Annotated in this window: 54 protein-coding genes (1 of these 54 running past the window's edge); 48 read left to right on the forward strand and 6 right to left on the reverse strand. The window is 45.9% G+C overall.

The window, feature by feature from the left end:
• The first annotated feature begins 665 nt into the window (after window positions 1-665).
• The 45 genes from F0251_RS00005 (at window position 666) to F0251_RS00225 (ending at window position 44,727) form a co-directional block, all read left to right on the forward strand.
• The gene (locus tag F0251_RS00005; protein WP_171730068.1) at window positions 666-1,796 is read left to right on the forward strand and encodes a flagellin; all 1,131 of its coding nucleotides are present in this window, start codon (window positions 666-668) and stop codon (window positions 1,794-1,796) included.
• 80 nt (window positions 1,797-1,876) lie between these two features.
• Window positions 1,877-2,302 (forward strand): flagellar protein FlaG, encoded by a 426-nt coding sequence (gene flaG / locus F0251_RS00010; protein ID WP_171730069.1) that lies wholly within the window; start codon window positions 1,877-1,879, stop codon window positions 2,300-2,302.
• 22 nt (window positions 2,303-2,324) lie between these two features.
• Window positions 2,325-4,352, forward strand: coding sequence for a flagellar filament capping protein FliD (gene fliD / locus F0251_RS00015; protein WP_061033701.1), 2,028 nt, complete (start codon window positions 2,325-2,327; stop codon window positions 4,350-4,352).
• Window positions 4,353-4,355: 3 nt separating this feature from the next.
• Complete coding sequence (locus F0251_RS00020; protein ID WP_004739828.1) at window positions 4,356-4,661, forward strand: flagellar protein FliT; 306 nt, start codon at window positions 4,356-4,358, stop codon at window positions 4,659-4,661.
• Between the two features lie 12 nt (window positions 4,662-4,673).
• Window positions 4,674-5,084 carry a flagellar export chaperone FliS gene (gene fliS, locus F0251_RS00025; RefSeq protein WP_008218262.1) on the forward strand — a complete coding sequence of 137 codons (411 nt, stop codon included), beginning with the start codon at window positions 4,674-4,676 and terminating at the stop codon, window positions 5,082-5,084.
• Between the two features lie 229 nt (window positions 5,085-5,313).
• Window positions 5,314-6,780, forward strand: coding sequence for a sigma-54 dependent transcriptional regulator (locus tag F0251_RS00030; protein WP_171730070.1), 1,467 nt, complete (start codon window positions 5,314-5,316; stop codon window positions 6,778-6,780).
• Between the two features lie 184 nt (window positions 6,781-6,964).
• A complete protein-coding gene (locus F0251_RS00035; RefSeq protein WP_004739832.1) occupies window positions 6,965-8,005 on the forward strand; it encodes a PAS domain-containing sensor histidine kinase in 1,041 nt (346 codons plus the stop codon).
• Between the two features lie 33 nt (window positions 8,006-8,038).
• Entirely contained in the window at window positions 8,039-9,448 is a 1,410-nt protein-coding gene (locus F0251_RS00040; protein WP_105059164.1) for a sigma-54 dependent transcriptional regulator, read from the forward strand.
• 133 nt (window positions 9,449-9,581) lie between these two features.
• Window positions 9,582-9,893, forward strand: a complete 312-nt coding sequence (fliE, locus tag F0251_RS00045) for a flagellar hook-basal body complex protein FliE (RefSeq protein WP_008218270.1) — start codon at window positions 9,582-9,584, stop codon at window positions 9,891-9,893.
• A gap of 16 nt (window positions 9,894-9,909) precedes the next feature.
• Window positions 9,910-11,652: a flagellar basal-body MS-ring/collar protein FliF gene (gene fliF, locus F0251_RS00050; RefSeq protein ID WP_061033697.1), complete on the forward strand. Its 1,743-nt coding sequence runs from the start codon at window positions 9,910-9,912 to the stop codon at window positions 11,650-11,652.
• Complete coding sequence (gene fliG / locus F0251_RS00055) at window positions 11,645-12,706, forward strand: flagellar motor switch protein FliG (protein WP_008218275.1); 1,062 nt, start codon at window positions 11,645-11,647, stop codon at window positions 12,704-12,706. The genes fliF and fliG overlap by 8 nt, the downstream gene beginning before the upstream one ends.
• A 124-nt stretch (window positions 12,707-12,830) precedes the next feature.
• The gene (gene fliH / locus F0251_RS00060) at window positions 12,831-13,631 is read left to right on the forward strand and encodes a flagellar assembly protein FliH (RefSeq protein WP_061033696.1); all 801 of its coding nucleotides are present in this window, start codon (window positions 12,831-12,833) and stop codon (window positions 13,629-13,631) included.
• Window positions 13,631-14,950 (forward strand): flagellar protein export ATPase FliI, encoded by a 1,320-nt coding sequence (gene fliI, locus F0251_RS00065; protein ID WP_061033695.1) that lies wholly within the window; start codon window positions 13,631-13,633, stop codon window positions 14,948-14,950. Before fliH ends, fliI begins: the two co-directional genes overlap by 1 nt.
• 19 nt (window positions 14,951-14,969) lie before the next feature.
• Window positions 14,970-15,407: a flagellar export protein FliJ gene (gene fliJ / locus F0251_RS00070; protein ID WP_008218280.1), complete on the forward strand. Its 438-nt coding sequence runs from the start codon at window positions 14,970-14,972 to the stop codon at window positions 15,405-15,407.
• 180 nt (window positions 15,408-15,587) lie between these two features.
• Window positions 15,588-17,738, forward strand: a complete 2,151-nt coding sequence (locus F0251_RS00075) for a flagellar hook-length control protein FliK (protein ID WP_171730071.1) — start codon at window positions 15,588-15,590, stop codon at window positions 17,736-17,738.
• A gap of 90 nt (window positions 17,739-17,828) precedes the next feature.
• Window positions 17,829-18,317, forward strand: coding sequence for a flagellar basal body-associated protein FliL (gene fliL / locus F0251_RS00080; protein ID WP_004739848.1), 489 nt, complete (start codon window positions 17,829-17,831; stop codon window positions 18,315-18,317).
• Window positions 18,318-18,324: 7 nt separating this feature from the next.
• Window positions 18,325-19,368, forward strand: coding sequence for a flagellar motor switch protein FliM (fliM, locus tag F0251_RS00085; RefSeq protein ID WP_004739850.1), 1,044 nt, complete (start codon window positions 18,325-18,327; stop codon window positions 19,366-19,368).
• A 29-nt stretch (window positions 19,369-19,397) separates the two neighbouring features.
• The gene (fliN, locus tag F0251_RS00090; RefSeq protein ID WP_004739851.1) at window positions 19,398-19,808 is read left to right on the forward strand and encodes a flagellar motor switch protein FliN; all 411 of its coding nucleotides are present in this window, start codon (window positions 19,398-19,400) and stop codon (window positions 19,806-19,808) included.
• The gene (fliO, locus tag F0251_RS00095) at window positions 19,808-20,248 is read left to right on the forward strand and encodes a flagellar biosynthetic protein FliO (protein WP_171730072.1); all 441 of its coding nucleotides are present in this window, start codon (window positions 19,808-19,810) and stop codon (window positions 20,246-20,248) included. Before fliN ends, fliO begins: the two co-directional genes overlap by 1 nt.
• Window positions 20,235-21,164, forward strand: a complete 930-nt coding sequence (fliP, locus tag F0251_RS00100; RefSeq protein ID WP_171730073.1) for a flagellar type III secretion system pore protein FliP — start codon at window positions 20,235-20,237, stop codon at window positions 21,162-21,164. Before fliO ends, fliP begins: the two co-directional genes overlap by 14 nt.
• A gap of 12 nt (window positions 21,165-21,176) precedes the next feature.
• Window positions 21,177-21,446, forward strand: a complete 270-nt coding sequence (gene fliQ, locus F0251_RS00105; RefSeq protein ID WP_004739854.1) for a flagellar biosynthesis protein FliQ — start codon at window positions 21,177-21,179, stop codon at window positions 21,444-21,446.
• Between the two features lie 6 nt (window positions 21,447-21,452).
• Window positions 21,453-22,235, forward strand: a complete 783-nt coding sequence (gene fliR / locus F0251_RS00110; RefSeq protein WP_004739855.1) for a flagellar biosynthetic protein FliR — start codon at window positions 21,453-21,455, stop codon at window positions 22,233-22,235.
• Window positions 22,236-22,244: 9 nt separating this feature from the next.
• Window positions 22,245-23,375 carry a flagellar biosynthesis protein FlhB gene (flhB, locus tag F0251_RS00115; RefSeq protein ID WP_061033691.1) on the forward strand — a complete coding sequence of 377 codons (1,131 nt, stop codon included), beginning with the start codon at window positions 22,245-22,247 and terminating at the stop codon, window positions 23,373-23,375.
• Between the two features lie 253 nt (window positions 23,376-23,628).
• On the forward strand, window positions 23,629-25,728 hold the full coding sequence (flhA, locus tag F0251_RS00120; protein ID WP_061033690.1) for a flagellar biosynthesis protein FlhA: 2,100 nt from the start codon (window positions 23,629-23,631) through the stop codon (window positions 25,726-25,728).
• 27 nt (window positions 25,729-25,755) lie between these two features.
• The gene (flhF, locus tag F0251_RS00125; protein WP_105059167.1) at window positions 25,756-27,267 is read left to right on the forward strand and encodes a flagellar biosynthesis protein FlhF; all 1,512 of its coding nucleotides are present in this window, start codon (window positions 25,756-25,758) and stop codon (window positions 27,265-27,267) included.
• Window positions 27,268-27,280: 13 nt separating this feature from the next.
• Entirely contained in the window at window positions 27,281-28,168 is an 888-nt protein-coding gene (locus F0251_RS00130) for a MinD/ParA family protein (RefSeq protein ID WP_008218303.1), read from the forward strand.
• Window positions 28,161-28,895: an RNA polymerase sigma factor FliA gene (locus tag F0251_RS00135; protein WP_004739861.1), complete on the forward strand. Its 735-nt coding sequence runs from the start codon at window positions 28,161-28,163 to the stop codon at window positions 28,893-28,895. The genes F0251_RS00130 and F0251_RS00135 overlap by 8 nt, the downstream gene beginning before the upstream one ends.
• A 43-nt stretch (window positions 28,896-28,938) precedes the next feature.
• Window positions 28,939-29,307 carry a chemotaxis response regulator CheY gene (gene cheY / locus F0251_RS00140; RefSeq protein WP_008218307.1) on the forward strand — a complete coding sequence of 123 codons (369 nt, stop codon included), beginning with the start codon at window positions 28,939-28,941 and terminating at the stop codon, window positions 29,305-29,307.
• A gap of 113 nt (window positions 29,308-29,420) precedes the next feature.
• The gene (locus F0251_RS00145) at window positions 29,421-30,152 is read left to right on the forward strand and encodes a protein phosphatase CheZ (RefSeq protein WP_008218308.1); all 732 of its coding nucleotides are present in this window, start codon (window positions 29,421-29,423) and stop codon (window positions 30,150-30,152) included.
• A 9-nt stretch (window positions 30,153-30,161) separates the two neighbouring features.
• Complete coding sequence (locus F0251_RS00150; protein WP_171730074.1) at window positions 30,162-32,333, forward strand: chemotaxis protein CheA; 2,172 nt, start codon at window positions 30,162-30,164, stop codon at window positions 32,331-32,333.
• A 13-nt stretch (window positions 32,334-32,346) separates the two neighbouring features.
• On the forward strand, window positions 32,347-33,465 hold the full coding sequence (locus F0251_RS00155; protein ID WP_171730075.1) for a chemotaxis response regulator protein-glutamate methylesterase: 1,119 nt from the start codon (window positions 32,347-32,349) through the stop codon (window positions 33,463-33,465).
• Between the two features lie 10 nt (window positions 33,466-33,475).
• Window positions 33,476-34,258, forward strand: a complete 783-nt coding sequence (locus F0251_RS00160) for a ParA family protein (protein WP_008218313.1) — start codon at window positions 33,476-33,478, stop codon at window positions 34,256-34,258.
• Window positions 34,245-35,366 (forward strand): chemotaxis protein CheW, encoded by a 1,122-nt coding sequence (locus tag F0251_RS00165; RefSeq protein ID WP_171730076.1) that lies wholly within the window; start codon window positions 34,245-34,247, stop codon window positions 35,364-35,366. The genes F0251_RS00160 and F0251_RS00165 overlap by 14 nt, the downstream gene beginning before the upstream one ends.
• Before the next feature lie 70 nt (window positions 35,367-35,436).
• On the forward strand, window positions 35,437-35,931 hold the full coding sequence (locus F0251_RS00170; RefSeq protein WP_004739873.1) for a chemotaxis protein CheW: 495 nt from the start codon (window positions 35,437-35,439) through the stop codon (window positions 35,929-35,931).
• Complete coding sequence (locus F0251_RS00175) at window positions 35,931-36,443, forward strand: DUF2802 domain-containing protein (protein ID WP_008218316.1); 513 nt, start codon at window positions 35,931-35,933, stop codon at window positions 36,441-36,443. The genes F0251_RS00170 and F0251_RS00175 overlap by 1 nt, the downstream gene beginning before the upstream one ends.
• A gap of 275 nt (window positions 36,444-36,718) precedes the next feature.
• A complete protein-coding gene (gene ccmA / locus F0251_RS00180) occupies window positions 36,719-37,336 on the forward strand; it encodes a cytochrome c biogenesis heme-transporting ATPase CcmA (protein ID WP_171730077.1) in 618 nt (205 codons plus the stop codon).
• A gap of 1 nt (window position 37,337) precedes the next feature.
• Window positions 37,338-38,006 (forward strand): heme exporter protein CcmB, encoded by a 669-nt coding sequence (gene ccmB, locus F0251_RS00185; RefSeq protein ID WP_004739878.1) that lies wholly within the window; start codon window positions 37,338-37,340, stop codon window positions 38,004-38,006.
• Between the two features lie 147 nt (window positions 38,007-38,153).
• Window positions 38,154-38,894 carry a heme ABC transporter permease gene (locus tag F0251_RS00190; protein ID WP_004739880.1) on the forward strand — a complete coding sequence of 247 codons (741 nt, stop codon included), beginning with the start codon at window positions 38,154-38,156 and terminating at the stop codon, window positions 38,892-38,894.
• A 14-nt stretch (window positions 38,895-38,908) separates the two neighbouring features.
• A complete protein-coding gene (gene ccmD, locus F0251_RS00195) occupies window positions 38,909-39,115 on the forward strand; it encodes a heme exporter protein CcmD (protein ID WP_008218322.1) in 207 nt (68 codons plus the stop codon).
• Window positions 39,112-39,594 (forward strand): cytochrome c maturation protein CcmE, encoded by a 483-nt coding sequence (gene ccmE, locus F0251_RS00200; RefSeq protein ID WP_008218324.1) that lies wholly within the window; start codon window positions 39,112-39,114, stop codon window positions 39,592-39,594. Before ccmD ends, ccmE begins: the two co-directional genes overlap by 4 nt.
• The gene (locus F0251_RS00205; RefSeq protein ID WP_171730078.1) at window positions 39,591-41,561 is read left to right on the forward strand and encodes a heme lyase CcmF/NrfE family subunit; all 1,971 of its coding nucleotides are present in this window, start codon (window positions 39,591-39,593) and stop codon (window positions 41,559-41,561) included. Before ccmE ends, F0251_RS00205 begins: the two co-directional genes overlap by 4 nt.
• Before the next feature lie 5 nt (window positions 41,562-41,566).
• A complete protein-coding gene (locus F0251_RS00210; RefSeq protein WP_008218327.1) occupies window positions 41,567-42,118 on the forward strand; it encodes a DsbE family thiol:disulfide interchange protein in 552 nt (183 codons plus the stop codon).
• Window positions 42,115-42,606, forward strand: coding sequence for a cytochrome c-type biogenesis protein (locus tag F0251_RS00215; protein WP_105059172.1), 492 nt, complete (start codon window positions 42,115-42,117; stop codon window positions 42,604-42,606). Before F0251_RS00210 ends, F0251_RS00215 begins: the two co-directional genes overlap by 4 nt.
• Window positions 42,606-43,826: a c-type cytochrome biogenesis protein CcmI gene (ccmI, locus tag F0251_RS00220; RefSeq protein WP_105059173.1), complete on the forward strand. Its 1,221-nt coding sequence runs from the start codon at window positions 42,606-42,608 to the stop codon at window positions 43,824-43,826. The genes F0251_RS00215 and ccmI overlap by 1 nt, the downstream gene beginning before the upstream one ends.
• Before the next feature lie 118 nt (window positions 43,827-43,944).
• Entirely contained in the window at window positions 43,945-44,727 is a 783-nt protein-coding gene (locus F0251_RS00225) for a VacJ family lipoprotein (RefSeq protein ID WP_105059174.1), read from the forward strand.
• Window positions 44,728-44,822: 95 nt separating this feature from the next.
• Here the strand turns inward: F0251_RS00225 and F0251_RS00230 are convergent, their stop codons facing one another.
• From F0251_RS00230 to F0251_RS00245, 4 genes are all read right to left on the reverse strand, one after another.
• A complete protein-coding gene (locus tag F0251_RS00230; protein WP_171730079.1) occupies window positions 44,823-46,106 on the reverse strand; it encodes an outer membrane protein transport protein in 1,284 nt (427 codons plus the stop codon).
• A gap of 296 nt (window positions 46,107-46,402) precedes the next feature.
• Window positions 46,403-47,665, reverse strand: a complete 1,263-nt coding sequence (locus F0251_RS00235; RefSeq protein WP_063523594.1) for an outer membrane protein transport protein — start codon at window positions 47,663-47,665, stop codon at window positions 46,403-46,405.
• Between the two features lie 297 nt (window positions 47,666-47,962).
• The gene (locus F0251_RS00240) at window positions 47,963-48,691 is read right to left on the reverse strand and encodes a DUF3379 domain-containing protein (protein ID WP_061033678.1); all 729 of its coding nucleotides are present in this window, start codon (window positions 48,689-48,691) and stop codon (window positions 47,963-47,965) included.
• The gene (locus F0251_RS00245; protein WP_004739895.1) at window positions 48,684-49,232 is read right to left on the reverse strand and encodes a sigma-70 family RNA polymerase sigma factor; all 549 of its coding nucleotides are present in this window, start codon (window positions 49,230-49,232) and stop codon (window positions 48,684-48,686) included. The genes F0251_RS00240 and F0251_RS00245 overlap by 8 nt, the downstream gene beginning before the upstream one ends.
• Window positions 49,233-49,793: 561 nt before the next feature.
• Between F0251_RS00245 and fadI the strand changes: the two genes are divergently transcribed.
• A complete protein-coding gene (gene fadI / locus F0251_RS00250) occupies window positions 49,794-51,101 on the forward strand; it encodes an acetyl-CoA C-acyltransferase FadI (RefSeq protein WP_019824831.1) in 1,308 nt (435 codons plus the stop codon).
• Window positions 51,101-53,317 (forward strand): fatty acid oxidation complex subunit alpha FadJ, encoded by a 2,217-nt coding sequence (fadJ, locus tag F0251_RS00255; RefSeq protein ID WP_171730080.1) that lies wholly within the window; start codon window positions 51,101-51,103, stop codon window positions 53,315-53,317. Before fadI ends, fadJ begins: the two co-directional genes overlap by 1 nt.
• 456 nt (window positions 53,318-53,773) lie before the next feature.
• Here fadJ and F0251_RS00260 read toward each other — a convergent pair whose 3' ends face one another.
• Window positions 53,774-56,551 carry an insulinase family protein gene (locus tag F0251_RS00260; protein ID WP_171730081.1) on the reverse strand — a complete coding sequence of 926 codons (2,778 nt, stop codon included), beginning with the start codon at window positions 56,549-56,551 and terminating at the stop codon, window positions 53,774-53,776.
• Window positions 56,552-56,857: 306 nt separating this feature from the next.
• Between F0251_RS00260 and sixA the strand changes: the two genes are divergently transcribed.
• Window positions 56,858-57,322: a phosphohistidine phosphatase SixA gene (gene sixA / locus F0251_RS00265; RefSeq protein ID WP_061033675.1), complete on the forward strand. Its 465-nt coding sequence runs from the start codon at window positions 56,858-56,860 to the stop codon at window positions 57,320-57,322.
• Between the two features lie 101 nt (window positions 57,323-57,423).
• Here sixA and smrB read toward each other — a convergent pair whose 3' ends face one another.
• On the reverse strand, window positions 57,424-57,671 hold the 3' end of the coding sequence (smrB, locus tag F0251_RS00270) for an endonuclease SmrB (protein ID WP_116870198.1). It continues 283 nt past the right edge of the window; the window shows 248 of its 531 coding nt (coding positions 284-531); its start codon lies off the right edge, out of view; it ends in the stop codon at window positions 57,424-57,426.

Consider the following 57,671-nt stretch of genomic DNA (forward strand, 5'->3'; position numbering starts at 1 on the left):
CCTTTCTCAAGCTTCAAGCTCGATTCTTGCTCAAGCGAAGCAAGCGCCGAACTCGGCACTTAGCCTACTAGGTTAATCGATTAAAAAGCCACGTTGACTATAAGCGTTGTTGAGACAAAACGTTAACGTAAGGCCTCCACAAATTAGCTCGTGGTGAGAGATGAGCGCTAAACAAACCCAGCTTCGGCTGGGTTTTTGCTTTTCTGAGAATGGCAAAAATGTGTAGGGGAATTGCTAAGTAGGATGTGGAATACAAGCGAGATTTCCTATCATGGTCGTCCTTCTTGTAGGGAATGACGGATTAGCCTATCAATCTTCCGACATTATTCCGTCATCCCAGAATCGAGTAGAACGAGATATCAGGGATCTGCTTTGGCTTTTTATGTGCAATTCCGTACTTATAAATGAGTGAAGACAGGAAACTTTAGCGCATATCGGTCGATTAATTGAATGGCGATCACACTTTTCTTTGTTATTGAAAATAATGCGAAAAAAAACACATTTTTTATTAAAGCTTCTAATTAAGGCGCCGTTAAAGGGATTGAGAGAAATGATATGTACCAATGTAAGGTGAGAGAGACAGTGGTGCGTAAACAAATTGATATGTATTTATGTGAGGTGAGAGTCACATGGGTACATTAAAAAATGCCTAAAGGAGATCAACTATGGCGATTAATGTAAGCACTAACGTGTCTGCAATGACGGCTCAGCGTTACCTAAATAACGCGGCTGAAGGTACTCAAAAATCAATGGAGCGTTTGTCTTCTGGCTATAAAATCAATAGCGCAAAAGATGATGCTGCAGGCTTACAAATCTCTAACCGCTTAACGTCGCAAAGCCGTGGCCTAGATATGGCTGTGAAAAACGCAAATGACGGTATCTCTATTGCACAAACAGCTGAAGGTGCGATGAATGAGTCAACCAACATTCTGCAACGTATGCGTGACCTTTCTCTTCAATCTGCAAACGGTTCAAACAGCAAGTCTGAGCGTGTTGCTATCCAAGAAGAAGTATCTGCTCTAAACACAGAACTTAACCGTATCGCTGAAACAACCTCTTTTGGTGGTAACAAGCTTCTTAACGGTACTTACGGTAGCCAATCTTTCCAAATCGGTGCTGACTCAGGTGAAGCGGTAATGCTTTCTATGAGCAACATGCGTACTGACACTCAAGACATGGGTGGTAAGAGCTACGGTGTTACTGAAGGTAAAGATGCATCTTGGCGTGTAGGTGCTGGTGCTGACCTGACTATCAAATACAACGATAAGTTCGGTGAATCTCAAGAGCTATCTATCTCTGCTAAAGAAGGCAACGATATCGAAGAGCTAGCAACTTACATCAACGGTCAAAGCCAAGACGTTAAAGCGTCTGTAGGTGAAGGCGGTAAACTACAACTTTTCGCTTCTAGCCAAAAAGTTGAAGGTGATGTTGAGTTTGGTGGCAGCCTTGCAAGTGAGCTAGGTATTGGCGCAGGCAAAGATGTAACCGTAAATGACATCGACGTAACATCAGTTGCGGGTGCAAACGAAGCGGTATCTATCATCGATGGCGCTCTAAAATCTGTAGATAGCCAACGTGCATCTCTTGGTGCTTTCCAAAACCGTTTTGACCACGCAATCAGCAACTTAGAAAACATCAACGAAAACGTTAATGCGTCTAAGAGCCGTATCAAAGATACCGATTACGCGAAAGAAACAACAGCAATGACGAAGTCTCAAATCCTACAACAGGCGAGTACTTCTATCCTAGCTCAAGCAAAACAATCACCATCAGCAGCTTTAAGCTTATTGGGCTAAACTTACCTCGGTAAGTAGCGGTAAACTCCGCTTTACGTGGAGTTTTACTGTTGGCTCATGAAGGATGGAGGGAGAGTGTTATGGAAATACCATCTAACGCATCGAACATCCAGCCTTATGGCTCACCTAATGGCATTAAAATTGCAGGCGATGAAGGTAGTAGTGCGTCGAGCATTTCACGGCTGAAAGAAGCAACCTCTTATGGCAAGGTAGAGAAATCGAAAGAAGAAGCTACCGAAGCAGCGATTCAATTAGCTCAAGAGAGAAAAGAGCTAAATGATGAAGAGCGAGTCAAGATGGTGGAGAAGGTAAACGAGTTTATCTCCTCTCTTAACAAGGGGGTTGCCTTTAAGGTCGATGAAGAATCGGGAAGGGATGTGGTGACTATTTATGAAACCACAACCGGCGATATTATTCGTCAGATACCCGATGAAGAAATGCTTGAAATTCTAAGACGCCTAGCAGCCCAAAACTCGAATAGTAGAATATTTGAGGTGAAGGTCTAAGTCGTATTATTGAGGTGGTTTAATGAGTTTTGGCCCAATGGGGATTTCGTCTGGCATGGATATCAATTCCATGGTCAGCAAAATTGTGGATTCGGAGCGTGTACCTAAACAGCAACGAATCGACAATGAAAGAGCGCGAATCGATACCAGCATTAGTGCCTATGGAAGACTCAGAGAATCTCTCGATTCGATGAAAAACCTGATGACAAACTTTCGTCAGGAAAAAGCTTTCGCTGTACGTACAGTAGAAAGTACTGATGAAGCGCTTGTTTCTGCAACCGCGACTACTGAAGCGATCGCTGGCAAATACGCCATCGATGTGTTGCAGCTTGCCCAGAGTCATAAAGTAGCGTCAGATGTTCTATCTGATGACATGAAATTTGGCCCAGGTAAGCTGCAGGTTTCGCTTGGTGATGATAGCTTTGATGTGCAAGTTGGCGATAGATCAAAGCTAATCGATGTTGTTCGCAGCATCAACGGTGCAGATAGAAACCCAGGCGTTCGCGCATCTATTATCAATGATGTCGAAGGCCCACGGCTTATTGTCGCCTCCAACCAATCTGGTGCCGATCAACAAATTAGTATCAGTGTCGACTCTGATGCGTCAAATCCTCTAAAAAAACTCGAATACAAAACCCTTGAAGAACGTGTTGAAGCGCTAGAGAAAGCTCGTATTGCCGCTCAAGACGTACTTGGTCTTACACCTGCTGGAAAAGCCGTTGATCTTATCGATGAGGCTATCTCTGACGATGTCCCGAAAGCCGATGAAGCTGTCGACGAAGACGGCAATATCATTCCAGGTTCTCAAGCGGACTCAACGTCTCCTGCAGAAGATGGCTCTCAAAGCCTTAGCTTCGGTGAACAAGCCGCTGCAGATGGCCAAGCTGCCCTAGATGCAGCTCAGGCGGCAAAATCTGTCATGCCTGAAGACAATATCCCAGGTTGGACGGAAACGGCTTCTGGCACGCTGTTAGATTCTTATTACACACCAGAACTTGAGCTTGACGAAAAAGCGATCGAGAAGGCGCCTGATGTTCCTGGTTGGTCAAACACGGCCTCAGGTACCTTGACTGATTCATATGTGACACCGAAAGAAGCCCAGCAAAAGCTAGAGGCAGAGCAAGCACGTATCGAAGAGAAGATCGCTCAAGAAAAAGCGGATCTGGCCAAGAAAGTAGAAAACGGTGAATTGACCGCAGAGCAAGCAAAAAATATCGAGCGTGCCAAATTAGAGCCTGAAGAGCGAGAGCGCTTAGAGAAAGTCGACAAGGCGCAAGCTGATTTGGCGCTTGCTCAACAATCTTTTGATAGTTACAGCGGCATGACCGAAGTCCAAGCTGGTCAAGATTCAATGGTGGTACTGGATGGTGTCGCTCAGCTCTCTAGTAATAACAATGTGATTGAAGATGCCGTTGAAGGCATTGATATTACGGTGAAAGGAAAGACGCCAAAAGACAAGCCGCCAGCAGAAATTGGAGTTGAGTACGACCGTAATAGTGTTCGTCAAGACATCGAAGCCTTTGTGAATTCTTACAACCAGTTTTACCAAGTGTCTAAAAACTTGGCGGGTGTCGATCCTGCGACTGGACAAAAAGGCCCACTTTCTGGTGACAGCACGGTCCGTAACGCAGACTCACGATTGAAAGGAGTATTCTCTTCAAGCATCGAAGGGGCGCCAGAGAACCTTAAGTCTTTAACAGAGTTTGGTATCACGACCACTAGGCAAGGCTCGTTAGAGATCAACTACGACATGCTCGACCGACAGCTAAACAATAACTTTGATAAGCTGGGCGAGTTTTTTGGCGGCAACAATGGCTTTGCTAAAAAAGTCGAAGATGCGATTCAGGGTATCACTGGTATTACTGGTTCAATTCGTACTCGAGAAAAGAGTCTGGTTGAGCAAAACTACCGCTTAGCAGACGACCAAAACGCCTTAGATCGCCGTATGGACAGTCTTGAGAGTCGTACTCACTCTAAGTTCACCGCCATGCAAGATGCAACCAGTAAGATGCAGTCTCAGCTTGGTAGCATGATGAATGCGTTGGGTTAATAGATGACCAGTCAGCTTCAAGAGCTTTGTGAACTAGATCAATTAATTATCTCTAAGCTCGAATTTAGTGAAATTAATGCTGAAGAAATAGCGACGCTTGTCGATAACAGAGAACAGTTATTGCAAAACGTGCTTCAATTCATCGATTCACACCCTGACGTTAAGCAAAGTTCGGAGTGGTTTGAAGCCATTTCGAGAACAAGAAAATTAGTCGAATTGATGCAGTCTGAAACTGGACGGGTAGGGAAAACCCTGCACAAGTACCGACATGGTGCCAAGTCAGTTCAACAATACAAAAAGTTTTTATAGAAGAGGTTTACTATGCGCGGTTCTTTACAGGCATATAAAAAGGTATCAGTGGATAGTCAGCTAACGGCTGCCTCACCGCATAAGATTGTGCAAATGCTAATGGCCGGCGCTATCGAGCGTTTAATCCAAGGTAAAGCGGCAATGCAAGCGGGCAATATCCCGGTGAAAGGTGAGCGACTTGGTAAGGCTCTAGACATCATTATTAGCCTTCGTAGCTGCCTTTCTATGGACGATGGTGGTGATATTGCGAAAAACCTAGATCAACTTTATGAGTTCATGATCACGCAAATTTCTGCGGCAAATCACAAAAATGACCCACAGCCTATTGATGATGTTATCGATATTATCCGCGAAATTAAGAGCGCTTGGGACCAAATTCCGAATGAATATCACAACTTGACGTCTGCTGAAGTCGGTATTTAAAGAAAAATTGCAGTTTTAACTAACCTTAGATCCTCTAATTGGTTGGTTGCCTTATTTTTTTAATCAAATAAAATAGAAGCCATTAGATAGCCTAATGGCTTTTTTTCGTTGCTGATTTCATAAATTTGTCCTCGTAAACCATAATCATAGATAGAATTCTTAATTTTATGGAATACGTTGCTCACCGTTTTTCCGCATCGCACCAAAATAAAGGCAATAATTCCTACTTATGCAAGGTTTGGCAAAACTGCTTGTGGTCGACGATAACGCTCAAGATCGTCACAATTTAAGCACAATATTAGAGTTTGTAGGAGAGAGCTGCGAAGTAATCAGCTCTGAACAAGCGCGCAAAGTCGACTGGTCACTACAGTGGGCTGGTTGCATTATTGGCTCAATAAAAGGTAAAGGCTTCAACGCATTACTGAATGATAAGCTTGTTCACGCGAATCACATCCCTCTACTTGTGATTGGCAAAAACAACCACCCGGTTGACGAGCTCACCAATTTTGTTGGTGAACTCGAGCTGCCTCTTAACTATCCCCAATTAAGTGATGCATTAAGACACTGTAAAGATTTCTTAGGACGCAAAGGTGTTCAGGTTGTCTCTTCAGCCCGTAAGAACACGCTGTTTCGCAGTCTGGTGGGTCAAAGTGCTGGCATTCAAGAAGTACGTCACTTGATTGAACAAGTTTCCTCTACCGAAGCCAACGTACTGATTCTCGGTGAGTCTGGTACCGGTAAAGAGGTGGTTGCTCGTAACATTCATTACCATTCAAAACGTCGCGCTGGTCCTTTTGTTCCAGTGAACTGTGGTGCAATCCCACCAGATTTGCTGGAGAGTGAACTTTTCGGTCATGAGAAGGGCGCATTCACAGGTGCAATTACGGCACGTAAAGGACGTTTTGAGCTAGCTGAAGGTGGCACACTATTTCTTGATGAAATTGGCGATATGCCAATGGCGATGCAGGTTAAGTTGCTACGCGTACTACAAGAGCGATGCTTTGAACGTGTAGGTGGCAATTGCACTATCCAGGCGAATGTTCGAGTAATTGCGGCTACACACCGTAACCTTGAAGATATGATCGACGATGATTCATTCCGTGAAGATCTTTATTACCGCTTGAATGTATTCCCGATTGAAATGCCGGCATTACAAGAGCGTAAAGAAGATATCCCTCTACTACTTCAAGAGCTTATGACGAGAATGGAAGCGGAAGGCAGTATGCCTATCTGCTTTACGCCTCGCGCGATTAACTCTTTGATGGAGCACGATTGGCCAGGTAACGTACGTGAATTGGCGAACTTAGTGGAGCGCATGGTTATTCTCTATCCGAATAGCTTAGTGGACGTAAACCATCTGCCAACTAAGTATCGGTACAGTGACATCCCTGAATTTCAACCAGAGTTTAATAGCTTTGTTTCTGAGGAAGAGCAAGAGCGTGACGCTTTAGCTGACCTGTTCTCGGAAGATTTCAGCTTCGATCAGCAAGATGATATGACTGATAATGCGAATGCACCTCAGGAATTACCACCGGAAGGTGTGAACCTGAAAGAGCTGCTCGCTGATATGGAAGTGAATATGATCAATCAAGCCTTGGAAGCTCAAGGCGGTATTGTTGCTCGAGCGGCAGACATGTTAGGCATGCGCAGAACCACTCTGGTTGAGAAAATGCGTAAATACAATCTGCAGCGTTAGTGTTCTGCTTTTCGAAAAACGGAAAAACACACACGAAATTTTTAGCTAATCGTTCATTTTAGCTAAGCGATAAGATAAACCATAGTCGAGTTGTTGCTTGCTTAACTATGTGATAAATATAGCAAATAGCCTGACTCGTTTTGTGCGTGTCAGGCTGTTTTAGTATTTGAGGCAAATTTTTGACATGCACGTATCTAACGAACCAGAAAATCAATCACACCTAGATTCTGTTGAGCAACAGGTTGAGCGCTATAAGCAAGTGCTCGATGTTATGCCTGCTGGTGTCATCTTGTTAGATACCCATGGTGAAGTAAGAGAAGCAAACCCCGAAGCGCACCGCATTCTTGGCGTCGAGTTGGTTGGAGAGAAGTGGTTTTCTGTTATCCAAAGTGCTTTTGATCCCAAAGACGATGATGGTCATGAGATCTCATTAAAGAACGGTCGAAAGGTACGTTTGGCGATTTCTGCTTCGACTACGGGTCAGCTAATTTTGATTACCGATCTGACCGAGACGCGTTTGCTGCAATCACGAGTTAGTGATCTCCAGCGTCTGTCGTCATTAGGTAGAATGGTGGCGTCACTTGCTCATCAGGTTCGTACACCGCTCTCTAGTGCAATGTTGTATGCGTCAAACCTTGCCGCACCGAATCTACCACCGGCAACGAAGACACGTTTTCAATCTAAGCTTATGGATAGACTTCATGACTTAGAGAAGCAAGTTAATGACATGCTGCTGTTTGCTAAGGGCGGCGATAATAAGGTGGTGAAGCCTTTTACTGTGGCTGAATTGATCACAGAATTTCAGCCAATGGTCGAAGCAGCGTTGAAATCGAACCAAATTGATTACTGCCAAGAAGTGGAAGGCGAACAGACTCAAATGTTCGGCAATGCCAACGCGATTGCCTCTGCTTTAAGTAATCTGGTTTTGAACGCGGTTCAAATTGCCGGCAAAGAATCACAGATAGATGTATTTTTTAGGCCGGTAAACGGCGAGCTTAAGATATCAGTACAAGACAGTGGTCCCGGCGTACCGAAAGAGCTTCAAGGTAAAATCATGGAACCATTCTTTACCACTCGCTCGCAAGGGACAGGCTTAGGCTTGGCGGTTGTACAAATGGTATGTCGAGCACATGAAGGTCGACTGGAATTGATATCAGAAGAAGGTGATGGCGCATGCTTTACCATGTGCTTGCCACTAGAAAGAAGCGCTTCTACTGAAGACTAATAAGTTTTAACTGAATTTACACTGGAGAATCCTATGGCTCAAAGCAAAGTGTTAATCGTCGAAGATGATGAAGGTCTACGCGAGGCCCTTGTCGATACACTCGCGCTTGCTGGCTATGAATGGCTAGAAGCAGATTGCGCAGAAGATGCTCTGGTCAAACTAAAATCGAACTCCGTTGATATCGTTGTCTCTGACGTTCAGATGGCAGGCATGGGCGGCTTAGCGCTGTTAAGAAACATCAAGCAGCACTGGCCAAATCTCCCTGTATTGTTGATGACAGCTTATGCCAACATCGAAGACGCCGTCGCTGCAATGAAAGAGGGCGCTATCGACTATATGGCAAAGCCATTTGCGCCAGAAGTACTGCTAAACATGGTGAGCCGTTATGCTCCCGTAAAATCGGACGACAATGGTGATGCCATCGTTGCTGATGAAAAAAGCATCAAGCTAATGATGCTGGCCGATAAAGTGGCAAAAACGGACGCCAATGTCATGGTTTTGGGCCCGAGCGGCTCTGGTAAAGAGGTGATGTCGCGTTACATCCATAACGCCTCAAACCGTAAAGATGGTCCGTTCGTCGCGATTAATTGTGCGGCAATTCCTGACAATATGTTGGAAGCGACTCTATTTGGATATGAGAAAGGTGCATTTACTGGCGCTATTCAGGCGTGTCCAGGTAAGTTTGAACAAGCTCAAGGCGGTACAATTTTACTCGATGAGATCAGTGAAATGGATCTTGGCCTGCAAGCTAAGTTGTTGCGTGTGCTGCAAGAGCGTGAAGTTGAGCGTTTAGGTAGCCGTAAGAGCATTAAACTTGATGTTCGTGTACTCGCGACCAGTAACCGAGATCTAAAACAGTATGTGTCTGAGGGTAATTTCCGTGAAGACTTGTACTACCGTTTGAATGTTTTCCCAATTTCTTGGCCTCCACTGTGTGAACGTAAAGGTGATATTGAGCCTTTGGCGAAGCACTTAGTTGAGCGCCACTGTACCAAACTGGGTATGCCAGTTCCGGTCATGTCACCTCAAGCGATCAGCAAACTCGTCAATTATCCGTGGCCGGGTAATGTACGTGAACTTGATAATGTCGTGCAGCGCGCGTTGATTCTGAGCGAAGAAGAAAAAATTTCTGGTGAGCATATCCTACTTGAAGGGGTGGATTGGCAAGACGCTAGTGGCCTACAGCAGATTGTGGAAGGTAGCGATGTGGCAACACCAGATATCAAGCCTATTGCGGAAGCAAACCCAATCAACAAAATCGCTTCAAGCAGTGAAGGACTGGGGAATGAGCTTAGAGATCAAGAGTATGCGATCATCCTTGAAACTTTGATCGCATGTAACGGCCGACGTAAAGATATGGCTGAGAAACTCGGTATTAGCCCTCGCACATTGCGCTATAAGTTAGCAAAAATGCGCGATGCTGGAATAGATATCCCAAACTAAGCACAGATTAGTAGTGTCAGCTTTCTGACTAGTGTAATACGATATCTAGTCGTTTTTAGGTATGGCACGCTAATTGCTCTGTCAATAATACAGCAAAATAGATAGTCATAAATTTGACTCCTTGAGGTAGTAAATGAGAATAGATGGTTTACAAGGCGAAATGCAGGCAATGATGGTTGAAGCTGCGAGCGCGCGTCCTGCTGCGACAGGGCAAGCGGTTGGTGCAGACTTCGGCAACATGCTGACGCAAGCCATCAACAATGTGAACTCATTGCAAAAGACCTCAGGGGATCTTCAAACTCGTTTTGATAGCGGTGACCAAAGTGTGTCGCTGTCTGATGTGATGATTGCTCGTAATAAATCTAGTGTGGCCTTTGAAGCGACAATCCAAATTAGAAATAAGTTGGTTGAGTCGTACAAAGAGCTGATGAATATGCCGGTATAAGTTGGGTAGTTAAGTAGTGGCAGATAATAGTCAAACAACAGATTTAACCGTGAGCGATGGTAACGACCACGCACTCATTGCGGGTGCTGAGCTGGACGGAGAAGGGCAAAACCCGGATCTAGGTGAACGTAGTTCATCTAAATTTGATATGGCCGTAGGTGACCTCGATTTACTTCGTCAGGTCGTCTTAGTGCTGTCTATCTCAATCTGTGTCGCGCTTATTGTGATGCTGTTTTTCTGGGTTAAAGAGCCAGAAATGCGTCCATTAGGGGCTTATGAAACCGAAGAGTTGATCCCAGTTCTGGATTACTTAGATCAGCAAAAGATCGAGTACTCGCTTGAGGGTAATACCATCTCGGTGCCAGCAAGTGAATATAACTCCCTGAAGCTTAATATGGTTCGCGCTGGTTTGAACCAAGAGCGAAACGCAGGTGATGACATCCTCATGCAAGACATGGGTTTTGGTGTATCACAACGTTTAGAGCAAGAACGCCTCAAATTAAGCCGCGAAAGACAGCTTGCGAAAGCCATTGAGCAGATGAAGCAGGTGCGTAAAGCGCAGGTTTTATTGGCGCTGCCGAAGCAAAGTGTTTTTGTTCGTCATAATCAAGAAGCCTCTGCCTCTGTATTCCTAACCCTCAAAACGGGTACTAACCTTAAGCAGCAAGAGGTTGACTCTGTTGTCGATATGGTGGCGAGTGCCGTTCCGGGAATGAAAACGTCGCGTATTACCGTGACTGATCAACATGGCCGACTGCTGAGCTCCGGCTCTCAAGACCCTATGTCAGCGGCGCGCCGCAAAGAGCACGAGCTAGAGCGTAATCAAGAGCAAGCACTGCGTGAGAAAATTGACTCTATCCTTATTCCTATTCTTGGATTTGGAAACTACACGGCTCAGGTTGATATTCAGCTCGACTTCAGCGCAGTAGAACAAACCAGAAAACGTTTTGATCCGAACACTCCGGCAACGCGAAGCGAATACACCTTAGAAGATTACAATAACGGCAACACTGTCGCGGGTATTCCGGGTGCGCTGAGTAACCAGCCTCCATCAGATGCGTCTATCCCTCAGGATGTCGCTCAGATGAAAGATGGCGCGATGACAGGCCAGGGCTCGGTTCATAAAGAAGCAACTCGAAACTTCGAATTAGACACCACCATCAGTCATGAGCGTAAGCAGACTGGCACGGTGAACCGTCAAACGGTATCGGTCGCGATTAAAGATCGTCAATCCATCAACCCAGATACCGGTGAAGTGGTGCACACGCCAATTCCAGCCAGTGAAATCAACGCGATCCGCCAAGTGCTGATTGGTACGGTCGGTTTTGATGAAAGCCGCGGTGACTTATTGAATGTATTAAGCATGCAGTTCGCACCACAAATCACAGATGTGGTTCCTGATGTGCCTATCTGGGAGCACCCTAACTTCAATGATTGGGTACGTTGGTTTGCGAGCGCATTGGTTATTATTGTTGTGGTATTAGTCCTTGTTCGCCCAGCAATGAAGAAACTGCTTAACCCAGCTGCAGACAACGATGAACAGATGTACGGCCCTGATGGCATGCCAATTGGTGCCGATGGGGAGACCAGCCTAATTGGTGGTGATATTGAAGGTGGCGAGCTGTTTGAATTTGGTTCAAGCATCGACTTACCAAACCTTCATAAAGATGAAGACGTGCTGAAAGCAGTACGTGCACTTGTAGCGAATGAACCAGAGCTAGCAGCTCAAGTAGTTAAGAATTGGATGGCAGATGGCTAACGAAATTGTTCCACAACAAGCTGAAGGCGGTGAAGTGCTTGATGTCGCGAGTGTGGATATCGCCTCTATTTCAGGTGATGAGCGCGCAGCGATCTTGTTGTTGAGTTTAAACGAAGAAGATGCGGCGGGTATTATTCGCCACCTAGAACCTAAGCAGGTTCAACGTGTGGGTAGTGCCATGGCGCGTGCAACGGATTTATCACAAGAGAAGGTAGGCGCAGTGCACCGTGCTTTCTTGGATGATATTCAGAAGTACACCAACATCGGTATGGGCAGTGAAGACTTCATGCGTAATGCGCTGGTGGCTGCTCTGGGTGAAGACAAGGCTAATAACCTTGTTGACCAAATCCTTTTAGGAACAGGTTCAAAAGGCTTGGATTCTCTTAAGTGGATGGACCCTCGTCAGGTGGCAAGTATCATCATCAACGAGCACCCGCAGATTCAAACCATCGTGTTGTCTTACCTAGAAGCCGATCAGTCTGCTGAGATTTTGTCCCAGTTCCCTGAGCGTGTACGTCTAGATTTGATGATGCGTATTGCTAACCTTGAAGAAGTTCAACCTTCGGCGCTTGCTGAGCTGAACGAAATCATGGAGAAACAGTTCGCGGGTCAAGCTGGTGCGCAAGCGGCCAAAATTGGCGGCCTGAAAGCAGCGGCAGAGATCATGAACTACATGGACAACAACGTAGAAGGTGTCTTGATGGATCAAATCCGCGATCAAGACGAAGACATGGCAACGCAGATTCAAGATCTTATGTTTGTCTTTGAAAACCTTATTGAAGTGGATGACCAAGGCGTTCAGAAACTGTTACGTGACGTACCACAAGACGTTCTACAGAAAGCACTTAAAGGTGCTGATGAAGGCCTGCGTGAGAAGATCTTCAAGAACATGTCTAAACGTGCTGCCGATATGATGAGAGACGATATTGAGGCGATGCCGCCAGTGAAAGTCTCTGACGTAGAAGCGGCTCAGAAAGAAATTTTGGGTATTGCGAGGAAGATGGCCGACAGTGGCGAGATTATGCTGTCTGGTGGCGCCGACGAGTTCCTTTAATACAGAAACCTCAAAAGCCCCACACCGTTGGGGCTTTTCTTTGTCCAACCTCGAACCACAGATTAATTACAGTTTAGCTGTTTGAATTTAAAACAGTTGGACTCACTCATAGATAGGTACTGATATGTCAGGTGATAGAAAACGCGGCTTCCTTCGCCCTGAAGAAGATAATACGGTTGCCCAACCTCAGAAATGGGGGCTGCCTGACTACACCTCTGATGTGAGTAAACAAGCTAAAGAAACGGCGTTTAACTACGACCCAGGTTGGATGCCGACAGTTGAAGAAGCTATTGAAGATGAAGAGCTTGTTCTGACCGAAGAGCAAATCGAGCTGATCAAGCAAGGCGCTTACCAAGAAGGTCTGCATCAAGGTCAGGAAGCTGGCTTCAAGCAAGGTTATGAAAAAGGCAAAGAAGAAGGTTTTGCCGCAGGCCACGCAGAAGGCAATGAAGCTGGTAAGCTCGAAGGTGTCACCGCAGGTCAAGAATATATTCAACAACAAGTGGCTATTTTCATGGGGCTCGCGAACCAGTTTGCTCAACCTTTGGAGCTGATGAATGCTCAGGTTGAAAAGCAGCTGGTGGACATGGTGCTGACCATGGTTAAAGAAGTGGTGCACGTTGAAGTTCAGACCAATCCACAAATCATCCTAGATACCGTGAAAGAGTCAGTAGAGTCGCTGCCGATCTCTGGTCACGCTATTACCTTGAAGCTTAACCCGGAAGACGTCACGATCATTCGCTCTGCGTATGGTGATACGGAACTGGACTGCCGCAATTGGACATTGGTTTCAGAGCCTGCGCTCAACCGTGGCGATGTACAAATTGAAGCGGGTGAATCGAGTGTGAATTATCGAATGGAAGAGCGTGTGAAGAACGTTATCCAGAGCTTCTGTGGTGCTAACCGCCATCAAGGTCATGCGTAATGCTTGAGTTAGCGAATCGTCTCAGCCAATACAAAGTCGAAGGGCTAAAATCACGTCCCGTTGCCTCTGGTAAGTTGGTACGGGTAGTCGGACTAACCCTTGAAGCAACTGGCTGTAAAGCCCCAATTGGTAGCTTGTGCTTAGTTGAAACCATGTCTGGTCAGATGGAAGCTGAAGTCGTTGGCTTCTCTGGTGATAACTTATTTCTGATGCCGAGTGAACAAATCACAGGGATCTTACCAGGTGCTCGTGTCACCCCTATGACTTCTGAAAGCGGCATTCCTGTTGGGATGGAACTGCTTGGCCGTGTTATCGACGGTGTGGGCAACCCATTGGATGGGCTTGGTCCTATCTATACTGAGCAACGCGCATCATTCAGTGCCGAACCGATTAACCCTTTAGCTCGTAAGCCGATCTCTGAGCCGCTTGATGTTGGCTTAAAGGCGATTAACGGCCTACTGACGGTAGGTAAAGGGCAACGTATCGGTCTGTTCGCAGGTTCTGGTGTTGGTAAATCCGTAACACTAGGCATGATGACTCGAGGTACCACAGCGCAAGTGGTTGTGGTGGGCCTGATTGGTGAGCGTGGACGTGAAGTAAAAGAATTTATTGAAGAGATTCTTGGTGAGGACGGCCGTAAGCGATCGGTTGTGGTTGCTGCGCCTGCCGATTCATCACCATTAATGCGATTAAAAGGCTGTCAAACGGCGTTAACGGTAGCTGAATACTTCCGCGACCAAGGTTTAGATGTTCTGCTCCTGATGGACTCACTGACCCGTTTTGCACAGGCTCAGCGTGAAATCGCACTATCTGTTGGCGAGCCGCCAGCAACCAAAGGTTATCCGCCATCGGTATTTGCTAAGTTGCCAGCACTGGTTGAGCGTGCGGGTAACGGCAATGATGAGCAAGGTTCAATCACCGCTTTCTTTACCGTACTAACCGAAGGTGATGATCTACAAGACCCAATCGCCGATGCCTCACGAGCGATTCTCGATGGCCACGTTGTATTGTCACGTGAAATGGCCGATGCGGGTCATTATCCTGCGATTGACGTTGAGAAGTCCGTCAGCCGTGTGATGCCTCAAATCACCACCGAAGAACATGTGTTGATGTCGAAAGCGGTAAGACAAGTGCTTTCTATCTGCCGTAAGAACCAAGACTTGGTGTCGATTGGTGCTTACAAGCCGGGTACCGACCCTGCGATTGATAGCGCCTTCACCTTGAAGCCGAAGTTGGATGAGTACTTACAGCAGAAGATGAAAGAAACGGTTCCTTACGATATGTGCGTCAACATGTTGAAGCATGTGTTGGGTGGCTAACGGGTGATTAAGGTTAGTCATGGATAACGCATTAGAGTTTCTTCTCGACCAAGCAAAAGACCAAGAAAACCAAGCAGTATTAGCGCTCAACAAAGCTAATGCGGAGCTGCAAGGTTATTACGAACAGGTCGCACAGATTGAAAAGTATCGACTGGATTATTGCCAGCAACTTGTCGATAGAGGCAAGGCTGGATTAACGGCCAGCCAATATGGGCATTTGAATCGCTTTTTAACTCAATTGGATGAAACGCTTTCTAAACAGCGAGAAGCGGAGCATCACTTTAAAAATCAGGTCGATAACTGTCAGAACTACTGGATGGAACTGCGTAAGAAACGTAAATCCTATGAGTGGTTGATGGAGAAGAAGCAGAAAGAAAAAGCCAAATTGCAGGATCAAAGAGAACAAAAGCAGATGGATGAGTTTTCGACTTTGCTCTATAGCCGAAAGAAGATGTGATCCTGAGCCACGAATCCTATTGGCGCTGTTCATATGGTGATTAGCCGAGATTTCTAGGCATGTTTCTTGCTCTGTTTTATATAAAATTGCGCCTTGTGCCTGCCAAAGGTATGAAAAGCATCCGACTTTCTTTTTGTTACCTGTTTATGGTGACAAAGCTAGTAGATAGAGCTTGTATATATGAACGTTAGTCCTTCTTCAAATTCAGCGACCAACACAACGTCTTCGTTGTTGGACACCGGTTCTGCCGCTTCAAAGGTGGAGGAAAACGGAGACTCAAAAGGTTTCTTTGAATCTTTTAAAGAAGCGCTCGGCTTTGAAGAAAGTGGTAGCAAAGCAACGGTAAAAGACGCAGACAGCACTACAAAATCTGATGCTAAACAAGCCTCTACGGAAAGTGAAGCTTCAGATGAAGCAAAGAAAACGAACTCAACAGCTGAGACTACGGATGAGTCAAGCCAAGCTCAAAGTAAGCAAGTAGCTTCAGAAGTTGAAGGTGAGCAAGCCACAGACAAAACTCCTGTAGAGGTTGTCTCTAGTTCAGAATCACAACTCAAAGCGAATTCAACCGATGATGCTGCTATCGCAAACAAGGCGGGTGAGAAAGATGAGTTGGCTAACAACAACGGCTCTAAGGAACAGACAGCTCAACCTCAAGGCCAAGCTTCATCAGCGGTAAACGAATCGACCCAAGCATCGCAAGCGGCGGCTGTGATGAATGAAGGAAACAAGTTATTAGGTCAGTTGGATGAGGCAAATAAAACGCTGAATCAGACACCAAACGGCAAAGCCTTGCCACAACAGTCTCAGTTAGAACAGGCTCAGGTCGACCAAGCTCAAGGTAATACTCCAGGAGCTTCTGTTGCAGGTTTCTCTGCTGCAGGTGAAGCGGGTAAGCAACTCCAGCAAACCCACTCAGCGAATCAAGGTAGTACGCTAGAAGTGGACTCTGAAATTGCTGTGCTTACTGGCGGGAAAGGCGTCTCGCAACTGACAGATGATGAAATTCGCCAGTTGATGGATAAAGGCGTTACTCCCGAGCAGATTGAAGCAAGTATGAGCCGAGAGATCAGCCAGAAAAATGCGGCACAAGCAGAAGTTGCAGGGCAAAGCCAAGCACTGTCTCCAGCGGATATTGAGCTGGCAAAACAGGTAGATGCGCACACCAAAGCGCTCAATCAACTAAGTGCTCAGATTGAGTCAAAACAGTCCGTTGTTGATGGTTTACTGCAGAAGCAGCAAAGTGGCACTAAGTTGACAACTGATGAGCAAGCGATGTTGGCTAAAACGACCGCTGAGTTAGACGTTTTGGATAAACAACTCGCAAACGTTCAGCAACAAGCAACGGCTTTACTGAGTCAAGCTCCGGGCGCAAACAGCGCCTTAGTTGAGCCTGTTACGATTGATTGGGATAATACAGATTCAAATGAAGCCAAAGCCTTAGCAGCTGCAGCTTCAACAGCAGCGGTTGCGACGGCTGCGCAGCAAACTACGGCGCAAGCGGCAGCGCAATCGACGAGTAACGCGGCTGCCACTCATGCAGCGACGGATAAAGCGGCAATGCTGCACGCTAATAATACGCATATAGCCCAACAGGTAGCGGCTCAACAAGCTAATGTCGCAGCACAACAGCCACAAGCTGCGTTGGATCCTGCGTTAACCGCGCAAGGTGTGGCGCTGAATGCAGCACCTGCCGCGACGAAAGCGGGTTCAACAGATATGTTACTTAAGGCTGGTGCTGGTGCGGCTACTCTTTCTGGCCTCGGTAAAGCGGGTGCTAAGGAAGACTCGAAAGACACCACGTTTGCTCAGCAGATCGCTTCTGCGGCTGGTGTACAAGGTGCAGCGAACGCAGGCTCGGCACCAACACGCGCCGAGATTCAAGCCGCTCAACAGGCACCGTTGCAGCTGACTAAAGAGCTAGCAAACGAACAGGTCGCTGAAAAGGTACAAATGATGATGTCTAAAAACCTTAAGAACTTAGACATTCGACTTGACCCACCAGAGTTAGGTCAAATGAAGATCCGTATGACAATGAATAATGACGTGGCGAACGTGCACTTTACGGTGAATAGTCAACAGGCGAGGGATGTGATTGAACAAACCTTACCTCGATTGAGAGAGATGCTTGCTCAACAGGGTATGCAGCTTGCCGATTCATCCGTTCAACAGCAAAGCTCAGGTCAGGGACAAGACAGATACAACAGTGGTGAGCAACAATCAGGCTCTAACCGCACAAATGATACGCAAGGTGATGAAAACCTTGATAGTGGCAGCAATCTTGAATTGAATGTCGCATCAAAGCGTGATGGAATTAGTTATTATGCCTAATATCAGGCTGAGCACACTTAATTGATAGATAGAACCAGCTGATAGACAGAACCGTCAGTTAATCGAAAGAACAGGAAGTTAGAGTAAAATATGGCAGAAGTACAAGATGCACCTAAAGGAAAGAGTAAGCTCCTTATTATCATTATAGCGGTTGTTGTTTTACTGCTTGGTATTGGTGGTGCGCTGTTCTTTTTCTTAGGCTCCGATGATAGTGCCTCAGAATCTCAGTCTCAGCCAGCCACTGCTGTGGTTGCAGCAGAGCCTGTTATGTATGTGAACATCCCTCAGCCCTTCTTGTTCAATGTAACAGGTGATAAAAAAGATCGCCTAGTTCAGATAAAAGCACAACTGATGGTGCGTGGTAGCAAAAATGAAGACCTGGCACGTTACCACTCTCCACTAGTAGAGAGCACATTGCTCGCAACGTTCGCTTCGGCAACGGTTGACCAACTTCGCTCACCAACAGGGCGAGTGGAACTGCGTGATAAAGCGACAGAAGATATTAAAGCAAGTCTGGCTCAAGCTGTTGGCCAGCCTGTGATTGAAAAAGTGTTATTCACTGACTTCGTAATTCAATAGGTAATTTGTGACCGATTTATTAAGCCAAGACGAAATTGATGCGCTGTTACACGGCGTTGACGATGTTGAAGAAGTTGAAGATGTCTTAGAGACCGACAATGACAGTGCGGTCAATTTTGACTTCTCCTCTCAAGATCGAATCGTCCGTGGTCGAATGCCGACCCTTGAACTTATTAACGAGCGTTTCGCACGTCATATGCGAATTAGTTTGTTTAATATGTTGCGTAAAACGGCTGAAGTGTCGATCAACGGTGTACAGATGATGAAATTTGGTGAATACCAAAACACCCTGTACGTGCCAACCAGTTTAAACATGGTGCGTTTCCGTCCGCTTAAGGGTACGGCGCTGATCACCATGGAAGCACGTCTTGTTTTCATTCTTGTAGAAAACTTCTTTGGTGGCGATGGACGATTCCACGCCAAGATTGAAGGCCGTGAATTTACGCCAACGGAAAGACGTATTATCCAGCTACTGCTGAAGATTGTATTTGAAGATTACAAAGAAGCTTGGTCACCAGTAATGGGGGTTGAGTTTGAATATTTGGATTCTGAAGTGAACCCGAGTATGGCGAACATTGTGAGCCCAACCGAAGTGATCGTAGTGAGCTCATTCCATATTGAAGTGGATGGCGGCGGTGGTGACTTCCACGTGGTCATGCCTTACTCCATGGTTGAGCCGATCCGTGAGCTGCTTGATGCGGGTGTTCAATCTGACAAAATGGAAACCGATGTTCGTTGGAGCACAGCACTGCGTGATGAAATCATGGACGTGCCGGTTAACTTCCGCGTTAACCTTCTAGAGCAAGATATCTCACTACGTGACTTAATGGAGCTGCGCCCTGGTGATGTCATTCCAATGAACATGCCTGAGCACGCGACCATGTTCGTAGAAGAGCTACCGACCTACCGTGTAAAGATGGGTCGCTCGGGTGAAAAACTCGCGGTACAGATTTCTGAAAAAATTCAAAGACCTCATGTGGTCAAAACTGATCTCGCCTTTCTGGGTAAAGACTTAATGTCCGAACTAGAAAATAGCGATGATAACGAATAGCAAAATAGATAAAAGTATAGGAATTGGTAATGGAACCTAGTGAAGATCAAAAGCTAGCAGACGAATGGGCTGCAGCACTTGGTGAAGACCCTTCTGCACCGTCAATTGATGTTGATGACGTGTTGGCGGCACCACTTGATGAGCTAACTGATTCATCGTCTCCGATTTCTGAAGACGAGCGCCGTAAGCTGGATACCATTATGGATATCCCAGTCACGATTTCTATGGAAGTGGGTCGCTCTCAGATCAGCATTCGCAACCTTCTGCAATTGAACCAAGGTTCGGTTGTTGAGCTAGACCGTATTGCTGGTGAGTCACTGGATGTGATGGTTAATGGTACTCTGATTGCTCATGGCGAAGTTGTTGTGGTGAACGATAAGTTTGGTATTCGTTTGACCGATGTAATTAGCCAAACAGAACGTATTAAGAAGCTACGTTAATGCGCTTATCGTCTCTAAGGTTGACGAACTTTCCTCAAGGGTTGAAGAGCTTATCTCGAGCAATAGTCGGAATGGGGCTACTCTCAATTCCTTCTGTTGCCTTTGCTGCGACGCCGCCTTCTCTTGATTTAGCGACCACTTTTGGGTCGCTAATTTTCGTTATAGCCTTCATTTTATTTATTGCTTGGTTGCTTAAGCGCATGCAAGTGCCAGCGATGTCCAATCAACAAGGTTTGGCGATTGTTAGGCAAATCCCTGTTGGCACAAAAGAGCGTATCGCTATTGTGCAAGCGGGCGATGAACAGTTCTTGGTGGGCATTACCACCCAATCTATTCAGCTGATCTCTAAGCTTGATAAACCTCTTACTCAGGAGATGCTGGAAAAAAGTACATTCTCAAGTCAGCTTTCCCAGCTCATGAAAAAAGATGCAAACAAATAACGGACTTTTGAACTCATCTTACTTTTGCCAAGCCGGAGCTTTCCGAGCGGTGAAGGTGCTGCTGGTTCAGCTAACTCTTCTCTGTACCCTTTTGTTTAGTGTGTCGGTATTTGCACAGGCTGAAGACGGCACTGTTATTCCTGCCAACACTGCGGGTTCAGAGTCGGTCACCATCAGCACGATGGAACAAGACCAAGCCAAATCGACCACCATGACCACCGGCAGTTTGACTGGGAATGGGGGCGGCATTCCCGCTTTCACCATGACGACCAATGCTAACGGTGGTGAAGACTACTCGATAAACCTGCAAATTCTTGCGTTGATGACCATGCTTGGCTTCTTGCCGGCAATGGTTATTTTGATGACTTCGTTCACCCGTATTGTGGTGGTGATGTCTATCCTGCGTCAGGCAATGGGTCTGCAGCAAACACCATCGAACCAAGTTATCATCGGTATCGCGATATTCTTGACCTTCTTCATCATGTCACCGGTGATCAATCAGGTGAATGAGCAAGCGGTTCAACCTTATCTGAATGAACAGATCACGGCACGACAAGCATTTGATGTTGCTCAAGGGCCGATCAAATCATTCATGCTAAAACAGACTCGAATCAAAGATTTAGAGACTTTTGTTGAGATCTCCGGTTCGGAAGTGACCAACCCTGAAGACGTTTCAATGGCGGTGCTGATTCCTGCATTTATCACCTCCGAGCTCAAAACCGCCTTCCAGATTGGTTTTATGCTGTTCTTGCCGTTTTTGATCATCGACTTAGTGGTGGCGTCGGTATTGATGGCGATGGGTATGATGATGTTGTCACCAATGATTGTATCTTTGCCGTTCAAGTTAATGCTGTTTGTTCTTGTTGATGGTTGGAACTTGATACTCTCCACACTCGCCGGCAGTTTTGCCTTGTAGCTGGGGGAAATCATGAATCCTGAAATATTCGTAGAGTTGTTCCGAGATGCGCTTTGGATGGTGCTAATCATGGTTTGTGCCATCATTATTCCCAGCTTGCTGATCGGTTTGGTGGTGGCTATCTTCCAAGCAGCGACCTCGATCAACGAACAAACATTGAGTTTCCTGCCGCGTTTGATTGTGACCTTATTGGCCTTGATGCTGTTTGCGCACTGGATGACTCAGATGATGATGGAGTTCTTCTTTGAGCTCATCGAACGTTTACCTCAAGTTCTGTATTAAACCGATATGGAATACCCAACGAGCCTTGTACTAGAGTGGTTAGCCAATTATTTTTGGCCTTACACTCGCATCTCAGCAATGCTGATGGTGATGACGGTCACCGGTGCACGTTTTGTGTCGCCGCGTATTCGTTTGTATTTAGGTTTAGCAATCACCTTCGCAGTGATGCCTGCGATTCCCGCGGTTCCAAAAGAGATTGAACTGCTCTCTTTCCAAGGCTTCCTAACTGTCTTTGAGCAAATTGTGATTGGTGTGGCGATGGGTTTTGTCACTCAGTTCATGATTCAAACTTTTGTAATGCTCGGTCAAATCCTTGGTATGCAATCGAGCTTGGGTTTCGCCTCTATGGTCGACCCGGCAAACGGCCAGAACACGCCTGTATTGGGGCAGCTCTTCATGCTACTTGCGACCATGTTCTTCTTGGCGACCGATGGTCATTTGAAGATGTTGCAGCTGGTGGTATTCAGTTTTAAAACTCTGCCGATTGGCAGTGGATCTCTGACTTCGGTCGATTTTCGCGAGCTAGCATTATGGCTCGGCATTATGTTCAAAGCGGCATTGGCGATGTCGCTGTCGGGAATTATCGCGCTGCTGACGATAAACCTATCATTCGGTGTAATGACACGTGCTGCGCCTCAGCTAAATATCTTTTCTTTGGGTTTTGCATTTGCGCTACTCGTGGGTCTGTTACTTTGTTGGTACATCCTTGGCGGCTTGTATAGTCATTATGAGCTATTTTGGATGCAAGGCGAGCAACAGATATGTCGTCTAATCCGGTTAGATTGCTAGGAGACTGAAATGGCAGAGTCAGACGGTCAAGAACGCACAGAAGACGCCACGCCCAGACGCTTGCAACAGGCCAAAGAGAAAGGGCAGGTTGCAAGGTCAAAAGAGCTGGCGTCAGCATCGGTATTAATTGTCGGTGCCGTTGCACTAATGTGGTTTGGTGAATCGATGGCGAAGGCGCTGTTCGAGGCCATGCAACGCCTGTTCTCTTTGAGCCGCGACGAAATCTTTGATACCAACAAGCTGCTGGAAATCGCTGGCGGCTCGTTGGTGAACTTGCTGTTTCCACTGTTCTTAATCCTGGTCACCTTGTTTGTTGCTGCTGTTATTGGCGCGGCAGGGGTTGGTGGTATTAACTTTTCGATGCAAGCTGCGATGCCAAAGGCGTCAAAGCTCAATCCACTCAGTGGAATCAAGCGAATGTTTGGCCTACAAAGCTGGGTCGAACTGATTAAATCGATTTTGAAAGTTGCGCTGGTATCGGGGATGGCGGTTTATCTGATTCAAGCCTCTCAACATGACTTAATGCAGCTGAGCATGGATGTCTATCCGCAGAATATCTTTCACGCCTTGGATATCTTGCTTAACTTTATTCTCTTGATCAGTTGTTCTCTACTGATTGTGGTGGCCATTGATATACCATTCCAGATCTGGCAACACGCCGATCAATTAAAGATGACTAAGCAAGAAGTGAAAGACGAATTCAAAGACACCGAAGGTAAGCCTGAAGTGAAAGGTCGAATTCGTATGTTGCAAAGAGAAGCGGCTCAGCGTCGTATGATGGCAGATGTGCCTCAAGCGGATGTGATTGTCACCAACCCAGAGCACTTCTCGGTGGCTTTGCGCTATAAGCAAAATCAAGATAAAGCACCCATTGTGGTCGCCAAGGGTGTAGATCACATGGCGATGAAGATCCGTGAAATTGCCCGTGAAAATGATATCTATATTGTTCCAGCACCACCGTTGGCGAGGGCGCTTTATCACACTACAGAGCTTGAACAACAAATTCCTGACGGTCTGTTTACCGCCGTAGCTCAAGTGCTTGCATATGTGTTCCAGCTAAAACAGTATCGAAAACGCGGTGGCGAGAGGCCAAAACTGCAAGATTCTAATATGCCGATCCCACCTGATTTACGTCATTAGATCAATTACTTGAGCTCAGCCCTATGAAGCTTGATAATAGGGAGATTAATTAGCTTCTGTTAACCAACAAAGCGCTGATAATTTGACGTTAGATATTGGTACAGTGTTTGCTATATCAATCCCGAACATCATAAGCCGATCATGGTAAACCTGATCACTATAAACCTTGTTGCTAAAACGTTGGCAACATAGCTTAGCCCTGAGCCCGATTTACTTGGCGAGAGGCGACAACATAGCGAAACTATCTAGATTTATGAAATTCTCCCTGCCTTTTGCGGACAAGCTACCAAAAATCCCTAACCGTGCCATGCCTGCAATTGGTGCGCCCGTTATGGTACTTGCCACGCTGGCGATGGTGGTGTTGCCAATTCCTGCATTTTTGCTGGATATGTTCTTCACCTTCAATATCGCACTCGCTATGGTTGTGTTACTGGTGTCGGTTTACACACGAAGACCTTTAGACTTCGCCGCTTTCCCAACTGTCCTTCTGATTGCAACTCTGCTTCGATTAGCCTTGAACGTTGCTTCTACTCGTGTGGTTCTACTGCATGGTCACGAAGGTGGTGATGCGGCGGGTAACGTGATTGAGGCCTTCGGTAACGTGGTTATCGGTGGTAACTACGCGGTTGGTTTAGTGGTGTTTTTGATCCTGATGATCATCAACTTCATGGTTGTTACCAAAGGTGCAGGGCGTATCTCGGAAGTAAGTGCGCGTTTTACCTTGGATGCGTTACCGGGCAAACAAATGGCAATCGATGCCGATTTGAATGCGGGTTTGATCGATCAAGATCAGGCGCGTCTGCGACGTTTTGAAGTAACCAAAGAGGCCGATTTCTACGGTTCGATGGATGGTGCTTCGAAGTTCGTTAAAGGTGATGCGATAGCGGGTATTTTGATCCTGTTCATCAACATCATTGGTGGCTTGAGTATCGGTATGGCTCAATTTGGTTTGGGTTTCGGTGAGGCTATCGAAATCTACACCCTACTGACTATCGGTGATGGTCTGGTTGCACAAATTCCATCTTTATTACTGTCGATCGCTGCAGCGATGATGGTAACGCGTCAAAATACCGATGAAGACATGGGCCAGCAGCTCATCTTCCAGATGTTCGACAATCCAAAAGCCTTGATGATCACTGCGGCGATTCTCGGTGTGATGGGTATTGTTCCGGGCATGCCACACTTCTCGTTCTTGAGCCTGGCTGCAATTGCTGGTGGTGCGGCTTATTACATCGATAAGAAACAGAAGAAGAAGGCATTGGAGCCGAACCTCCCTGCGGCTGTTGAAGCCAGTGGCGAGACGGGTTCACAAAAAGAGCTCTCTTGGGATGACGTTCAACCTGTTGATATTATTGGCCTAGAAGTAGGCTACCGCTTGATTCCTCTGGTAGATAGGGACCAAGGCGGCGAACTACTAGAGCGCGTAAAAGGCGTGCGTAAGAAGTTGTCTCAAGATTTCGGCTTCTTGATCCCTGCAGTACACATTCGCGACAACCTAGAGCTGACACCAAACAGCTACCGAATCACCTTAATGGGTGTTGCGGTAGGTGAGGCTGAGATAAAGCCTGATATGGAACTCGCGATTAACCCGGGCCAAGTGTACGGGATGATCGACGGTGAGCCGACTATCGATCCGGCATTTGGTCTCGAAGCGGTATGGATTCGTGAAGAGCAACGTGAACACGCTCAGGCTCTTGGTTACACCGTAGTTGACTCGTCGACCGTACTAGCAACCCACCTCAGCCAACTGCTTACTAACAATGCGTCGCAGCTTATTGGTCATGAAGAGGTTCAGAATCTACTTGAGATGCTTAGCCGCTCAACACCTAAGTTGGTTGAAGGGTTTGTACCGGATCAACTGCAGCTTGGTGTGGTAGTGAAAGTGCTACAAAATCTGCTTAATGAAGCCATTCCAATCCGTGATATCCGAACCATAGTCCAAACTTTGTCGGAGTACTCGAGCAAGAGTCAAGAACCTGACATATTAACGGCGGCAGTTCGCATCTCATTGAAACGACTAATTGTTCAGGAAATCAATGGGATAGAGCCGGAATTGCCTGTAATAACCCTAATTCCTGAGCTGGAACAAATCTTGCATCAAACCATGCAGGCATCCGGCGGAGAATCTGCTGGTATTGAACCTGGTTTAGCGGAACGTTTACAGACCTCTCTTAGCCAAGCGACTCAAGAGCAAGAGCTGAAAGGGGAGCCAGCAGTGTTACTGACTTCAGGCGTGTTGCGTTCGACTCTAGCTAAATTCGTGAAGAACACGATCCCAAGCTTAAGAGTACTGTCATACCAAGAAATACCGGATGAAAAGCAGATACGTATAGTACAAGCTGTTGGTAATTAAGCCGCCTAATTAGAACGGACGATCGAATTGAAAATTAAACGATTTTTTGCAAAAGACATGCGGACTGCTCTGCTCCAAGTTAAAGAAGAACTTGGTTCGGACGCAGTGATCATGTCTAACAAAAAGGTCGCAGGTGGCGTGGAAATTGTTGCCGCTATTGATGGCGAATCTAGCCCGTCAGCAGCGAGCCCAAGACTCAACAAACCTCAGCAGCCTGCGCATAGCCAATACACGCAAATGGCCGCTCCCTCAGCTCCGGCAGGGCGTCGCGAATTAGATGATGACAAGGTAAGCCTTCAGTCAAACTCTGAAGGTGGACGCTCGATGACTAAGCGCTTTGCAAACATGCTCAAGCAATACAGTCATGGCGCAGACGATGAGCCGCAGCACCGCGCTGAAAACGAAGACTCCCTGTCAGCGTTACTCAATCGTCAATCTAGCAACAGTCACCTGTCGCAAAATAACCAGCCATCGAGTGGTAGCCTAGATTCAGCATTTGCTCGCGAAACTGGCCTCTCTAAATTGATTGCTGAAGATCGCCGAGTTGAACGCCCTGCACCTCGTTTGGATCCGACTCGTTACGATCGCGGTCGCGACAGTGGTCAATCCAAAGGTTCTGATACCGAAATGGAAACGATGCGTGAAGAGATGACCTCAATTCGTCGTCTGTTAGAGCATCAAGTTTCTGGGTTGATGTGGCAAGAAGTTGAGCGCCGTGAACCGCTGAGAGCCATGCTTATTAAACGTCTTGAACGCATGGGTGTGTCGGCAGAACTTGCAGATCAGATGGCTTGTTACATTCCTGAAGATACCAAACCAGCTCGTGCATGGAAGGCGTTGTTAGCCTTGGTTGCTGACCAGATCTCCGTGACACAGAAAGATATTTTAAAACGCGGCGGAATTGTGGCTCTACTTGGCCCAACCGGCGTGGGTAAAACGACGACGGTTGCAAAGCTTGCGGCTCGTGCTGCCATGGAATATGGCGCAGATAACGTAGCACTAGTGACAACGGACACATATCGTATAGGTGCACATGAGCAGTTATCGATTTATGGTCGCATTATGGGTTGTCCTGTAAGAGTTGCTAAAGATTCTAGCGAACTGGCCGATGTAATATATCAGTTACGTAATCGTCGCCTGATTCTGGTTGATACTGCGGGTATGGGACAACGAGATGTTCGCCTATCTGAGCAGTTAGACACATTGATGCAAGAGAGTGGTTCCGTTATCAATAGCTACCTTGTTTTGCCGGCTACAGCGCAACGCAAAGTACTACAAGAAACAATTGAACACTTTAGAAGAATCCCGTTGTCGGGATGCATCATGACTAAATTGGATGAATCTCTCAGTCTTGGTGAATTCATCAGTGTCGTAATACAAAATGCATTACCAGTTGCTTACATAGCAAATGGTCAACGAGTTCCTGAAGATATCGTTATAGCTCAACCAAAGTACATGATTGCTAAGGCAAATGAGTTATTAGAGAAATCTACAGAGAATGAACCTCATTACTGGAACAGCGATTCTGAAGGGCTCTAGGCGGCGGATAAATATGAATGAAAATATGATACACGATCAAGCTAGCGGCCTCCGTCGCTTAACCAAGCCTTCAATCACCAAAGTTATTGCGGTAACCGGTGGTAAAGGCGGCGTTGGTAAATCTAATGTGACGTTAGGTATGGCTATTTGTATGGCGCGCCAAGGTAAAAAAGTCATGGTGCTTGATGCCGACTTAGGTCTTGCGAACGTTGATATCATGCTAGGAATTCGCTCTAAGCGAAACCTTGGGCATGTGTTAGCGGGTGAATGTGAACTCAAAGATGCGATTGTTGAAGGTCCGCACGGAATTAAAATCATTCCTGCGACATCGGGCACGCAGAGCATGACAGAGCTATCACACGCACAACACGCTGGTTTGATTCGCGCATTTGGTACCCTTGAAGACGAGATGGACATCTTGCTAGTGGATACCGCGGCTGGAATCTCGGACATGGTGATCAGTTTCTCAAGAGCGGCGCAAGATGTGGTGGTCGTGGTTTGTGATGAACCTACTTCAATCACTGATGCATATGCGTTAATTAAGCTTCTGAGTAGAGAACACCAAGTTCAGCGATTTAAAGTTGTTGCAAATATGGTCAGAAGCTACCGTGAAGGCCGAGAATTATTTGCAAAATTGACTTTGGTCACAGAGCGCTTCTTGAATGTGAGCCTCGAACTCGTAGCATGTATTCCTTTAGATGATAAAGTACGTCAATCAGTCAAGAGACAGAAAATCGTAGTCGACGCGTTTCCTCGCTCTCCAGCTGCGTTGGCAATCAGCTCATTGGCAAATAAAGCATTGACCTGGCCAATACCAAAAACACCAAGTGGACACTTGGAGTTCTTTGTTGAAAGGCTGCTGAACCGTACTGAATTTGTAGAGGAACCATTTGGTGAATAAAGCGCTTACCTACGACCAACACGCTAATCACAATAGCCAACAGGCTTTTTTTGAGAAGTACTCTGTGTTGGTTAAACGTATCGCTCATCACTTGTTGGGGCGATTACCGCCTAATGTATTGGTTGATGACTTGATTCAAGCGGGCATGATCGGCTTGATTGAAGCGCAGCAAAACTATGATGGTACCAAAGGCGCAAGCTTTGAGACGTATGCCGGTATTCGAATCCGTGGTGCAATGTTGGATGACATTCGCCGTGGGGATTGGGTGCCGAGATCGGTTCATAAAAACAATCGAGAAATCAGCAGTGCAATTGCGGAACTAGAGAGTACTCTCAACCGCGACCCAAGCGATGCCGAAGTGGCAAAGCACATGGGACTCAGTTTAGAGCAGTATCATAGCGCTTTAACTGATATTAATTGCTCAAGATTGGTCGGGATCGAAGATTTAGGCGTCTCAGATGATGTAATATCTCCGAATGAAGACTCTCAAGATAACGCGCCTTTTCAAGGGGTTGCTGATGAGTCATTCCGCCAAGCTCTGATCGATTCGATAAAACAGCTTCCGGAAAGGGAAGGCTTAGTGCTTTCTCTTTATTACGACGAAGAACTCAATTTAAAAGAGATTGGGGAAGTATTAGGTGTCAGCGAATCTCGTGTCAGCCAAATATTGAGCCAATCTATGCAGCGTTTACGCACTAAGTTAAGTGCTTGGACACAGAACGACTAACAACACTGATTTTTATTCAGTGGAGGCTAATTTGAACAAAAACATGAAAATTCTCATTGTTGATGATTTTTCAACGATGCGCCGAATTGTTAAAAACCTACTTCGCGACCTAGGTTTCAACAACACACAAGAAGCAGACGATGGCTTGACCGCGTTACCTATGCTGAAAAAAGGCGAATTTGATTTCGTGGTAACTGACTGGAACATGCCGGGCATGCAAGGTATCGACCTGCTAAAACACATTCGTGCAGATGCTGAACTGAAGCACCTTCCAGTGCTAATGATCACAGCAGAAGCGAAGCGTGAGCAGATCATCGAAGCAGCGCAAGCGGGTGTAAATGGTTACATTGTGAAGCCTTTCACTGCCGCAACTCTTAAAGAAAAACTAGATAAGATTTTTGAGCGCTTATAAGCATTAAAAATAACCTGTTTTTAGGCGCTTCTAGAGAGACATTAACTTTTTAGTTTCCCGTTTTTCTCAAACGTTGAAGCGTCACAAATATGCGGAGTAAGGCCGAACTCAGGATGATTTCATTAGAACAAGCAAAAAAATTAGTAGAGCTGCTTGAAAACGATGAGCAGCAAGATGCTGATTCTCTTGTTAGAAGCATTTATGAAGACAACTTTAGTCTTCAAGACAATCCAATGCTTCAAGAAATAGGTAGTCTGACTCGCGACCTCCATGACTCTTTGACACAATTCAACTTTGACGAGCGCATTAGCGTTATCGCAAATGATGAAATCCCTGATGCAAGGGATCGCCTTCAGTATGTCATTGATAAAACGGAAGTTGCGGCAAATAAAACGATGGACGCTGTCGATCGCTGTATGCCAATCGCAGACAACCTACACGAGTGTTTACTTCAAGTAAGGCCTCAATGGAATGAACTGATGCATGGCCGCATTGAGCTGGCACAATTTAAAGCTTTATGTCACCGCATTGATGGATTGCTTGTCCAAGTAGAGGGCGATAGTACCGAACTACGTGGGCAACTGACTGAAATCTTGATGGCTCAGGATTTCCAAGATTTAACTGGGCAAATTATTAGCAAAGTTATTACCTTGGTTAATGAGGTTGAAGGGCGCTTAGTCGAGATTCTCACCGTATTTGGTGCGAATCAGGTTGAGCCAACTCCAACATCAGAGAAGAAAGCATCGATTGCTCCAGAAGGACCAATCATGAATCCAGAAGAGCGCGAAGACGCTGTTGCTTCTCAGGATGAAGTCGACGATTTGTTATCCAGTCTTGGATTTTAAAGGTAACGTATGAGCTACGATTTAGACGAAGATATTCTTCAGGACTTTTTAGTCGAAGCAGGAGAGATCCTTGAGCTTCTATCAGAGCAGCTGGTAGAACTTGAGAATAACCCTGACGACAAAGACCTATTAAATGCTATTTTCCGTGGTTTCCATACAGTAAAAGGTGGTGCTGGTTTCCTAGCATTAACTGAGCTGGTGGATACTTGTCATGGTGCCGAGAATGTGTTCGACATTCTACGCAACGGCCAACGCAGCGTAACATCAGGCTTGATGGATACCATGCTGCAGGCTCTAGACACTGTTAATACACAGTTCCAAGCCGTGCAAGATCAGGAACCTTTAGTGCCAGCAGATCAAGCATTATTGGATGAGCTTCACCGCCTCTGTAAACCAGAGTCAGCAGATGAAGTTGCACCAGTAGAAGCGCCTGCACCTGTTATCCCTGAGCCTATCGCTGTTGAACCTGAACCGGTTGTCGAAAGCCCGAGCATCAGCGCCTCTTCAGTAGACGATATCTCTGAAGATGAATTTGAACGTCTGCTCGATGAACTTCATGGTAAAGGTGGCTCACCAACGTCATCTGCGGCACCAACACCGCCGCCAGCACCAGCTGCACCACAACCTGTGGTTGATAGTGGTGATATCACTGACGACGAATTCGAAAAGTTATTGGACGAACTGCATGGTGCGGGTAATAGCCCGACAAGTGCTGGTTCAACGCCGCCTCCACCTGCTGCAGCACCAGTATCGGCGATGTCTGAGGGCGACGATCTGATGACTGATGAAGAGTTTGAGAAGCTACTTGATCAGTTACACGGCTCTGGCAATGGTCCATCAGTTGAAGAACTCGATGCCGCGACTAAGCCTGCTGAAAGTAAGCCAGTTGCACCTCAAGCTGCGCCTAAGCCGCAACCCGCAGCGCCAGTTGCTGTAAAAGCTGAACCTGCACCAAGTGCACCGGCAAAAGCGGAAGTGAAAGCGCCGGCTAAGAAGCAGCAAGCGGAAGCAACCGTTCGTGTTGATACCTCAACGCTGGATACCATTATGAACATGGTTGGCGAATTGGTATTGGTTCGTAACCGACTCGTTAGCCTTGGCTTGAACAGTAACGACGAAGAAATGTCGAAAGCTGTCTCTAACTTAGATGTTGTTACTGCAGACCTACAAGGTGCGGTAATGAAGACTCGTATGCAGCCGATCAAGAAAGTATTTGGTCGCTTCCCTCGAGTTGTCCGCGACCTTGCACGTAGCCTGAAAAAAGACATCGTTCTTGAGATGCGTGGTGAAGAAACGGATCTAGACAAAAACTTAGTAGAAGCACTTGCTGATCCACTGATTCACTTGGTTAGAAACTCAGTTGACCACGGTATTGAAATGCCTGAAGACCGAGTGATGGCGGGTAAATCAAGAACCGGTAAAGTGATTCTGTCTGCCTCTCAAGAGGGTGATCACATTGAGCTGGCTATCGTTGATGACGGTGGCGGTATGGACCCCGATAAGCTTCGTGCTATTGCGGTTAAACGTGGTCTGATGGATGAAGATGCTGCTTCTCGTTTATCAAACAAAGAGTGTTTCAACCTAATTTTCGCGCCAGGCTTCTCAAGTAAAGAGCAGATCTCTGATATCTCTGGTCGTGGTGTAGGTATGGACGTTGTGAAAACGGCGATCAACACACTGAATGGCTCAATTGATATCGATTCTGAGATGGGACAAGGCACCAAGATTACGATCAAGGTTCCACTGACACTAGCGATTCTACCTACCTTGATGGTTGGTGTTTCTGGTCACCCATTTGCGCTGCCTTTGGCTTCGGTTAACGAGATCTTCCACTTAGATCTAAGCCGTACCAACGTGGTTGATGGTCAGTTGACGATCATCGTTCGCGATAAATCGATTCCACTGTTCTACTTGCAAAACTGGCTTGCACCGAAAGCCGGTGATGTTGAGCTACGTAAAGGGCATGGTCATGTGGTTATCGTACAACTTGGCAGCCAACGTGTTGGTTTTGTTGTTGATACGCTTATCGGTCAAGAAGAAGTGGTGATTAAGCCGCTTGATAAATTGTTGCAAGGTACGCCTGGCATGGCAGGCGCAACAATTACGAGTGATGGTCACATTGCATTGATTTTAGATGTGCCGGACTTGTTGAAGCAGTACGCAGCTGCGTCAAGAATTTAATTTAAGGATAAATATGGCGATTAAAGTATTAGTCGTTGATGATTCGAGCTTTTTTCGTCGTCGAGTAAGCGAGATCATCAATTCAGAGGCTCGCCTAGAAGTCATCGATGTTGCGGTAAATGGTAAGGAAGCGGTAGAGAAAGCGAAACAGCTAAGACCTGACGTGATTACCATGGACATCGAAATGCCTGTCATGGACGGTATCACAGCCGTTCGTGAAATTATGGCGGCGTCTCCAACGCCTATTTTGATGTTTTCATCGCTAACGCATGACGGTGCTAAAGCGACATTAGATGCTCTAGATGCGGGTGCTTTAGACTTCCTACCTAAGAAGTTCGAAGACATTGCACGTAACCGCGATGATGCCGTTGCGTTACTTCAACAGCGTGTGATTCAGATTGCGGCTAAACGTGCTTTCATGCGCCGTGCACCAATTGCACCGAGGGCGACAGCAACGACTTCAACATCCACGTCATTGCGTCAACCGGTTTCTAATGCTACTCCAGCCGCTAGACCTGCGGTCGCATCCGCTGCGAAATTCAGAGCTTCGGGTAAGAAGTATCAGCTAACGGCAATTGGTACGTCGACTGGTGGTCCGGTTGCGCTGCAGAAGATTTTAACGCGTATCCCTGCGAACTACCCGCACCCTATTGTGCTAGTTCAACATATGCCTGCGACTTTCACAGCGGCTTTTGCTAGCCGCTTGAATACCTTGTGTAAGATCGAAGTTCGCGAAGCTCAAGACGGAGACGTGTTGAAGCCTGGCGTTGCTTATCTTGCTCCAGGCGGCAAGCAGATGATGGTTGATGGTCGTGCTGGATCGGCTCGCCTAAGAATCATCGATGGCGGCGATCGCATGAACTACAAACCTTGTGTGGATGTCACTTTCGGCTCTGCTGCGAAGATCTACGGCGACAAAGTGTTGTCTATGATACTGACAGGTATGGGTGCCGATGGTCGAGAAGGTTCACGCATGTTGAAAACCGCAGGCTCGACAATCTGGGCACAAGATGAAGATAGCTGTGTTGTATATGGTATGCCTCAAGCTGTAGCAAAAGCTGGCATTTCTACTGAAGACCTACCTCTGGACCGCATCGCGGAACGGATCTTGGTTGAAGTTGGGTTAGCTTAGGTAAATCGAGATGATTGTTTGGAGTGTTGCAAACCAAAAAGGTGGTGTTGGTAAAACAACCACGACAGTGACCATGGCAGGCCTGCTTGCTTTAAAAGGACACCGCGTGTTGTTGGTGGATACTGACCCACATGCATCACTGACCACCTATCTGGGTTACGACTCAGATACGGTGGAGTCGAGCTTGTTCGATCTGTTTCAGCTTCGTGAGTTTTCTGCGCAGGCGGTAAGACCGCTGACGTTGCAAACCGAAGTTGAAGGCATCGATATCATCCCAGCACACATGTCATTAGCAACACTTGACCGTGTGATGGGAAATCGAAGCGGTATGGGGTTGATCTTGAAGCGTGCTTTGGCGGCGTTGAAAGAAGATTACGACTACGTGTTGATCGACTGTCCGCCAATTCTTGGTGTGATGATGGTGAATGCATTGGCAGCGAGTGACCGTATTTTGATTCCGGTACAGACTGAGTTTCTGGCGATGAAGGGGCTAGAGCGTATGATTCGTACACTAACCATCATGCAGAAATCTCGCAAAACACCGTTTAAGGTGACGATTGTCCCTACCATGTACGACAAGCGAACCAAGGCATCACTGCAAACACTTACGCAGCTGAAAGAGGACTACCCAAACCAAGTTTGGACCTCAGCGGTACCAATTGATACCAAGTTTAGAGACGCAAGCTTAAAGCGCTTGCCTGCCTCTCACTTTGCATCGGGAAGCCGTGGTGTATTTGCTTATAAACAGCTGCTTATTTATCTCGAAAGGTTGGCGATAAATGAGCGAGAATAAAGATTCAACAATAGCGCGACCAGGCCTATCAAGTGAACAAGCACTGGATGACTATTTTACTGCGCTATTAGGTGATGAAAGCTTTGAAACTGAAGAATTTTTAGTTGACGAGTCTGATGATGAGTCACAATCTGAAGAGCCAGAGCCAGAGCCAGAGCCAGAGCCAGAGCCAGAGCCAGAGCCAGAGCCAGAGCCAGAGCCAGAGCGTCAATTAGCGAGTCATTACTCAAGCTACGCCGAAATACGTGCAGCTGAGTTTGAAGTACCTAACCTAGAGGACGTTCAGAAGCTACTGAGCCGATTAGAGGCAACCAATGTTGTTGAGGACCTGAATCTTGACGAACTGATGGACCAGAACACGCAGAAAATCGCTCAGCAAGCAGACATGCAAATGTTTGATGCTGCGGTTGAGTCGGTTCAAGTCTCGCTAGAGCCAGAGATTCAAGATTGGAACCTTCCTGAATCTGATTTATCGATGGCGGCAGAACCTCTGGTTGAACTGCAGCCAATTGAAGAATCAACAGTAGAAGCTGAGCTTCCAACGGTTGAGCAACCAGTCTCTGAGATCGAAGCCGATGTTCCTGACATTGAGTCCGCTATTGAGCCAGAAACACAAGCGGGTGGTGCAGGGCAGTTTACTTCTTGGGAAAGAACGGCTCGAACAGAAGACTTCCAAGTTTTGTATTTTGATGTCAATGGTGTGACCTTTGCAGTACCACTGGATGAACTGGGTGGTATCCACCGCCTTGAAGAGGTCAATCACATTATTGGCAAACCATCTTGGTATTTGGGGTTACAAACCAACCGAGACAGTCAGCTAGATGTGGTCGACACCGCAAAATGGGTGATGGCCGAGAAGTTAGCCAGTGACGAATACAAAGAAAACTATCAATATATAGTAATGCTTGGAGAAAGCTTATGGGGGCTTGCGAGCACAGAGCTTAAAGGCACCGAGCTGCTTAATACTGATAAAGTACGTTGGCGAGAAATGGCAGGAAAACGCCCATGGCTCGCTGGTATGGTAAAAGAAAAAATGTGTGCTTTGATCCATGTCGAAGCATTAATCGCCATGCTAAATGCAGGGCTAGATGTAAAAGCATTGAGCTAGTACCAAGATTGGTACAACAAAAGCATCAAGTTAATAATAGTGGTCGGTAACGACGGCAAGAGGATTATCTATGTCTCAAATGAGTGAAGTTGAAGTAAGAAAAGATCAAACGAATGACGAAGTACTTCAATGGGTAACATTCCAGCTAGAAGAAGAAACTTACGGCATCAATGTAATGCAAGTTCGTGAAGTACTGCGTTACAGTGAGATTGCTCCGGTACCAGGTGCTCCTGACTACGTTCTAGGTATTATTAACCTACGTGGTAACGTTGTTACTGTTATCGACACTCGTTCTCGCTTTGGTTTGATGCAAGGTGAAATCACGGATAACACTCGTATCATCGTTATTGAATCTGAGCGTCAAGTTATTGGCATCCTGGTTGATAGCGTTGCTGAAGTGGTTTACCTACGTTCTTCTGAAATCGATACAACACCAAGTGTTGGTACTGACGAAAGCGCGAAGTTCATCCAGGGCGTTAGCAACCGCGATGGCAAGCTGCTTATCTTAGTAGATCTAAACAAACTACTAAGCGAAGACGAATGGGATGAGATGGCTCACCTATAATGTTTGAAGCGCTTCCTTTAAGCCCTGCTGCACTGATTGCTGGAGTTGGGGTTTTTACGTTATTCATCTTGATTTTGATAAGCAAAGTAAAAAGTGCGATTCAAAAGCAACTGGATCAGTCACGCCTACAGGTTCGTAACTTGGATAAAGAGCTGCAAAAATCGAGCAAGCAATTGTTAGAAGTTCGCTCTGTTGTGGTTGGCCTTGGCCAGAAAGTGACTGAACAACAAGATCTTATCAAACATTTGAATGAACGTATTGTTGAGCTGGAACATGCGGATACCGATGGACGTTTGTACACGCGTGCAACGAAAATGGTTCAGCTTGGCGCTGGGATTAACGAGTTAATTGAAGAATGTGAATTACCCAAAGCAGAAGCTGAGCTGATGATGTCTCTGCAGAACAAGCTTGCTGGTAAAGAGAAAATTCCTTCATTACGAAGCGACCCTTCCTCGTTTGATGAGCATCCCACCGCCTCTCGTGATCGCAGGGATCCACCTCGACGTCGTTAAATTGAGCGCTATTCGTGGATAAACACGCATGTTTGTCGCACACCTTTTAAAAAGAAGCTTCGGCTTCTTTTTTTGTGCCTGTATAACTGTTTATAGAACGATGTTTATAAGTGCTTGTTACTACAGCAATATCTCATTTTTGGTCAAAATGTGTAAATTGTGATGCAGTAGTAACAGTTTCTTACCGACTTTGTTCTACTGAAAACGCCTAGTCCTGTTTTGTCACCATGTTGGTGTGCTACTATAGCCCTCTCATTACTCGACTAAATTTACCTATGCTAGAAGTCTCAAATTTAACTGCTATTCGTGACGAAAGGGTTCTGTTTGAATCGTTATCTTTTCAATTGAAACCAGGAGAGTTGGTTCAAGTTGAAGGGCGTAACGGTACAGGAAAAACGACACTCCTTAGGATCATCACTGGTTTAGGTGATCGTGACGAAGGCACTATCTCTTGGGATGGCGAATCTATCGAATCAAGTCGAGATGTGTATCATCAAAATTTGCTTTTTCTTGGCCACCAAACGGGTGTAAAGTGCGAGCTTAGTGCCTATGAGAACCTCAGTTTCTATCAGTCAATTCATTGTGGCGGAACCAATAAGGAAGAGCTTTACCATGCGCTTGCTCAGGTAGGGCTTGCAGGTCGAGAAGATGTGCCTGCTGGGCAGCTTTCTGCTGGTCAGCAGCGCCGTGTTGCCTTAGCTCGTCTTTGGTTGAGTAAGCAGATGTTGTGGATTCTCGACGAGCCACTGACTGCGATTGACAAGCAGGGTGTTAAAGTTCTTGAATCGCTTTTTTCTCAGCATGCGGATAACGGTGGTATTGTGCTACTCACGACGCACCAAGATATGTTTGCTGATAGCCCGAAACTAAGAAAAATAAAGTTGGGTGAGTAATATGATCTCTTCTATGACCACCATTATCCGACGTGAGCTACTTATCGCTTTTCGACGTCAGGCGGATATCTTTAACCCGTTGTGGTTCTTCATCATTGTTATCACGCTTTTCCCATTAAGTATCGGCCCTGAGCCAAACCTACTTGCACGCATTGCGGCGGGTATTGTTTGGGTTGCTGCTTTACTTTCTGCGTTACTGTCTCTTGAGCGTCTATTTCGCGATGATTTTCAAGATGGTGCCCTTGAACAGATGATGCTGATGCCCATCCCGTTGCAGTTGGTAGTATTGTCCAAGGTCATAGCACACTGGTTATTGACCGGGTTACCATTAATTTTAATTAGCCCATTGTTGGCTGTTTTGTTGTCATTGGATTTTGACACTTGGCTCTCTGTTGTGATGACTTTGCTTGTCGGAACGCCTGCCTTGAGCTTTATTGGGGCGATTGGTGTTGCTTTGACGGTTGGGTTGCAGAAGGGCGGGGTGTTACTGAGCCTGTTAATTTTGCCGCTATACATCCCTATTTTGATTTTCGCAACGTCAGCGATTGACGCTGCGGCGTTGGGCGTTGCCTACAATGGTCAACTAGCGATTCTCGGCGCCATGTTGATGGGCGCGATGACGCTAACGCCTTTTGCGATCAGTGCCGCACTTCGCGTGAGTGTGAACTGATAACGGTACCAGTATCGTATAGCTAAAGTGAACCAAAGTGTTCGATGAGACTCATAGAGTCAGCAAAACAGAAAGCAGAACAAATATATTATTATAATTATAGCTTTAGTAGCTGTAAGCAATATGAAGTAAGAGTGAGATTACAACATGTGGAAATGGCTCCATCCCTATGCCAAAGCAGAAACGTCATACCAGCTTGCTGGTAAACTTCTGCCGTGGTTCTCAATCCTAGCGCTATTGTGTCTATCCGTTGGTACGGTGTGGGGCCTCGCGTTCGCACCTTCTGATTATCAACAGGGTGATAGTTTCCGAATTATCTACATTCACGTTCCTTCTGCCATTTGGTCGATGGGCGTATACATGTCGATGGCGATTGCCGCGTTTATCGGTTTGGTATGGCAGGTAAGGCTTTCTGATATGGCTGCACTGGCGATGGCGCCGATTGGTGCTGTATTTACCTTCATTGCTCTGCTAACAGGCGCAGTTTGGGGTAAGCCAATGTGGGGCGCTTGGTGGGTTTGGGATGCACGCCTAACCTCAGAGCTGATTCTTCTATTCTTATATCTAGGTGTAATTGCACTTCACCATGCGTTTGATGACCAAAAAACAGCAGCAAAAGCGGCGGGTATTTTGGCTATCGTCGGCGTGATTAACCTCCCTATTATTCACTTCTCGGTAGAGTGGTGGAACACACTTCATCAAGGCGCGACGATCACTAAGTTCGCAAAACCTTCGATTTCAAGTGACATGCTATGGCCGCTTCTTCTCAACATCTTCGGTTTCGCTTTCTTCTTTGGCGCTTTGACCATGATTCGTTTCCGCAACGAAATCATCAGCAAAGAAAGTCATCGTCCATGGGTTCGCAAGCTTGCGGCTGATAAAGCGTAGTAGGGTAGGTATTTATGTATTTTGAATCTTTGAGTGATTTCTTTGCCATGGGCGGTTACGCGTCATACGTATGGAGTGCATTTGGAATCACATTTCTCTCGATGATCATCTTGCTGGTGGTAAGCGTTCGTCGTGGTAAGCAATTACTAACTGAAGTACAAGCTAAGGTTGATCGCCAAGCTCGTATCGATGCAGCAAAAAATATGGAGAACACTCTATGAACCCAAGACGCAAAAAGAGGCTGGGCATTGTCTTAGCGATCTTTTTTGGTATCAGTGCAACTGTTGGATTAATGGTTTACGCACTTAACCAGAACATGGATCTGTTCTACACACCAACTGAGCTGGTAAACGGTAAAGATGGTAAAAAACCTGAGGTTGGCCAACGCCTACGTATTGGTGGCATGGTTGTCGTAGGCTCTGTAAGCCGTGACAACGAATCACTACGAGTAAGCTTTGATTTGGCAGATGTAGGTCCTAAAGTAACAATTTTATACGATGGTATCCTTCCTGATCTTTTCCGTGAAGGCCAAGGTATTGTTGCTCAAGGTGTCCTTAAAGATGCGACGACAATCGAAGCGTTTGAGGTGTTGGCAAAGCACGATGAAGAGTACATGCCTTCTGAAGTTGCGGAAGCAATGAAGAAAACACATGAGCCTTTGCAATACACGACTGAACAAAAAGAAGGAAATGCTCAATGATAGCCGAGATCGGCCATTTTGCGATGATCCTGTCCTTGGGACTTGCATTGCTGCTAAGCGTGCTCCCATTGTATGGAGCCGCTCGAAATAACACATTATTGATGAACAGCGCACGACCGTTGTCGTGGGGTATGTTCGGATTCTTAGCGATTTCGTTCTTTATCTTGTGTTACGCGTTTTACACAAATGACTTTACGATTCAATACGTAGCAAGTAACTCAAACAGCCAACTACCTTGGTACTACCGAATTACGGCGGTTTGGGGTGCGCACGAAGGTTCATTACTGCTTTGGGTTCTCATCCAAGCGGGGTGGACTGTAGCAGTAGCGACATTCAGTCGTGGTATGCCTCAAGAATCTGTGGCTCGCGTATTGGCTATCATGGGTTTGATTACTGTCGGCTTCTTGCTGTTCATTATCGTGACGTCTAACCCGTTCTTACGTACATTGCCTTTCTTCCCTGTTGATGGCCGTGACCTGAACCCACTACTGCAAGATCCGGGTTTGATCATTCACCCACCGATGCTTTACATGGGCTATGTAGGTTTCTCTGTTGCATTCTCTTTCGCGATTGCTTCTCTAATGAGTGGTCGTCTTGATACGGCATGGGCTCGTTGGTCTCGTCCTTGGACAATTGCAGCTTGGCTATTCCTAACGGTAGGTATCGCACTAGGTTCATGGTGGGCATACTACGAACTTGGCTGGGGTGGCTGGTGGTTCTGGGATCCAGTAGAAAACGCTTCATTCATGCCTTGGTTGGCTGGTACTGCACTGATGCACTCACTAGCGGTAACCGAAAAGCGTGGCACATTTAAAGCTTGGACAGTATTGCTGGCTATCTCTGCGTTCTCATTAAGCTTGTTGGGCACTTTTTTAGTTCGTTCGGGCATTTTGGTATCGGTTCACGCGTTCGCGTCGGATCCGGCTCGTGGTATGTTTATCCTAGGCTTCTTAGTCTTTGTTATCGGTGGTTCACTATTGCTGTTCGCAGTGAAAGGTGCGTCAGTACGTGTTCGCGGTAACTTCGATCTAGTCTCTCGTGAAAACGCACTACTAGGTAACAACATCCTGTTGATTGCTGCTCTGGTGGTGGTGTTAGTTGGTACTCTACTACCACTCGTTCACAAACAGTTAGGTTTGGGCTCGGTATCTATCGGTGCGCCATTCTTCGATATGCTGTTCTTCTGGTTAATGATTCCGTTCTCGTTCCTGTTGGGTATCGGTCCTCTTATTCGTTGGAAGCGTGACAACCTATCTAAGCTTGTTAAGCCGATGATTATTTCAGGCGTATTCTCGTTAGGCTTGAGTGCGCTAATGGTGACTCTGCTAGCTGACCGCTTCAGTGGTACTGCGTTTGCAGGCTGGGTAATGGCATTCTGGATCATCTTCATGCATGGTTTTGAACTGCATGAGCGTGCGACTCACCGTCATAGCTTCATGAAAGGTCTAACTAAGCTGCCTCATAGCCACTGGGCGATGGTGTGTGGTCACATCGGTTTAGCCGTAACTGTAATTGGTATCGCAATGGTACAGAACTACAGTATTGAACGTGATGTTCGTCTGGCACCTGGCGAGAGCTACCAGCTTGAAGAGTACGACTTCCTATTCACAGGTGTTCGTGACAAAGATGGTCCAAACTACGATGGTTACATTGCTGATTTTGAAATCACAAAAGAAGGCAAGTACATCAATACGCTTCACGCAGAAAAACGCTTCTACACGACGGCTAAGTCTATGATGACAGAAGCGGCGATTGACCGTGGTGTAACGCGCGACCTTTACATCGCAATGGGTGAGCGTCTAGACGACAACAAATCTTGGGCTGTACGTATTTACTACAAACCATTTGTACGTTGGATCTGGGCCGGTTCTTTGATCATGTCTCTTGGTGGCGCTATCGCTATCAGTGACCGTCGTTACCGTTTCCGTAAGCCAACCAAAAAGTCGGCTCAAGAGCAGGAGGCTTAACTCGAATGAACAAAAAGATTTTATTCATTCCATTGATTGCGTTCATGGTTCTAGCGGGAATCTTTGCAACGCAATTGGTGCGTAACCAGTCGGGCGATGACCCGACTAAACTTGAATCGGTATTGATCGGTAAGCCAGTACCTGAGTTTGATCTCGAAGACTTAGAGCAACCTGGCAAGTTACATGACCAAGCGATCTTTAAAGGTGAGCCGCTGCTTCTTAACGTGTGGGCGACTTGGTGTCCTACTTGTTATGCAGAGCACTCCTACTTGAACAAGCTGGCTGACAAGGGCGTTAAGATTATTGGTCTTAACTACAAAGATGATCGCAACAAAGCGGTTGGTTGGTTAAAAGAGCTAGGTAACCCGTATCTAATCAGTCTTTTTGATGGCAACGGCATGTTAGGTCTAGACCTTGGTGTGTATGGTGCTCCAGAAACTTTCCTAATCGACGCTAATGGTGTAGTTCGCTATCGCCATGTGGGCGATGTAAATCCAACGAACTGGGCATCAACGCTTGAGCCGATGTACAACGACCTGTTGGAGGAAGCGAAATGATTAAGAAGGCACTGATTACTCTATTCGCTACGTTTGCAATATCAGCGACGGTTTCTGCCGCGCCAATCGAATTTCATGAATTTGATACTGTAGATCAAGAGCAACAGTTTAAAGAGCTGAGCAATACGCTGCGTTGTCCTAAGTGTCAGAACAACACGATTGGTGATTCGAACGCAGAACTTGCGGTCGACCTGCGCCAAAAAGTGTATGAGATGACCAAAGATGGTAAGTCGAAGCAAGACATCATTGATTATATGATTGCTCGCTACGGTAACTTCGTTACTTACAATCCGCCATTAACACTTGCGACGTCGATCCTTTGGGTCGGCCCATTTGCAGTGGTAGTGTTTGGATTTGGTTTGATCATTTTACGAAGCAGAAAGTCAAAATCGAAAGCAGCAACAGAGTCAGATCAAGACTGGGATGCAGATAAAGAAGCACGTTTAAAAGCGTTACTCGATGAAGAGAACGACGGAGATAAACAGTAATGACTCTATTTTGGATTTCTACCATTATCCTTTCGCTAGCAGCAATCTTTTTGATTGTTTTGCCTTTCATTAATAAAAAGGCAAACAATGACGATGTGCTTCGTGATGAGCTGAATAAAGCATTCTATAAAGACCGTCTCGATGAGCTAGAAGTAGAAGCTGAAGAAGGCCTTGTTGATAACCAACAGGAGCTGATCGCTGATCTGAAACAGTCTCTACTTGATGACGTTCCGGCTAAGCAAGAGATGAAGAAAACTCACATCTCAACAGTGGGTGTTGTTGTACCCTCTATCATTCTTGTTGTGGCCGTTACTTACGGTATGTACTTCAAGTTTGGTGCGCTAGACAAAGTTCAACATTGGCAAGAAGTGAGCTCTAATCTTCCTGAGTTGTCTAAAAAGCTAATGTCTTCAGAAGGCGGCACGTTAACGGACGACGAACTAGAAGATTTGACGTTAGCACTGCGTACGCGCTTGCACTACCAACCTAAAGATTCAACGGGTTGGCTGCTGCTAGGTCGAATTGCTCTGGCTAATCGTGATGCACAAACCGCGATTGATGCGATGGAACGTGCTTATAAGCTAGAGCCTAAGGACGAAGATGTTCAACTTGGCTTTGCACAAGCACTGATGTTATCGCCAGATGAGGCAGAGCAAAACCAAGCTCGTCTACTTCTAAGCCGTTTGGTTCAAAACGATTACGTAGACCTTCGTGTGTTCTCACTACTTGCTTTTGATGCATTTGAGCGTCAAGACTACCCAAGTGCGGTTAAGTACTGGAGCATCATGCAACAGATGATCGGCCCACAAGACAGCCGTTATGAAATGCTTTCTCGCAGCATCGAAAGTGCTCAGAAGAAAATGGGTGACGCGATGGGTGTTGATCAAGGCAAGAGTGTTGCAGTAACGCTTGATCTAGCTGCTGATGTGAATGCTGACCCCAATTCTGTGTTGGTAGTTTCGGTACACCGAGCAGATGGTTCACCAATGCCAGTTGCTGCGGCACGCTACCCATTGGGTTCTTTCCCTCGTACTGTTGTACTTGATGACGGTAATAGCATGATGCAAGGTCAACAGTTGTCTAGTCTTGAAACTCTGATGGTTAGAGCTAGGCTTGATACAGATGGTAACGTTTCAACTCGCGATGGTGATTGGTACGGTGAGAGTGAAGTGGTTGAATTGGGTGAACCTGTGACCATTAATATCAATAAGCAATATTAATCATCATTTTGCATAGGTGTTAGCTATTCCGATTTATAAACAAACGGTATAGACTTACGCAAACAATTGAGGCCAGCGATTGCTGGCCTTTTTTATTATTCCTTATGGAAAAGGTGATATGTCTATCAGTGTTTTAAGACTCTCGAGTTTACTCTTTATCGCAAGCTTAACGGTGGGCTGTTCTAGCGCGCCAGATGATAGCAATAATGATAATCTCGAAACCTCTGAATACGTCGAAGAATCCCACCCGAATGATCCTTTTGAAGGTTTCAACCGTGCGATGTGGGATATCAACTACGAGTATTTAGATCCTTATTTGGTTCGCCCTGTTTCTCTCGCTTATGTTGACTACACCCCTGTGCCAGTGCGTTCTGGTATCTCCAACTTTTTAGCCAACTTAGACGAACCATCAAGCATGGTGAATAACCTCATCATGGGTAATGGTGAGAAAGCGCTCGACCACTTTAACCGGTTTTGGATTAACTCGACTTTTGGTCTGTTAGGCTTAATCGATATTGCGAGTGAAGCAGGAATCACCAAATACGATGACAAGTCGTTCTCTGATGCGATCGGTCATTACGGAGTAGGGAATGGTCCGTACTTTATGGTGCCAGGTTATGGTCCTTTAACAACACGTGAAGTGACTGAAACCGTTGATGGCCTGTATGTTCCTCTGTCGTTCTTAAACTTTTGGGCGAGCTTAGGCAAATGGGCTTTCGAAGGTATGGAAACACGTGCTCAGTTAGTTTCGCAAGAAGCGCTGCTGGACGATTCTCCAGACCCATACGCGTTAACACGTGATGTCTATATCCAACGTCGTGATTTTAAAGCTGAGATTGAACCAGAAGAGGTTGATCTTGAAGAAGAAGATTTCATCGATGGTTATCTAGAAGATTACTAGATACGCGATTTAGGAAACCGATAAAAGAAAGGCTCGATGTTGAAAACAACATCGAGCCTTTTTAATGCTTATGACTTTAGGTTAAGTCAATCAGATTAGAAGCGGTAGTTAGCTTGTACACCAATTAGCCAGATGCTACCAGTCACTTCACCTTCGAAGCTGCCACCAAACATATCAGCACCACCGAAGCCTGGGTCTGTTTCATGCATTTTAGCGTCTTTCGCTAGAATGTAAGTGAAGCCAGCGTCTAGTGTTAGTTGCTCAGACCATTGGTAACCTGCACCAATACTTAACCAAGTACGGTCTGTTTCTGGAATCGTTGCTGTGCGGTGTTCTTCGCTTACTGCTGATGTATCGTAAGCAATACCAGAACGTAGAGCCAACTTAGGTGTCATTTGGTATGTAGTACCAATCGCAAAGCGGTAGTTGTCTTCCCAGTTTTCTTGCTTGATTTCTACACTATTTTCACCTGGGAAATCAGCAACAAGCTCCTTAAAGCTACTCCAGTTTGTCCAGTTAATGCTCGCATGAACTGCTACTTTATCTGTTAATTGATGGAAGCTAGCAAGTTCAGCTGTTGCTGGAAGAGCAAGATCCATTGAGCCATTTTTGTGGGCTGTTGGGTTTGCTTGGTTAAAGCCGAAGCCTTTCGCGTAACCTTCTAGCGTTAGGTCTACCTCTGACTTATAGGTGAAACCTAGGCGGTTACTTTCATTGATTTGCCACGCTGTACCAACTTGCCAGCCCCACGCTGTGTCATCGCCTTCCATGTATTTTAAAGCTGTACCTTGAGGAAGAGGAACTAGAGAGTTTGCAGTAGATACCGCACCAAAGCTACCTTCAGCCATGATGTAACGAATGCCACCACCAATAGATACGCTTTCAAGTACTTGGTACGCTGCGTTTAGGTTTAGCTCCATTGTAGTAACGCTTGCTTCGTTACCGTGGTTTGCGCCACCGAAGTCTTTACCTAGGTCTGTTTCCATGCCGTAGTTAGTGCCGGCAGCAAAGCCCAACGCGAATTTGTCGTTGTACTTATGAGAAACATAAAAGTTTGGAATTACTGCACTGTGGGCGAAGTCACTAGAGTTTGAAGTCGTTGTACCACGAAGTGTTGTAGAAGTGCCGTCGATGTCGATGTTTGGATCAACATAGATACCACCAACTGAAACTTGAGTACCTTCTAGGTAAGTCAGCATTGCAGGGTTACGCCATTGTGCGTCTGCACCGTCAGCCATTGCTGCTTCGCCAGCGTATGCGCGGCCTAGGCCTGTTGCTGAGTATTCTGCTAGTTGAAAGCCTGCTGCTTGAGTTACAGTAGAAGCTGAAAGTAGTCCAACTGCCACTGCAGTAGATAGAAGAGTCTTATTCATTTTCATTATTATGTTCGCTGAATCATAAGTATTTAGTGGCGTGATTCTACTTTTAGAGTCATTACTTTAGAAATGAAATTCGAATAAAACAGTGTTTTAGGGATTAAATGACAAAATATGACTGATTATTAGGTTAATAGTCTGAATGTTTCGAGTGTGTTATCGAATTTGAGCGTACACTTGTAGCTATAAATAGCCCGTGTAGGCTACAGCTGTAAGCTTAAATTGATGTTAGTCAGTGGCTTAGACAATAAAAAAGGGTCGCATAAAGCGACCCTTTGAGAATTATAACCTAGCTTATATTAGAAGCTGCGGCTGTATTGTAGACCTAGTAGGATTGCATCAGCGTGCGTTGTTGCGCTAACAGAAGTTGCGCCTAAGCTTTCTTCAACTTTAGTATCATCACCTAGTAGGTAAGTGAAACCAAAGTCTACGTTAGAGTCGGTATTAATGTGGTATGTGAAACCAGCAGAGAACCATTGACGATCTGAATCTGGTACAGAGATAGAAGTTAGTGAATCTTGTGCACTTGTGTCGTACATGTAACCAGCACGAAGCGTCCAATCAGTGTTCAGGTAGTATGTACCACCAATAGCGTAGTGCCAACCATCTTGCCATTTGTAATCTTTCTGGTATGCACCTGTGCCGCCGCTTAATGCGTAAGCTAGTGTCGATTGAGTAGGATCTAACTTCTCGAAATCAATTGAGTCGAATGCACTCCAGCCAATCCATTGAACAGAGTAGTGAACAGCGAATTTAGTGTCTTCAATTTTGTGGAAACCAGAGAACTCTGCCATATCTGGTAGAGGTAATGTGATTTCTTGACCATTGTCATCTTCCGCAGTGAATTCTGGGCTGTAACGGTAAGATAAACCAAAACGGTTGTTTTCATCTAGCTCGTAAACTGTACCTACGTTGAAGCCAACAGCCCAACCAGTTGCACCATCTACGTCAAGTAGTTTTTGTCCTGCGGCTGGGCCAAAGCCTACACCAGCAGTACGCTTCATTGTGCCTTCACCGTAGATCAGGTCAAGACCTGCACCAAAGCTCCATTGGTCGTTTAGACGGTAAGAGCCTGCAAGACCGAAGTTGATGCTCATTACATCGGTTAAACCGCCATATTCGCTAGCTAGGTAATCATCTGAGAATTCAGTTTTAGTACCGAAGTTAGAGTAAGCGTTCACACCCCAAGCAAATTTTTCGTTAACAGGAACAATGAGGTGGATGTTTGGAGCCACTGAAGTATCACCAACATCATCAACGTTATCTACCGGCATAGCGCCGCCAAGAGTGTTGTAGCTAGCATCTTTTACTTCAATCATTGAAGTGATTGTTTCAAAACCAAGAGATAGCTCAGTTTTGTCAAATAGTGCCATTGCAGCAGGGTTACGTGCCATTACTGACGCGTTATCTGCGATTACTGCATCACCAGCGAAAGCACGGCCAATACCGGTTGCTGATTGTGCGTTAAGTTGGAAACCTGCTGCCATCGCTTGCGAAGACGCCAGTGTAATTGTTACTGCTAAAAGAGACTTTTTAAACAGACGCGTGTTGTTGGTAGTCATTCATTTATTCCTTTATATATCCGCCTCTACAGGGCGATTAATTTGAGCAATTGCTCAATGGTGGCTGATCCTATTCGCAAGTATACGATATACAAATCCGACCATTGGAAAATTTGAGTGGAAAATTATGGAAATGACGCCTATCTGGCACGAAAATGGTGCTAAATGCTGTTTTTTAGAGTTTTAACTCTAGAGTTATTTGTTCTATGGATGAATTGGTGTTTTATTTATAAATAAAGCCCAGCAATATCAAGAATATAATTGCTGGGCCTTTAATTGAGGGGCTTTGAGAGCTGATTAGCTCATCGGTTTGATCATTTTCGTCAGCTTTTCTGAGATTTTAGAAACATCCTCGCCATTTTCACCAACGAGTATCAAACTGCTGTTATCAATCGGCATTACCGAACCTGACATCCCTTTTTCGTCAAAGTCGACTGGTTTGTCTGTCGGGATGCTAGTTAGAAATAGCGTAACTTTGCCTTTTTCACCCTGGAATACCATGTGCACTGCGTTAGACTTCCCAAAACCACAATGGTTCAGGTAATAGACGTGGTATGGGAAAGCTTCATCAAACTGAAAAGCAAATGGGTTCATTTTTGCATTGATTTGCTGTGATGTAACTTGTTCATCGATGGTGCTCACAAAGCTCTTTTCATCGATAACATGTTTCATCGCCGTATCAACCAAGCTTGCTTGCGCTGGAGACACTAATGCATTTCCCCAGTTTACTTGGCCAACTAATAGACCAGCAACAAATGCTACGGAAGCGGCCATTGCCATTGCACGTCTAGCAAAAGTAGGGCGTACTACTTTGCTCTCTTCGCTTGAGGTTTGATTGAACAGAATGCGATCGGCAAGATCGTCTGGCACGTCTACATTCATTGCAGAGTGGATCTGTTTATCAAGCGATAGTACGTCATCTAAAAAGTTACTGTTGGCTTCGCTATTTGCGGTTGCATCAACAATATCTTGTGTACGCTGTTTAGGTTCCGACAATACACGACGACGAAATTCTAAATCATCCATTATGTTGCCCCCTCTCTGCTTCTTCTGTATCCAGCATCTCTTTCAATTGATTTCGAGCTCTGAATAAACGTGTCATCACCGTGTTTTTGTTGAGATCGAGAATGTCCGCGATCTCGTCACCACTAAAACCACCAATCACTTGTAAGAAGAGAGGTTCACGGTAATCAATTTCAAGTTTCATGATCTGGACTTGCAACCATTGGTGTTGATGGTGCGGGTCATCACTGACACTAGCATCATTACCATGATCGTCGATATCAACCAGATCAAACTGTTTGCGTTCAAAACGTCGAGCATTCTCGCGGCGTAAGATAGTAATCAGCCAAGATTTTGCGGCTTTTTCATCTTGTAGGCTATCGAGTGATTTCCATGCGCGAAGGCAAGTTTCTTGCACTAAATCTTCGGCAATGCTTTTGTCTTTGCATAACCAATAGGCGTAGCGAAAGAGGTCACGGTGATAGGCACGTACGAGTGCTTCGTATTTTCTTTGTTTGTCCATATCAGAGTTGACCGGACGCTTGGCTTTTTTCTTTCCAAACATTTTTATTATTGACACACGAGCCTCCATAATTGCTCTGCGTATAGCTGTCCTCTATACGTTGTGCTTCGTTTATAGTCTGTTTCGTCTTTAGAGCGAACGGCGGCTGGAATTCGTAAAATCACATTAAAATTGATCTACTTCAAAATCTAAGACCCTGAAAAAGTTATAGTACACCTTGTCGTCTAGTTAGTCATTCGTGGCTAGCATGTTGAGCAAGACGACACTTCCTTTTGAAGGCTGACTTTACTTTCTCCTAATCAGGAAACTGATTATTTTCAATTGGCGTCAAGTTAATTGCTTTATACACATTCCGACCACACAGCTTTGTGTGGTTTTTTTTTGCCTCGAGAAAACCAATCTCCTACACCGCCATAACAGTCTTTGCTTACAATAGTTTAGTCTCTTACGACAACCTTCCACCCAAAAAGGTTCGCCTGAATGTGCAGTTATATTTTCAAACAGTGAGATACTCGTATCACGTTTATTTAAACGCTCGTTTGATTTAATTAACAACTTCTTTACAATGCTTCAGGTCAGACCTCTTAACTTTAAGGAGAAACCATGGGCAAACAGGAAGTCAAAACGCGTTCTGGAGAACGTGTTGCCGTTGTCGCTGGATTACGAACCCCATTCGCTCGTCAGAGCACAGAATTTAGCCAAGTGCCTGCGGTCGACTTAGGCAAAATGGTTGTGAGTGAAATGCTCGCAAGAACTGATGTCGATCCTGCGCTAATCGAACAAGTCGTGTTCGGCCAAGTTGTTCAGATGCCAGAAGCACCAAACATCGCGCGTGAAATCGTGTTGGGTACCGGTATGGATATCAATACCGATGCTTACAGTGTGACTCGAGCGTGTGCGACCAGCTTTCAAGCAGCAGTCAACGTGACCGAAAGCATTATGGCTGGCACGATTGATGTCGGTATTGCTGGTGGTGCGGATTCTTCTTCTGTATTGCCTATTGGCGTTTCCAAAAAGCTAGCTGCAAATTTATTAGCACTGAGCAAAACCAAAACCATGGGCCAAAAACTGAAAATTCTCAAAACACTTTCAGTAAAAGATTTGATGCCAGTACCGCCTGCCGTTGCTGAATATTCGACCGGTTTATCCATGGGACAAACTGCTGAGCAGATGGCGAAGACACACGGTATTACTCGTGAAGCTCAAGATGCACTTGCTCACCGTTCTCACTCTTTGGCTTCTCAAGCATGGAAAGAAGGCAAGATTAAAGACGAAGTAATGACGGCATTTCCGGCACCGTACAAAAAGTACCTAGCGGAAGATAACAACATTCGTCATGACTCTACAGTTGAAGGTTACGCCAAGCTTCGTCCTGCTTTCGATAGAAAATACGGCAGTGTGACCGCTGCGAATGCAACGCCGCTGACTGATGGCGGTGCAGCTGTGATGTTGATGCGCGAAGGCAAAGCGAAAGAGCTAGGCTTAGAAGTACTGGGTTATATTCGTGGCTATGCGTTCTCAGCGATTGGTGTTGAAACGGATATGCTGATGGGACCAACGTACGCGACCTCGCAAGTATTGAAAAACACTGGCTTAGAGCTATCGGACCTTACGCTTATCGAGATGCATGAAGCATTTGCAGCTCAAGTTCTAGCGAATGTGAAAATGTTTGCTAGTGATGAGTTTGCACAGAAGAACCTTGGCCGTGATAAAGCGATCGGTGAGATTGATATGGATAAGTTCAACGTGTTGGGCAGTTCAATTGCTTACGGTCACCCGTTCGCAGCAACTGGTGCGCGTATGATGACTCAAACATTACGTGAATTAAAACGTCGCGGTGGCGGCTTAGCACTGAATACAGCATGTGCTGCTGGTGGTTTAGGTGCAGCAATGATCTTGGAGGTAGAATAATGTCTACGACTCTTGATGCAACAACAGAAAAAGAAGCAGTCACTAACGCGGAGTCAACTCCAGTGACTGAAGCACCGAAAAAGAAAGCGACCGCATTCTCTCTTAACATCGACGACCAAGATATTGCTTGGTTAGCGATTGATGTTCCAGGCGAGAAAATGAACACGCTCCAAGCGGCTTTTGCTGAAGAGATGAAAGCAATCTTTGAGCAGTTAAAAGAGAAGCAAAGCCGCGTTAAAGGGCTAATTGTTCATTCTCTTAAGCCTGATAACTTTATTGCAGGTGCTGATGTTCGAATGCTTGACGCGTGTAAAACCGCTGATGAAGCACAATCTCTAGCACGTCAAGGTCAAGAGATGTTCCAAGCATTGTCTGATCTTCCTTACCCAGTTGTTGCGGCAATTCATGGCCCGTGTCTTGGTGGCGGTTTAGAGCTCGCATTAGCGTGTGACTACCGTGTATGTACCGATTCAGATAAGACGCGCCTTGGTTTGCCTGAAGTTCAGTTAGGTTTACTACCAGGTTCTGGTGGTACACAACGTCTGCCTCGTTTAATTGGCTTGCTACCCTCACTCGACCTGATTCTTACAGGCAAGCAACTGCGTGCTAAGAAAGCGAAATCACTTGGCGTTGTGGATGCTTGTGTCCCAGATACCATTTTGCTTGAAGTAGCGAAAAGCTATGTTGAAAAGAATACGGGTAGCAAAAAAGGTAAGCGCCTTGCTTCTAAGAGCCAAGCATCGACGAAAGAGAAGCTCATCTCTCGCAACAGCCTTGGTCGTAAAGTGATTTTTGAACAAGCTGCGAAGAAGACCAATCAGAAAACTCGTGGTAACTACCCAGCAGCTGACGCGATTCTCGATGTCATTCGTTATGGTCTAGAAAATGGCTTTGAAAAAGGTCTTCAGTACGAAGCGAAGCGTTTCTCTGAGTTAGTCATGACTTCTGAGTCAAAAGCACTTCGCTCTATCTTCTTTGCAACCACAGAAATGAAGAAAGAACACGGCGCAGATGCAGAACCAAAAGCGGTTAAGCGTGTTGGTGTGTTAGGCGGCGGACTTATGGGCGCAGGTATTAGCCACGTGAGTGTAGCTAAAGCAAAAGTACCGGTTCGCATTAAAGATGTATCAAATGATGGTGTCCTAAACGCGCTTAACTACAACTACAAGTTATTCGATAAGCAGCGCAAACGTCGTATTCTGAGCCGTGCAGGTCTTGAAAGTAAGATGCTTCAGCTTTCTGGTGGTATCGACTTTACAAGCTTCAACCACACAGACGTTGTGATCGAAGCGGTGTTTGAAGATCTTGACCTTAAGCAGTCTATGGTTGCAGACATTGAACAAAATGCGAAGCCAGAGACTATCTTCGCGACGAATACTTCATCGCTGCCAATCCATAAGATTGCAGAGAAGGCACAGCGTCCAGAAAACGTGGTCGGTCTTCACTACTTTAGCCCTGCAGAGAAAATGCCGTTGGTTGAGGTTATCCCGCATGAAACAACATCAGAAGAGACTATCTCGACGGTTGTGGCATTGGCTAAGAAGCAAGGTAAAACACCGATTGTTGTTAAAGACACGGCAGGTTTCTATGTGAACCGTATTCTTGCTCCATACATGAATGAGGCGGCACATCTGCTATTGGCGAACGAGCCGATTGAAAAGCTCGACAGCACGTTGTTGGACTTCGGTTTCCCGGTTGGACCAATTACCTTGCTAGATGAGGTAGGTGTGGATATCGGTGCTAAGATCATCCCGATTCTAGTCAATGAGTTAGGCGACCGTTTCCAAGGCCCTGATGTGTTCGACACTCTTCTGAACGACAACCGTAAAGGGCGTAAGAGTGGTAAAGGTTTCTATACTTACAAAGGTAAGAAGAAGGAAGTCGATAAGTCAGTTTATAAGCTGCTTAAGTTACAACCTGAGCCTAAGCTAAGTGATAACGACATCGCAATGCGTTGTGTGTTACCTATGCTGAACGAAGCGGTTCGTTGTCTAGATGATGGCATTATCCGTAGTCCTCGTGATGGTGATATTGGTGCTATTTTCGGTATCGGTTTCCCTCCATTCCTGGGCGGTCCGTTCCGTTACATGGACCAAATTGGTATTAAGTCACTGGTTGAGATGATGAATGATTTTGCTGTGAAGTACGGTGACCGTTTCGCACCATGTGATGGCCTACTGACACGAGCTGGTTTGGATGAGTCTTTTTACAAGTAACTCTCTAGTACGCTAATTATTGAGCCCGTATCAAGCAGTTGATGCGGGCTTTTTTGTTTTATTAATGACTGTGAAAAGAGTGAGATTGCCGACTCCGTCGTTCCTCCCTCTCGGGAATGACGGGGGAATTATGTGTTCTGTCTGGTAGAGCTGGTCGGTATGAGAGACTCCCGACTCGGTCGCTCTTCCCTCTCGGGAATGACGGAGAGTGATGTGTTGTGTCAGGTAGTGTTGGTCGGTGTGGGAGATTCTCGATTCAGTTGTTTCTCCTTCTTGGGAACTAGAAATGAGAGGTTGAGAGTAAGCTATTGGTGTTCATTGGATAAACGTGCCTCAATCAAAACTAACGTCATCTCCTAAAGCGACGAAGGAGCGTAATAGGAGATCTGCTTTTGACTTTGCCCAATAAAAAGGTTGATGCCTTCACACCAACCTTTTAATTTTCTAATACGCTTATTAGCCAAGCTCGGTATCTTTCGGGCGCAACTGGAACTCATCAATAGAACCAATCTCGACACCTGCAGATAGCTTATCTTCCTCGATATGAGCGTTGCCGTGTGCGTGCATAATCAAACGGTTAGCAGTACGTGGCTTAAGCTGACTAACCACAAAACGCATCATGTCTGAACGAGTGAGCCCTTTGAGCTCTTCTAGTACTCTCTCTCTCTGATTGAACTCCAAGTCCTTATTGCCTATCGCAACCCATAAGCGCTGAGCACGCCCACGCAAAGTGGTATCTGGTGTTGATATTTGATTCCAAAGGCCTCGTTTACTGCTGTGCCATTGGTAATCGTTCAGCTCCAACAACACCATGTAAAAGGCGTTGAGAAACTCATCGATTGAGACCAGTAAATCAGCTGGAGCAGCATTCGGCGATTGCACATAAAGCACAATGCCAGGGTGTCGATTCAGAGGCATGTTACCAGTGCCGACCATATAGCCTAGTTGTTGCTTGGTGCGTATCTCATGGAAGAACGTCGCCGACATCAAATGGTTGGCTAACGAATACAGTGCGATATTCTTAGGTGAAATATCAGGGCATTGATAGTAAACCACTATTGCCGAATCATCTTGATTACATACCACTTCACGCTGGAAGCTACCGTTTTCACCCAACATGATTAGCGGGCGCAGTGACTCTTCATAAGCTTGGTCTTTAACTCGTAGGGCATCCTTGAGTGTTTCAGCCATCTTGTGTGCATCAGCTTGTCGCCAGTCGCCATACACAAACATTTCGACATGAAGCTCGGCTAAAATAGATTGAACAAATGAAGAGAGTTCATCGACTTCAATCGTTTCTAGCGCTTCAATGAGCACCGCATATGGTGGGTTGTTGGGCTGTAAAATACCCGTCATTGCGTTAAACAGTTGCGAAATCGGGCGGTCTTGCGACGCGTTATTCCAGTTTCTGAGAAGTTGATGCTTAATGGTTTCAAAGCGTGTTGGACTAAAGTCTCGTGCCTGAAAGCGCTCTAGGATCATATTGAGTAGTTGTGGTTGCTTTTCGCTGAATCCAGAGAGTGTCAGTGTCACGCCACCTTGATGGGTGTACATGTTGTAACCCATGCCCGCGATTTCAGCCTGATAGGTCTCTTTTTCAAGAGAATCTAAGAACATCTCGACACATAAGCGTGTTTTTACGATGTTTCTTGGGCTAGCTACCGAGTGTGGGCTATCGATGGCGATATACACCACACCCTTAGGAACTCTAAACTGGTGATCCTGCAGGTGCCATAACTTAAAACCATCTAGCTCTTGCAATAGCTGTGGATATTCAGCGTCACCTTCAAGTTCTGCTGGGTCTAAGTCGTAGCAAATAAACGGGTTTTTACCGGGTAGCTCAAACTGCCAACCGGGATTGATGCAGGTGAAGCATTGAACTTGCTCAGCTGTAAAAGGAATAACCGAGTAGGGCGTAAAGTACCATTTTGCCTCTCTGTCATACTCAAAGCCTTTGGCAATAATGGTGGCACGCATATTGTCGACAGTTAAGTAAGGAAGCAGTGAACGTTGGAGATCTTCGTCGAAATGCGACATTTTATAGTCGCCATACACCACATCTTGCTCTTGATAGTGCTGCATGTTGATAACCAAATGGCTGACGACATCGAGCGGTCTTGCTGGCTCTTGAAAACGGAAAGCGGATTCTAAAACGGCACGTTTTTCAAGGTAACGCCACTCTTCAATCCCTTGTTGTTCAATCAACTTGATATATTGAAATACCGCTTGGATGATGTGGTCTGTTTTGGTTAGGCCTTCGATAGTTAGTGAGCAACTCACCGTGAAATCACGGTAGTTACTGCCGCTTGCACCACCGCCAGCAGAGAGTGATGTTATCCAGCCTTTCTCTTTGAGCTGCATCATCAAACTGCCTTCTCCTTCGTAACCTAATAGGTGTGCGAAGAATGACAGCGGTTTGACACCGTAGTGTTCATCCATGCTCGGCATAGGAAAGGTTAAGGTAAGTTTGCGGACATCCTTAATCGGTTCTACATGTACCTGAACTCCAGTACTCAATTCGCCAACAATGGGCACCTCGACCTTTTTGCCCTGAAGGTTGTGATTGGGGATTGAGCTGAAGCGCTCCTCAACCCAGCTTTGCATCTCATCTAATGATTGATTGCCGGACAGTGTCAGGGTCATTAGGTCGGCGGAGTACTGTTGCTGATGGAATGTGAGAATTTCTTCGCGAATAGTAACGCCATTTCTGTCACCTAACGTATCGATATTACCGACAGAAAACTTCGAGAATGGGTGGTTGTGATTAACCAACTCTTTGGTAACTTGGTATAGGCGTCGTGCATCATCGTTGAGTTTCATCTTGTACTCAGAATCAACGGCTTGGCGCTCTTTATCTAGTGCTTCTTCGTTAAATAGAGGGGCGGTAAAGAACTGGCTAAAGCGATCTAGAGCGGACTCGAAGGCATTCAATTCGACGTCAAAAAAGAAGCAGGTGTGCTCTGTTCCGGTCCAAGCATTGTTACTGCCACCATGTTGGCTGATAAAACTCTGAAACTCTCCGACCTTTGGATACTTTTCAGTTCCTAGAAATAGCATATGCTCTAGGTAATGCGCTAAACCTTCTCGGTCGGCAGGATCATCAAAGTGCCCGACATTAACGGCGAGTGCAGCTGCAGCTTTTTGAGCACAATGGTCTTGAACCAAAAGTACTCGCAATCCGTTATGTAAGGTGAGGTAACGGTATTGATGTTCATCGTTGGGGCTTAAATGCACTGGAGCATCTCCAAAGAAGGTGGTTTTTAAATTATGTACCCGATGGTTCGGCGTGCAAACCTCGTGATCATATTTTGGGATATGAAGTGCTTTTTTGGCGACTTCAACATCACTTTTATCGATTTTTATCAGTGATTTATTTTCTTTTAACAAGATTGTTAAGAAAGTCGAACTCTTTAGCAAGTGACTTGATATAATTATTTATATAGACTGCGGCTCCCTCTGGATTGAGGGCCAAACGCTAAGTAGCGTATCGCTGATATGGGATATATCGACTTTCGAAATGTTACGTAGACAGGACAGAACATGAAAATATTCATAATGCGTCACGGTGAAGCAGAGCATTTTGCTAACTCGGATGCAGAACGAGCGTTAACTAAGCGCGGTAAAATGGCTTCTCTTGCGGTGGCTCAAGCTGCAAATGAGCAGGGCATTAGCCAGTTTGATAAAGTGCTTGTGAGCCCATACTTGAGGGCGCAAGAAACGTGGTTAGAGATATCTCAGGCGTTTTCTGGAAAGAAAGTGGAAACCTGTGATGACATCACGCCTTATGGAATGTCTGACGATGTGTTTGATTTGACCTTGGCAATGGCTGAAGTAGAAAAGCTAGAGACCATTTTATTTGTTTCTCATTTACCTCTAGTGGGCTATTTAACAGCAGAATTTGCAACCGGTATGGCGCCGCCGATGTTCCCAACATCAGGTTTAGCGTGTATTGAATTCGACCTTGAGACACAAAAAGGCGAGCTGCTTTGGAACATCAACCCATAACTTAGGGTTTGATAGGACATAGTGCGATGGCCAGAATAGAAAGGGCACCTCAGTAATTGAGGTGCCCTTTGTTATTTGGTGTGATGTGATCTCGACTCGTTCTATTTCTCTGGAATCGAGATCAACACCAACAGTGCACCATTACCGCCAAACTCAAGAGGCGCTTGGTGAAAAGCCATTACATCTGGATGTTGAGCCAACCACAAAGGCACTTTCTCTTTTAAGATGTGCTTACCGATGCCGTGCTGAACACAGGCACACGCGACACCTTCTTTGACACAATGTGCGATCATTGCGCCAAGCTCGCGTTTGGCTTCTTGTTGAGTCATGCCATGCATGTCTAAATAGA

This window comes from Vibrio sp. 070316B, from assembly GCF_013114115.1.
Taxonomy (GTDB): domain Bacteria; phylum Pseudomonadota; class Gammaproteobacteria; order Enterobacterales; family Vibrionaceae; genus Vibrio; species Vibrio chagasii_B.

What these genes read in the sequence shown, in the direction of transcription:
- F0251_RS00005 (WP_171730068.1), top strand. Translation starts at nt 666, where the DNA reads ATGGCGATTAATGTAAGCACTAACGTGTCTGCAATGACGGCTCAGCGT.
- flaG (WP_171730069.1), top strand. Translation starts at nt 1,877, where the DNA reads ATGGAAATACCATCTAACGCATCGAACATCCAGCCTTATGGCTCACCT.
- fliD (WP_061033701.1), top strand. Translation starts at nt 2,325, where the DNA reads ATGAGTTTTGGCCCAATGGGGATTTCGTCTGGCATGGATATCAATTCC.
- F0251_RS00020 (WP_004739828.1), top strand. Translation starts at nt 4,356, where the DNA reads ATGACCAGTCAGCTTCAAGAGCTTTGTGAACTAGATCAATTAATTATC.
- fliS (WP_008218262.1), top strand. Translation starts at nt 4,674, where the DNA reads ATGCGCGGTTCTTTACAGGCATATAAAAAGGTATCAGTGGATAGTCAG.
- F0251_RS00030 (WP_171730070.1), top strand. Translation starts at nt 5,314, where the DNA reads ATGCAAGGTTTGGCAAAACTGCTTGTGGTCGACGATAACGCTCAAGAT.
- F0251_RS00035 (WP_004739832.1), top strand. Translation starts at nt 6,965, where the DNA reads ATGCACGTATCTAACGAACCAGAAAATCAATCACACCTAGATTCTGTT.
- F0251_RS00040 (WP_105059164.1), top strand. Translation starts at nt 8,039, where the DNA reads ATGGCTCAAAGCAAAGTGTTAATCGTCGAAGATGATGAAGGTCTACGC.
- fliE (WP_008218270.1), top strand. Translation starts at nt 9,582, where the DNA reads ATGAGAATAGATGGTTTACAAGGCGAAATGCAGGCAATGATGGTTGAA.
- fliG (WP_008218275.1), top strand. Translation starts at nt 11,645, where the DNA reads ATGGCTAACGAAATTGTTCCACAACAAGCTGAAGGCGGTGAAGTGCTT.
- fliH (WP_061033696.1), top strand. Translation starts at nt 12,831, where the DNA reads ATGTCAGGTGATAGAAAACGCGGCTTCCTTCGCCCTGAAGAAGATAAT.
- fliI (WP_061033695.1), top strand. Translation starts at nt 13,631, where the DNA reads ATGCTTGAGTTAGCGAATCGTCTCAGCCAATACAAAGTCGAAGGGCTA.
- fliJ (WP_008218280.1), top strand. Translation starts at nt 14,970, where the DNA reads ATGGATAACGCATTAGAGTTTCTTCTCGACCAAGCAAAAGACCAAGAA.
- F0251_RS00075 (WP_171730071.1), top strand. Translation starts at nt 15,588, where the DNA reads ATGAACGTTAGTCCTTCTTCAAATTCAGCGACCAACACAACGTCTTCG.
- fliL (WP_004739848.1), top strand. Translation starts at nt 17,829, where the DNA reads ATGGCAGAAGTACAAGATGCACCTAAAGGAAAGAGTAAGCTCCTTATT.
- fliN (WP_004739851.1), top strand. Translation starts at nt 19,398, where the DNA reads ATGGAACCTAGTGAAGATCAAAAGCTAGCAGACGAATGGGCTGCAGCA.
- fliO (WP_171730072.1), top strand. Translation starts at nt 19,808, where the DNA reads ATGCGCTTATCGTCTCTAAGGTTGACGAACTTTCCTCAAGGGTTGAAG.
- fliP (WP_171730073.1), top strand. Translation starts at nt 20,235, where the DNA reads ATGCAAACAAATAACGGACTTTTGAACTCATCTTACTTTTGCCAAGCC.
- fliQ (WP_004739854.1), top strand. Translation starts at nt 21,177, where the DNA reads ATGAATCCTGAAATATTCGTAGAGTTGTTCCGAGATGCGCTTTGGATG.
- fliR (WP_004739855.1), top strand. Translation starts at nt 21,453, where the DNA reads ATGGAATACCCAACGAGCCTTGTACTAGAGTGGTTAGCCAATTATTTT.
- flhB (WP_061033691.1), top strand. Translation starts at nt 22,245, where the DNA reads ATGGCAGAGTCAGACGGTCAAGAACGCACAGAAGACGCCACGCCCAGA.
- flhA (WP_061033690.1), top strand. Translation starts at nt 23,629, where the DNA reads ATGAAATTCTCCCTGCCTTTTGCGGACAAGCTACCAAAAATCCCTAAC.
- F0251_RS00130 (WP_008218303.1), top strand. Translation starts at nt 27,281, where the DNA reads ATGAATGAAAATATGATACACGATCAAGCTAGCGGCCTCCGTCGCTTA.
- cheY (WP_008218307.1), top strand. Translation starts at nt 28,939, where the DNA reads ATGAAAATTCTCATTGTTGATGATTTTTCAACGATGCGCCGAATTGTT.
- F0251_RS00145 (WP_008218308.1), top strand. Translation starts at nt 29,421, where the DNA reads ATGATTTCATTAGAACAAGCAAAAAAATTAGTAGAGCTGCTTGAAAAC.
- F0251_RS00150 (WP_171730074.1), top strand. Translation starts at nt 30,162, where the DNA reads ATGAGCTACGATTTAGACGAAGATATTCTTCAGGACTTTTTAGTCGAA.
- F0251_RS00155 (WP_171730075.1), top strand. Translation starts at nt 32,347, where the DNA reads ATGGCGATTAAAGTATTAGTCGTTGATGATTCGAGCTTTTTTCGTCGT.
- F0251_RS00160 (WP_008218313.1), top strand. Translation starts at nt 33,476, where the DNA reads ATGATTGTTTGGAGTGTTGCAAACCAAAAAGGTGGTGTTGGTAAAACA.
- F0251_RS00165 (WP_171730076.1), top strand. Translation starts at nt 34,245, where the DNA reads ATGAGCGAGAATAAAGATTCAACAATAGCGCGACCAGGCCTATCAAGT.
- F0251_RS00170 (WP_004739873.1), top strand. Translation starts at nt 35,437, where the DNA reads ATGTCTCAAATGAGTGAAGTTGAAGTAAGAAAAGATCAAACGAATGAC.
- F0251_RS00175 (WP_008218316.1), top strand. Translation starts at nt 35,931, where the DNA reads ATGTTTGAAGCGCTTCCTTTAAGCCCTGCTGCACTGATTGCTGGAGTT.
- ccmA (WP_171730077.1), top strand. Translation starts at nt 36,719, where the DNA reads ATGCTAGAAGTCTCAAATTTAACTGCTATTCGTGACGAAAGGGTTCTG.
- ccmB (WP_004739878.1), top strand. Translation starts at nt 37,338, where the DNA reads ATGATCTCTTCTATGACCACCATTATCCGACGTGAGCTACTTATCGCT.
- F0251_RS00190 (WP_004739880.1), top strand. Translation starts at nt 38,154, where the DNA reads ATGTGGAAATGGCTCCATCCCTATGCCAAAGCAGAAACGTCATACCAG.
- ccmD (WP_008218322.1), top strand. Translation starts at nt 38,909, where the DNA reads ATGTATTTTGAATCTTTGAGTGATTTCTTTGCCATGGGCGGTTACGCG.
- ccmE (WP_008218324.1), top strand. Translation starts at nt 39,112, where the DNA reads ATGAACCCAAGACGCAAAAAGAGGCTGGGCATTGTCTTAGCGATCTTT.
- F0251_RS00205 (WP_171730078.1), top strand. Translation starts at nt 39,591, where the DNA reads ATGATAGCCGAGATCGGCCATTTTGCGATGATCCTGTCCTTGGGACTT.
- F0251_RS00210 (WP_008218327.1), top strand. Translation starts at nt 41,567, where the DNA reads ATGAACAAAAAGATTTTATTCATTCCATTGATTGCGTTCATGGTTCTA.
- F0251_RS00215 (WP_105059172.1), top strand. Translation starts at nt 42,115, where the DNA reads ATGATTAAGAAGGCACTGATTACTCTATTCGCTACGTTTGCAATATCA.
- ccmI (WP_105059173.1), top strand. Translation starts at nt 42,606, where the DNA reads ATGACTCTATTTTGGATTTCTACCATTATCCTTTCGCTAGCAGCAATC.
- F0251_RS00225 (WP_105059174.1), top strand. Translation starts at nt 43,945, where the DNA reads ATGTCTATCAGTGTTTTAAGACTCTCGAGTTTACTCTTTATCGCAAGC.
- F0251_RS00230 (WP_171730079.1), bottom strand. Translation starts at nt 46,106, where the DNA reads ATGAAAATGAATAAGACTCTTCTATCTACTGCAGTGGCAGTTGGACTA.
- F0251_RS00235 (WP_063523594.1), bottom strand. Translation starts at nt 47,665, where the DNA reads ATGACTACCAACAACACGCGTCTGTTTAAAAAGTCTCTTTTAGCAGTA.
- F0251_RS00240 (WP_061033678.1), bottom strand. Translation starts at nt 48,691, where the DNA reads ATGGATGATTTAGAATTTCGTCGTCGTGTATTGTCGGAACCTAAACAG.
- F0251_RS00245 (WP_004739895.1), bottom strand. Translation starts at nt 49,232, where the DNA reads ATGTTTGGAAAGAAAAAAGCCAAGCGTCCGGTCAACTCTGATATGGAC.
- fadI (WP_019824831.1), top strand. Translation starts at nt 49,794, where the DNA reads ATGGGCAAACAGGAAGTCAAAACGCGTTCTGGAGAACGTGTTGCCGTT.
- fadJ (WP_171730080.1), top strand. Translation starts at nt 51,101, where the DNA reads ATGTCTACGACTCTTGATGCAACAACAGAAAAAGAAGCAGTCACTAAC.
- sixA (WP_061033675.1), top strand. Translation starts at nt 56,858, where the DNA reads ATGAAAATATTCATAATGCGTCACGGTGAAGCAGAGCATTTTGCTAAC.